The organism is Streptomyces capparidis, from assembly GCF_054782095.1.
Genome location: NZ_BAAGTD010000019.1, coordinates 1 through 56,140, shown reverse-complemented (window position 1 = coordinate 56,140; position 56,140 = coordinate 1). Strand labels below are relative to the sequence as shown.

Below are 56,140 nucleotides of genomic sequence, written 5' to 3'. Positions count from 1 at the left end.
GCCGGGGCCGCGGACGCCGACTGGTCCCGGCCCGCGCACGGCCTGGAGTGGAGCTGCCGCACCACCCTGGACCACCTCGCGCTCGGGCTCGTCGGGTACACGGGGCTGCTGGTGGCCCGGCCGCGGGACCGGTACGTCACCCTGTTCGCCTCCCTCGACCCGGCGGCCCCCGTCGCCCACTGCCTGGAGGGCCTGCGCATCGCCTCGTCGCTGCTGGCCCGCACGGTCCGGGACACCCCGGCCGGGGTGCGGGCCTGGCACCCCTGGGGGCACGCCGACGCGCCGGGGTTCGCGGCGATGGGCGTCACCGAGCTGACCGTGCACACCCACGACATCGCCCGCGCGCTCGGCCTGCCGTGGACGGTGCCCGCCGACCTGGCGGCGGCGGCCGTGGCCCGCCTCTTCCCGGACGCCCCCACCGGGCACCCCCCGGCGGACACCCTGCTGTGGTGCACCGGCCGCACCGTTCTGCCCGGCCTGCCCGCCCGCACCGCGTGGCAGTGGGAAGGCGCCCCGCGCTGACCCCGCGCTGACCCCGGGCCCTGTGGGCCGCGCCTGCCCGGCGGGCCGTCCCGCCCCGCCCCCCGGAAAACCGATGCCGGGCCGCCGGCGCCCCCGGCTACCGTCCACGGCATGAGGATCACCGTTCTGGGCGGGTGCGGGGCCTGGCCCACCCCGCGGGAGGCGTGCAGCGGCTACCTGGTCGAGCACGACGGCTTCCGGCTGCTGATCGACCCGGGCTACGCCTCCTTCCCCCGGCTGCTGGAGCACATCCCCGCGCGGGCCGTGGACGCGGTGCTGGTCAGCCACGGCCACCCCGACCACTGCGCCGACCTCAACCCGCTGCTGCGGGCCAGGGCGCTGGGCGAGGACCCGCCGCCCGCCCTGCCGGTGCACGCCCTGCCCGGCGCCCTGGACGCGGTGCTGGCGCTGGACAAGCCCGCCATGCTGGCGCCCGCCCTCGCCCTGCGGGAGTTCGAGGCCGGGCGGTCCTTCGAGGTGGGGCCGTTCCGGGTGGACACCCGGCTCCTGCCCCACTTCGTGCCCAACGCGGGCATGCGCCTGACCGCGGGCGGCCGGGTGCTGACCCACACCGGCGACACCGGCCCCAGCCCGGACATCGCCGTCCTGGCCAGGGACGCGGACGTGCTGCTCGCCGAGGCCACCTTCCCCGAGCACGTCCTGCCGCCCGAGGACGCCCCCTACCTGACCACCGCCCGCCAGGCAGGGCGGTACGCGGCCGAGGCCGGCGCGGCCCGCCTGGTGCTCACCCACCTGTGGCCGGGCACCGACCCGGCGGCGGCTCGGCGCGCCGCCCGGGCGTCCTGGTCCGGGCCGCTGGACGTGGCCGCCCCCGGGTTGGTGGTCGCGCCCGGGGAGTGAGCCGGGCTCAGCGGAAGGCGTCGGCGTTGTCGGCCGCCCACCGGGCGAAGGTGCGGGCCGGGCGGCCGGTGATGCGCTCGGTCTCCGGTGAGACGTCGGCGGGGCGGCCCACCATGCCGCGGAACATGCGCAGCACCGACTCCGCCATCCCGGTGTCGAGGTGCCCGTCGGTCATGGCCTTCAGCGCCTCGTCGTGGCCGATCTCCTCGTACCGCAGCGGCCGCCCCAGCGCCTCGCCGATGATCCGCACCTGCTCGGCGTGGGTGAGCGACTCCGGTCCGCTCAGCACGGGGGCGGTGCCGGCCAGCCCCTCGTCCAGCAGGGCGCGCACCGCGACCGCCGCGATGTCGGCCTCGTGGACGGGCGCGAACTGCGCCTCGGCGTAGGGGCCGCGCACCACGTCGCCCTCGCGGATCTGCGCGGCCCAGTTCAGGGCGTTGCCGGCGAAGGCGCCGGGCCGCAGGTGCGTCCACTGAAGACCGGTGGCCTCCACGGCGGCCTCCAGCGCGAGGTGGTGGGCGCCGATCGGGTTGTCCTCGCCGCCCCCGCCGAGGGTGGCGGCCGAGGACAGGGTGACGATCCGCCGCACCCCGTGCCAGCGCGCCCGCTCCAGGAACTCCCCCGGGTCCCGCCCCCACAGCACGGCCGGGTTGAGGAACAGCGCCGCCACCCCGTCCAGCGGCAGGTCCCCGGTGCGGGCCACCCGCACCCCGGTGGGCAGCCGCGCCCGCTCCGGGTCCCGGGTCAGGGCGCACACCTGCACGCCCGCCTCGGCGAGCTGCCGCACCAGGTGGCGTCCGACGTTCCCGGTCGCTCCGGTCACCGCGATCATCCGTGTTCTCCCTCGTCGCTCGGCCGACTGTCGTGCCGCCCACCTTCAACCAAACGGATGAAGAAGTCAAACGGATGGGTGGCGACGGGTGGCGCGGGGCGGCTAGCCTGGTGCGGTGAGCGAGACCAGCGAGCAGACCAGCCCCCGCCGCGCGGCCCGTACGCCGCGCCGGTCCCCCCCGCCCGACGAGCGCAGGCTCGACGCCCAGCGGTCCCGGGAGAAGCTGCTGGAGGCCGCCAAGGACGAGTTCGCGGCCAAGGGGTACGCCGGCGCGCGGGTGCAGGACATCGCGGACCGCGCCGGGCTGAACAAGCAGCTCATCGCCTACTACTTCGGCGGCAAGGAGGGCCTGTACCGGGAGCTCGCCCGCCAGTGGCAGCGGCAGGAGGAGACGTTCAACGACCCCTCGGTGCCCTTGGACGAGCTGCTCTCCCGCTACGCCGAGGCCGCCCTCGCCGACCCGCGCGGCGCCCGGCTCGCCATGTGGCAGGCCCTGGCCGGCGACGCCGGGGACGCCGGCGACGACTGGGACGACGACGGCACCGACCTCGCCGACATGCGCCGCCGCCAGGCGCGGGGCGAACTGGCCCCCGACCTGGACCCGGCGGCGGTCCTGCTGCTGATGATGGCCGCGGTGACGGCGCCCGTGGCCCTGCCCGGCGCCGCGCAGCGCCTGTTCGGCGCCGCGCCCGGCACCCCCGAGTTCCGGGAGCGCTGGATCCGCGAACTGCGGCGGATCGCGCGGCACCTGGCGTGAGCGGGCGGCCCGGAACCAGGCCCGCTCACGGGTTCGGCAGCGGGTCCTTCGGCAGCAGCCGCCCCCTGCGGGAGAGGACGAACTTCTTGAACGCGGCCACCGGCGGGGTGTCCTCCTGCCCGGCCCGCCAGGCCACGCCGATCTCCCGGACCGCGCGCGGCGCCGTCACCTCCAGCTCCACCACGCCGGGCCGCGGCCAGATCGGCGGGGGCAGCAGGGCCACCCCCAGGCCCACCGCGACCAGGCCCCGCAGCGTCTCCGACTCCTCGCCCTCGAACGCCACCTTCGGGGTGAAGCCCGCCCGCGCGCACAGCTCGTCGGTGATGCGGCGCAGCCCGTAACCGGGCTCCAGCACCACGAACGGGTCGTCGGCGACCTCGGCGAGCCGCACCCTGCGCCGCCGGGACAGGCGGTGGGCGGCCGGGACCACCAGGCGCAGCCGCTGCTCGTCCAGGCGCCGCACGGCCACGTCCGGCTCGTCGGGCAGCGGCGCGATCAGGCACAGGTCGAGACCGCCGGCCCGCATCCGGGCCAGCATGGACGCGCCGTGGTCCTGCACCAACTGGAAGCGGATGCCCGGGTGCTCGTCCCGGAAGTCGTGCAGCAGCCCGGGCACGGTCTCCGGGCCGAGGGTGTGCAGGAAGCCGAAGGTGACCAGGCCGGTGGCCGGGTCGGCGTCCGCCTGGAGCGCCTGCGCGCCGCGCTCCACCTCGGCCAGCGCGCGCTCGAAGGAGGCCAGCAGGTCGCGGCCGGCCCGGGTGAGGGTGACGGAGCGGCCGTTCCTGGCCAGCAGGCTCACCCCGAGCTCGGCCTCCAGCCGGGCCACGGAGCGGCTGAGCGTGGGCTGGGGGACGCCGAGCAGCGCCGCGGCGCGGGAGACGTGCTCGTACCTGGCGACCGCGGCGAAGTGGGCCAGACGGGGCGCGAGCCGGGCGGCCCAGGAGCCGGGTTCGAGGTCCGCGAGTGAGGGGTGCATGACTTCTCCGTTGCGCCGCTGTTGCGCCTGGCACGCCCGGTCGCCGTGCGAGCTGCGCTTATGCACTGACGTATGAATCTTTGCATATTGGCGTATTGGACTGCATGAGCCGGTCCGGCCTACGGTCGATACATGCCCAGTGAAAGTACCGGGGCGTCCGAGAAGGTTTCGGGCGCCTTCACCCCGTCGTTCCCGCACACCCCCGGGCACCGTCCCGGCACCCGCGGATACCGTCGCGCCAACCTCGCGCTGTTCGCCGCGGGCGTCGCCACGTTCATCCTGCTGTACGCGCCCCAGGCGCTGCTGCCCGCCCTCTCCGCCGAGCTGGGCGCCTCCCCGGCCCGGGCCAGCCTGACCGTGTCGGTGACCACGGTCTGCCTGGCGGTCGCCGTGCTGCCGGTCAGCGCGCTGTCCGAGCGGTGGGGCCGCACCCGGGTGATGACGGTGTCGGTGTTCGCCGCGGCGCTGATCGGGCTGCTCGTCCCGCTCGCCCCCGACCTGACCACCCTGGTGCTGCTGCGCGCCGCCCAGGGCGTGGCCCTGGCCGGGCTGCCCGCCACCGCGATGGCCTACCTCGCGGAGGAGGTGGACCCGCGGGCGGTCACCTCCGCCATCGGCCTGTACGTGGCGGGCAACAGCATCGGCGGCATGAGCTCCCGGGTGATCCCCGGGGCGGTGTCGGAGTGGCTGGGCTGGCGGGCCGCGCTGGCCGCCGTGGGCGTCCTCTCGCTGCTGCTCGCCGTCGTCTTCCGGGCGCTGCTGCCCAGGGCCAGGCACTTCCGGCCGGGCCCGGTGCACCCCCGGGCGCTGCTCGGCACCGTCCGCGGGCACCTGAGCGACCCGCTGCTGTGCCGGCTGTACGCGATCGGGCTGCTGCTGATGACGGCGTTCGGCGCGGTGTACACCGTGCTGGGGTACCGGCTGACCGCAGAACCGTTCGGGCTGCCGCAGAGCGTCGTCGGCCTGGTGTTCCTGGTGTACCTGGTGGGGACGGCCAGCTCCGCCGCGGCGGGACGGCTCGCGGGGCGGCTCGGCCGCCGGGGCGCGCTGTACGTCGGCATCCTGACGGCGGCCGCGGGGCTGCTGCTGAGCGTGTCCGCGCACCTGGGCGCCGTGCTGCTCGGCCTGGTGCTGATCACCGCCGGGTTCTTCGCGGGCCACGCGGTGGCGTCGTCGTCGGTGAGCCGCACCGCCACCCGCGGCCGGGCGCAGGCCACCGCGCTGTACCTGGCGGCGTACTACGTCGGCAACGGCATCGGGGGCACGCTGGGCGCCGCCACGTACCACTCGGCGGGCTGGAACGGCACCGTCGCGGTCGGCCTGACCGCGCTCACCGCCGCGGGCGGGATCACCCTGTACGCCACGCGGAAGGCCCTCCTGGAACGCCGCACCCGCGCGATGGCGTGAGCCGTCAGGGGACGGGGAACGCGGCGGTGTCCAGCACCACGTCGAACGGGGCGGGCAGGTGCAGCTTCTCCCCGTAGGGCACGGCCGTCACGGTGCGGTAGACGCCGCCCTCGGGGTCGGCGTGCAGGGTGGCGGTCGGGTCCTTCCGGACCGGGTCGAGGAGGAGGTAGAGGGGGACACCGGCTTGGGCGTACCCGCGCAGCTTGGTGACCCGATCCTGGCGGGCGGTGCTGGGGGAGGTGATCTCGACCACGAGCAGCGCCTCCGTGGCATCCGACCGCGTGCCCACGGCGGCCGCCGTGGGAAGCACGACCAGATCAGGGATGTAGATCCCCTCACGGCCCGGTAGCTGAAGGCCCTGCATGCACAGAGGCTCCACGTCATCGGGGAGCGCGGGATGGATGGCGCGAATGACCTTCGACGCCGTGACGTTGTGCTTCCCCGTGGGTGGTGGCGCCACAGTGACGATCCCCTCGATGATCTCCGCCCGGCTGCCCTCGGGCCAGTCCGTCTCCTCCCAGAACCGGACGAGCTCGTCCCACCAGCCGGTGCGCTGCTGCTGCTCCGGCTCGACGGCGAGTACGCGCATGATGTGCTCCTCGGTTTGGTTCGTCACCGATTCCAGCATGCCCAACACCACCGACACCGGTCCACCGATCACGTTCACCCGTTCGGGGAACCCCCCTCTCACGCCGCCCTGGCGCCGTCGCCGTCCCGGCGGTAGGAGCCCGGTGGGGTGCCGTACTCGCGCTTGAACGCCTTTGCGAACGCGAACTCCGACGTGTAGCCGGTGCGCTCCGCCACCGCGCGCAGCGGCAGGTCGGTGTCGCGCAGCAGCCGCGCGGCGAGCGTCATGCGCCACCAGGTGAGGTACGCCAGCGGCGGCTGGCCCACCAGGGCCGTGAAGCGGCGGGCGAAGGCGGCGCGGGACAGGCCCGCGGCCCGGCCGAGCGAGGCCACGGTCCAGGGGTGGGCGGGGTCGCGGTGCAGGGCGCGCAGGGCCGCCGAGACCGGGCCGTCGTGCAGGGCGGCGGCCCAGCCGGTGCGGGTCCGGTCGGACCGCTCCTCGTACCAGGCCCGCAGCAGGTACAGCAGCAGGACGTCGAGCAGCGACGTCAGCAGCGCGCTGCCGCCGGGGCGGGGGCGGTCCAGCTCCACGGCGAGCAGGTCGATCGCGGAGCGCAACTGCGGGTGGGTGCCCGGGCGGGAGGGGATGTGCACGACCTCGGGCAGGCCGTCGAGCAGCGGGTGCCGCCGGGCGCCGTCGAGGCGGTAGGCGCCGCACAGCAGCTCCGTGTCGGCCACGCCGCCGTCACCGTGGCCGCCGTCATCGCCGTCGCCTCCGTCGCCTCCGTCGAACGGGGCGAGCGGGGTGCCCGGGTCCCCGGCGAGGCCGTGGCCGCGGCCGTGCGGCAGGAAGGCCACGTCGCCCGGGCCCATCCGCAGCGGCTCCCCCTCCCGGGGCAGCAGCCAGCAGGAGCCGCGCAGCACCACGTGGAAGCCCGCGCCGCCGTCGTCGCCGTCGAACCGCACGCCCCACGGGGCGCGGTTGCGCGACAGGCCGGCGTGCGGCACCCCGGTGCGCATCGCGGTGAGCGCGTCGCTGAGCACGTCCATGGCCACACCCTAGCCCCGGGGCGGGGAGACGAACGGGCATGGAGGCGAGACGTCACGGCATCGTTCGTCTCACCGGGCGTCCCTACGGTGGGTTCACGGGCACTCGCCCGCCACTCAGGTGGATTTTGATGACCTTCCGTCAGGAGATGCGTTGTGACGATCGCCGTTTTCGGTGCGAGCGGATACACGGGCCGGCTGGCCGTCGCCGAGGCCGCCCGGCGCGGGCTGCCCGTGGTGCTGGTGGGGCGCGACCCGGCGCGGCTGCGGGCGGCGGCCCGGGAGGCGGGGCTGCCGGACGCCGAGGTGCGGGTCGCGGACGTGGCCGACCCCGCGGCGCTGGCCGCCGCGTTCGCGGGCTGCTCCGCCGTGGTGAACTGCGCCGGCCCGTTCACCGTGCTCGGGCCGCCGGTGGTGCGGGCGGCCGTCGCCGCGGGCTGCCACTACGTGGACACCACCGGGGAGCAGGGGTATGTGCGGGAGGTGTTCGACACCTTCGGGGAGGAGGCCGCGCGCACCGGGGTCACCGTGGTGCCCGGCGCCACCGACGACGGGCTGCCCAGCGACCTGATCGCCGCGCTGACCGCCGCGCGCCTGGGCGGGCCTGCGGAGGAGGTGGTGTTCGCCGTGGCGCTGGAGGGCGGCGGGGCGTCCCGGGGCACCATCCGGTCGATGGGCGCGCTGCGCGACACCATGGCCGACGGCGGGCTCGGCTACGTGGACGGCGCCCTCACGGCGGGGGCGGACGCCCGGCACAAGGAGTTCGTGCTGCCCGGCGAGCGCGAGCCGTCCCCGGTGGTGCGCTTCCCGCTGCCCGCGGTGGTCACCATCCCCCGGCACGTGCGGGCCCGGCACGTGGAGGGGCTGACCACCTCCGAGGTGTCCGGCCTGTTCTCGGAGCTGCGGCCGGAGCTGGCCGAATCCGTGCCCGAGGGGCCGTCCGCGATGGAGCGGGCCGCGGCGCGCTGGGCGTTCTCCGCGGAGGCCACCGCCGCGGACGGGCGGCGGGCCCGGGGCGAGGTGAGCGGGCGCGACATGTACGGCACCACCGCGGTGATCGCGGTGGAGGCGGCCCGCAGGCTCGCCGAGGGCGGCGCCCCGGCCGGGGTGCGCGCCTCCGCTGAGGCGTTCGACGCCGCCGACTTCCTGGACTTCCTCGGCGGCTACGGCGTGACCTGGTCGGTGGCGGACGCCGGCTGAGCGCGGACCTGCTCGCACACCGACGGCAGGGCGCGGGCCAGCGCCGCGGTGTGCAGGGCGTCCAACTGCCGGGCGCGGCCCACCCGGGCGACGTCGGCGGCCAGCACCCCGCGGCACCCGGGCGACCTGCGGGCCCGCTCCGCTTCTGCGACGGCCCGCACCAGCTCGCTGTCGAGCAGGTCGAGCCGCTGCCGCACCGCGTCCAGGCCGTCCGAGGCGGCCGGGGGCCCGGCCGGGGCGCGGGAGGGGTCGGCCGTCCACTGCCGGTGCAGGCCGCGCTGGACGACCTTGCTCGCCTCGATCTGGTCCCGGAAGATCCGCACCGTCGCCTCCGGGTCGGCGCCCAGCGCCCGCGCCTGCCGGGCGACGTCGTCGAGCAGGGCCCGCTCCCGGGCGGGGTCGTCTATGGGGCTGCCGGTCCGCCACTTGGCGGCGGCCACCTGGTCGGCGGCCAGCAGCCGGCGCGCGGAGGCGTCCACCAGCGGCAGCAGGTCGGCGGTGGGGCGGATCGCGCCGGGGCGGGCGGGCACCGCGGCGGCCGGGACCGCCGCGAGCGCGACGGCGGCGGCAGCGGTCAGCAGGGCGGTGAGCGGACGGCGTCGGCTGCTCATGGCCGCAGGCTACCCGCGCCCCGGCCGCGGCGGCGGTGCGCCGGGCCGGGGGCTCCGCGTGTCGGCCACCCCGCGGGCGGGGCGCGCCGCGGGCCGGCCGGTGCCGGTCAGGCGATGCGGTCCAGGACGAGCGGGTCCGGGGTGAACGCGGTGCCGGGCGCGGCGACCTCGACGGCGCCGTCCAGCGCCGCCAGGGCGTAGGCGAAGCGGTCGGGCGTGTCGGTGTGCAGGGTGAGCAGCGGGTCGCCGGCGCGGACGGCCGCCCCGGGCTTGGCGTGCAGCTCCACGCCGGCCCCGGCCTGCACCGGGTCCTCCTTGCGGGCGCGGCCCGCGCCCAGCCGCCAGGCGGCCACGCCCACGGCGTAGGCGTCCAGGCGGGTGAGGACGCCGTCGGCGTCCGCGGTGACGACGTGCCGCTCGCGGGCGACCGGCAGCGGGGCGTCCGGGTCGCCGCCCTGCGCGGTGACCAGGCGGCGCCAGCGGTCCATGGCGGAGCCGTCCCGCAGCGCGTCGGCCGGGTCCGGGCCGGTGACGCCCGCGGCCCGGAGCATCTCCCGGGCCAGGGTCACGGTGAGCTCCACCACGTCCTCGGGCCCGCCGCCGGCCAGCACCTCGACGGCCTCACGCACCTCCAGCGCGTTGCCCGCGGTCAGGCCGAGCGGGGTGGACATGCCGGTCAGCAGCGCCACGGTGCGCACCCCGTGGTCGGTGCCCAGGCCCACCATGGTGCGGGCCAGCTCCCTGGCGTCGTCGAGGTTCTTCATGAACGCGCCGGAGCCGACCTTGACGTCCAGCACCAGCGCGCCCGTGCCCTCGGCGATCTTCTTGGACATGATGGAGCTGGCGATCAGCGGGATCGACTCGACCGTGCCGGTCACGTCCCGCAGCGCGTACAGCTTGCGGTCCGCCGGAGCCAGTCCGTCGCCCGCCGCGCAGATCACCGCGCCGGTGCCGCGCAGCACGTCCATCATCTCGTCGTTCGTCAGGCGCGCCCGCCAGCCGGGGATGGCCTCCAGCTTGTCCAGGGTGCCGCCGGTGTGGCCCAGGCCCCGTCCGGACAACTGCGGCACGGCCGCGCCGCACGCCGCGACCAGGGGCGCCAGCGGCAGGGTGATCTTGTCGCCGACGCCGCCGGTGGAGTGCTTGTCCGCGGTGGGCAGCGGCAGGGAGGAGAAGTCCATGCGCTCGCCGGAGGCGATCATCGCGGCGGTCCAGCGGGCGATCTCGGGGCGGCTCATGCCGTTGAGCAGGATGGCCATGGCGAGCGCGGACATCTGCTCGTCGGCGACCTCCCCGCGGGTGTAGGCGTCGATCACCCAGTCGATCTGCGCGTCGCTGAGCGCGCCCCCGTCGCGCTTGGTGCGGATGACGGAGATGACGTCCATGTCCATGACTGTTCTTTTCCTGGTCGCTGGGGTCTCGGACGGGATCGGGGAGCGGGGGCGGGGGCGGGCGGGGTCAGGGGCGGGCGGCGAGGTTGTCCGGGCCGAACGCGTCCGGCAGCACCTCGCTCATCGGGCGCACCCCGCGCGGGGTGTCCACCAGCAGCCCGGGCCCGCCGTGCTCCCACAGCAACTGGCGGCACCTGCCGCACGGCATGAGCAGCTCGCCCCTGCCGTCGACGCAGGTGAACGCCGTCAGCCTGCCGCCGCCCGAGGCGTGCAGCGCGGAGACCAGGCCGCACTCGGCGCACAGCACCACGCCGTAGGCGGCGTTCTCCACATTGCAGCCGACGACCGTGCGGCCGTCGTCCACCAGGGCGGCGGCGCCCACGGGATAGCGCGAGTACGGGGCGTAGGCGCGGCCCATCACCTCGCGGGCCCGCGCCCGCAGCGCCTCCCAGTCGACGGCCGGGGTGTCCGCCATCGCTAACCGCCCTCCCCTCTGCGGTAGGGCAGTCCGTCCGCCTTGGGCATGCGCAGCCGCTGCGAGGACACGGCGAGGACCAGCAGCGTGGTCAGGTACGGCGCGGCCTGGATGAACTCGGCGGGCACCTCGTCGGCGAGGAAGTACCACACGGCGGTGCCCGCGGCGACGGTCAGCCCGATCGTGGCGCCGATCCACTGCCGCCTGCGGATCTGCCAGACGGCGAGCAGCACCAGCAGCACGGCGAGCAGCAGCAGCATGGCGTGCACGTTCTCGTTGTCGCGCAGCCGCAGGCTGTCGGTGAAGCCGAACAGGCCCGCGCCCGCGGCCAGGCCGCCGGGCCGCCAGTTGCCGAAGATCATCGCGGCGAGGCCGATGTAGCCGCGGCCGCCGGTCTGGCCCTCGCGGTAGAAGTTCGCGGTGACCTCGGCCAGGAACACGCCGCCGAACCCGGCGAGCGCGCCGGAGACCAGCACCGCGACGTACTTGTAGAAGTAGACGTTCACCCCGAGGCTCTCCGCCGCCACCGGGGCCTCGCCGCAGGAGCGCAGCCGCAGGCCGAACGCGGTGCGCCACAGCACCCAGTAGGTGAGCGGCACCAGCGCCAGGGCGATCACGGTCAGCACCGAGACGTCCCGCACCAGGCCGCCGATCAGGCCGGCCAGGTCGGAGACGAAGAACCAGTGCTTGTCGTTGAGGTCGGACATCCAGTCGGCCAGGCCGGGCACCGTCCACCGCTGGAGTGGATCGATGTTCGGGGACTGCACCGCGGTGCCGCCCTCCACCCCGTCGAACGCGAGGCGGGACAGGTACTGGGTGGCGCCCAGCGCCAGGATGTTGATGGCGACGCCGGAGATGATGTGGTTGACGCCGAAGGTGACGGTGACCAGCGCGTGCACCAGGCCGCCGATCGCGCCGCCGAGGATGCCGAGCACCACGCCCGTCCACGGCCCCCACTGGTAGCCGGCCCAGGCGCCGAACCAGGTGCCGAGGATCAGCATGCCCTCGAGCCCGATGTTGACCACGCCGGCGCGCTCGGCCCACAGGCCGCCCAGGCCCGCCAGGCCCACCGGCACGGCGAGCTGGAGCGCGGCGGCGACCTGGCCGTCGGAGGTGAGGTCGTCGGCGCCGGTGACGACGCGGATCACGGAGAACAGGGCCAGCCCCGCCGCCGCGATCAGCAGCAGCCACGGCCAGGTCAGCCTGCGGCGGACCGGCTTCTTCGACGGCGCGGCCACGGCCGTCGTGGTCGTGGGCGTGGTGCTCACGCCGCCACCTCCTCGCGGTTGCTCCTGGCGGCCTGGGCGAGCTGCTCGCCGACCTGCTGCTGCTGGCGGCGCAGGCCCCAGCGGCGGACCAGTTCGTACACGACGACCACGGAGATCACGATCAGGCCCTGCATGATCGTGGCGATCTCCTTCTCGAACCCGTTGAAGTCCAGGTTGGGCGCGCTGCGGTCGAGGAACGCCCACAGCAGCGCGCCGAAGGCGATGCCGACGGGGTTGTTGCGGCCGAGCAGGGCGATCGCGATGCCGGTGAAGCCGTAGCCCGCCGGGAAGTCGATCAGGCCGTAGGAGTGGCTCTCGCCGAGCAACTGCGGCAGGCCGATCAGGCCCGCCAGGCCGCCGGAGATCAGCATGCTGTAGAGCACCATGCGCTTGGTGTCCACGCCGCTGGCGACCGCGGCCGACTCCGAGGCGCCCGCGGCGCGCAGGTCGAAGCCGAAGCGGGTGCGGTTCAGCAGCAGGTGGAAGCCGATGCCGACGGCGGCGGCCACGAAGACCATGCCGTAGATCTCCATCTGGCGGCCGTCCACGTCGATCGGGATGCCGGGGAACCAGGCGGAGTCCGCCAGCGGCTCGGTGGTGAGGTTGTCGCTGCCCTCGCGCCGGAAGCCCAGCAGGGAGTCCCGCATCAGGTAGGCGATCAGGGCGGTGGCGATGGAGTTCAGCATGATCGTGGAGACGACCTCGCTGACGCCGCGCCGGGTCTTGAGCAGACCCGCGATCCCCGCCCAGGCCGCGCCGACCAGCACCGCCACCACCATCACCAGGGTGATGTGCAGTGGCCCCGGCAGCGTCACCGCGCCGCCGACCGCCGCCGCGAGCATGGCCGCCAGGCGGTACTGGCCGTCCACGCCGATGTTGAACAGGTTCATCCGGAAGCCGATGGCCACCGCGACCGCGGCCAGGTAGTACATGGTCGCGCGGTTGATGATCAGGACCTGGGTGTCCGCGTTCGCCGAGTACTCGAACATCAGGCGGAACGCCTCGAACGGGTTCTTGCCCGACGCGAGCACGATCGCCGAGCTCAGCGCCATCGCCACGACGACGGCCAGCACCGGCGCGGCGACCGCGAGGATCACCTTGTCCTTGTCGAACTTACGGGTCATCGCTCCTTCTCCAGCCCTTCGCCGCCCGCGCTCTCGTGGTGCTCCAGGTGGCCGGACGCCGCGCCCGTCATGGCGCTGCCCAGCTCCTCGGAGGTCACCGTGGCCGGGTCGGCGTCGGCGACCAGGCGGCCGCGGTACATCACCCGGATGGTGTCGGACAGCCCGATCAGCTCGTCCAGGTCGGCGGAGATCAGCAGCACCGCCAGGCCCTCCCGGCGGGCCTTGCGGATCTCCTCCCAGATCTGCGCCTGGGCGCCGACGTCCACGCCCCGGGTCGGGTGCGCGGCGATCAGCAGCCTGGGCTCGTGGCTCATCTCCCGGCCGACGATCAGCTTCTGCTGGTTGCCGCCGGACAGGGAGGCCGCGGTGACCTCGATGCCGGGAGTGCGCACGTCGTACTCGCGGACGATGCGCTCGGTGTCGGAGCGGGCCGCCCTGGGGTCGAGCCAGACCCCGCCGCGGCTGTTGGGGCGCTCGCCGACGTGGCCGAGGATGCGGTTCTCCCACAGCGGCGACTCCAGCAGCAGGCCGTGCCGGTGCCGGTCCTCGGGGATGTAGCCGATGCCGTTCTCGCGGCGGCGCCTGGTGTGCCAGCCGGTGATGTCCGCCTCGCCGAGGACGATCCGCCCGGAGTCGGCGGTGCGGGCGCCGATCAGGATGTCGATCAGCTCCGTCTGGCCGTTGCCCTCCACGCCGGCGATGCCCAGCACCTCGCCCTTGTGGATGGTGAAGGAGATCTCGTCCAGGATCCGCCGGCCGGTCTCCTCGCCGTCGCCGGCCGCCAGGCTCACCCCGGTCACCGTCAGCATGGGCACGTCGGTGACGGTGGACTCGCGGGTCTCCGGCGACGGCAGCTCGCTGCCCACCATCAGCTCGGCCAACTGGCGGGCGTTGACCTCGCCCGGGCTGACCGAGGCCACCGTGGTGCCGCGGCGGATCACCGTGATCTCGTCGGCGACCGACAGCACCTCGTCCAGCTTGTGCGAGATGAAGATGACGGTCAGGCCCTCGGACTTCAGCTCCCGCAGGTTCGCGAAGAGCGCGTCCACCTCCTGCGGCACCAGGACGGCGGTGGGCTCGTCCAGGATCAGGGTGCGGGCGCCGCGGTAGAGGACCTTGAGGATCTCCACGCGCTGCCGGTCGGCGACGCCGAGGTCCTCCACCAGCGCGTCGGGCCGCACGCCCAGGCCGTACGCGTCGGAGATCTCCCTGATCCGAGCGCGGGCCGCGTCGCCGATGCCGTGCAGCTTCTCGGCGCCCAGGACGGTGTTCTCCAGCACGGTGAGGTTGTCGGCGAGCATGAAGTGCTGGTGCACCATGCCGATCCCGCGCGCGATGGCGTCGCCCGGCGCGTGGAAGGAGACCTGCTCGCCGTCGACCGCGATGGTGCCCTCGTCCGGCTTCTGCATGCCGTAGAGGATCTTCATCAGCGTGGACTTGCCGGCGCCGTTCTCGCCGACGATCGCGTGGACGGTGCCGCGGCGGACGGTGATGTCGATGTCGTGGTTGGCGACGACGCCGGGGAAGCGCTTGGTGATGCCGTGCAGTTCGACGGCCACCTGGGAGCTCGCGGCGCGGTCACCGGCCTGGGCGCTGGGGGCTTTGATGACGCACTCTCCGGAAGGTGAATGGGTGAACCGACGGGACGGCTCTGGCTTACCACTTTCCCGGGTTCCCTTGCGGGAGTGGGCAACCGATGGGGTGGTGGGCGGGGCGACGGGCGGGCGAGCCGACGGGACGGGTCCGGCTTATCACGGCTACGGGCTCCCTCGCGGGTGGGGGCAACCGATGGGGTGGTGGGCGGGGCGACGGGCGGGCGAGCCGACGGGACGGCTCTGGCTTACCACGATCCCGGGTTCCCTCGCGGGAGTGGCCAACCGATGGGGTGGTGGGCCGGGGGACAGGGCAAGGGCCCGCCCCGCGGCCACGGGTTCCCCTTCGGCAGGGGATCACCCGCGGCGCGGCGGCGGGCCCTCCCGTCTCCTCGTCGCTGACCGCTACGGAGTGGTCTTCACCGTGATCTCACCGGCGATGATCTTCTTCTTCGCGTCCTCGATCTTCGCCACGACGTCCTTGTTCGCCGTGAACTTCGGGTTCGAGGTCGCGTAGCCGACGCCGCCGTCCTCCAGGGAGTACTCCGTCACCCCGCTCATCGGCTTCTTGTCCTCGACCACGCTCTTGATGAAGTCGTAGACCGCGCCGCGGCAGTTCTTGGTCGCGGAGGTGAGGATGATGTCCTTGTACGGGGCCAGGCTCTTCTGGTTGTACTGGTCCTGGTCGACGCCGATGGACCACTTCTTGGCCGCCGCCACCGTCTTGATCGCGCCGTCGCCGGAGGCGCCCGCCGCCGCGTAGATCACGTCGGCGCCGCCGTCGAGCTGGCCCTTGGCCGCGTTGGCGCCCTCGGCCGGGTCGCCGAAGCCCTTGCTGAAGTTGGGCGGGCTCGCCAGGTACTTGACCAGCACCTTCGTGCCCGGCTTGGCGTACTCCACGCCCTGCCGGTAGCCGGCCTCGAACTTCTCGATCAGCGGCATCTTCACGCCGCCGATGAAGCCGACCGTGCCGCTCTTGCTCTCCAGCGCCGCGGCCATGCCCACCAGGAAGGAGCTCTGCTCCTCGGTGAAGACCAGGTTGGCGATGTTGTCGCCCTTGTTGTCGGCGGCGTCGACGACCGCGAAGCTGGTCTTCGGGAACTGGTCGGCAACCTTCTTCACGGCGTTGGAGTACACCGAGCCGACGCCGATGACCGGGTTGTAGCCCTCCTTGGCGAGCTGGGTGAGCCGCTGGACCTTGTCGTCCTCGGACTCGCCCTCGCGGGGGGTCAGGGCGTTGCCCTTGATGCCGAACTCGTCCATGGCCTGCTTCATGCCGGCGTAGGAGGCGTCGTTGAACGAGTTGTCGCCGCGGCCGCCGACGTCGAAGGCGAGTCCGACGCCCTTGTCGCCGTCCGACGAGGAGCTGCTGCTGCCGCCGCAGGCGGTGGCGGTGAGGGCGAGCGCCCCAGCGATGGTCACCGCGGCGAGCTTGGTTACCTGGCGCAAGAGGTATACCCCTTCTGAGCAAAGCGCGCCGTGCGGCGCTGGTCGTGCCGCAGCTTAACGCGCGTAGATGTCGGGTAAAGACCTCGCTGTCACAAACTTGAGTCCTGTTATCGGATCGTCGTCAACCCGACGTTCAGGCTCCACCGGTATTCGGAGGATCCTCCCAACCCCGGTGCTCCGCGCCCGCCCGCCCGAGGGGTCCGGAGGCGATGGCCGGACGGTGGTCAAGAGCGGTTTCGGCCGCTCCCGCACCGCCGCCCGGCGCGGTGGGGCGGCTCAGCGCACCCCTTCGTCGTCCAGCAGGGCCGCCGCGGTGAACAGGCCGACGCCCACGGCGATCGCCCCCTCGTCCACGTCGAACGACCCCTGGTGCAGGTCGCGGCGGGTGGTGTCGCCGACCGGGCGCACCCCCAGCCGGGCCAGCGCGCCGGGCACCTGCTCCAGGTACCAGGAGAAGTCCTCGCCGCCGAGGCTCTGCTCGGTGTCCTCCACGGTGTGCGCGCCGTACCGGGCGGTCATCGCGTCGCGCAGCAGCTCGGCGCAGGCGCCGTCGTTCACCACCGGGGGCACCCCGCGGTGGTAGGTCAGTTCGGACTTGGCGCCGTACATGGCGGCGATCTGGTCGATCAGCTCGTGCACCAGGTCGGGGGCCTGCTGCCACGCCGTGTGGTCCAGGCAGCGGACGGTGCCCTCGAGCTCGGCGTGCTGCGGGATGACGTTGCAGGCGTGGCCCGCCTGGATGCGGCCCCAGACCACGCTCAGGCCGCTGCGCGGGTCCACGCGGCGGGCCAGCACCGCGGGCAGCTCGGTGGCCATCTTGGCGGTGGCCATGACCAGGTCCGTGGTCATGTGCGGGCGGGCGCTGTGGCCGCCCGGACCGTTCAGGGAGAGCACCAGGCGGTCGCAGGCCGAGGTGATCGGGCCCTGGCGGACCCCGATGCGGCCCACCTCCACCTTCGGGTCGCAGTGCAGGGCCAGGATGCGGCCGACGCCGTCCAGGCCGCCCGCCTTGATCACGTCCAGGGCGCCGCCGGGCATCTGCTCCTCGGCGGGCTGGAACACCAGGCGCACCGGGCGGGGCAGCCGGCCCGCGCGGGCCAGGCGGGCCAGCACGATGCCGGCGCCGAGCACCACCGAGGTGTGCACGTCGTGGCCGCAGGCGTGGGCGCGGCCCGGGACGGTGGAGCGGTACGGCACCGTCTTGGTGTCCGGGATCGGCAGCGCGTCGATGTCCGCCCGCAGCGCGAGGCGGAGCCGGGAGGCCGCCTGCTCGTCCGCCGGGTCCACGTCGATGTCGCAGATCAGGCCGCTGCCGCCGGGGAGGACGACGGGCGTGAGGCCCTCGCGCTCCAGGCGGGCCCGCAGCGCCGCGGTCGTGCGGAACTCCTCGCGGCCCAGCTCCGGGTGCATGTGCAGGTCCCTGCGGAACGCGATGAGCTCGGCGTTCAGCTCGGCGGGAAGCGCTCCGGGCAGGACCGGGAGGGGGGGCAGGGACGCGTCGAGGCGCGCCAGGACGTGCTCGACCGGATCATCCTCTGGATGATCCGAGGCACCGGGAAGTGACTGGCTCACCCCCGACAGGTTAGGCCGCATGACCGCTCCGGTTGGGTGATCGACAAATATTTCCGCCAACGGGACGAAGAAAAACAGCCTCCCCGGGCATGGCCGACCCCTTGTGGGGGTATGGGGTGCCTTCTAGGCCGCCGCTGTCCCTTGTTGAACTTCGAGCCTACTGCCGCTGCGGTGGTGGATGCGAACCATGCGCACTAGTGGGGCGTACGCGCGCGCACCGAGACCGCCCGCACACCCCCCACCTTGCGCCCCCCGTCTCGAAGCGACCTAGAGCGGACAACGAGGTGACGGCCCGGCCACCGCCCGGTGCACCCACGGCGAACCCCGCCCCTGGTGAAGGACGGGGTTCGGGGTCCGCGAAGCGTTGCGGTGCTGGCGCGGCCGGTGCGGCCCTCCCGGCCAAGATGGGCCTGTTACCCGGCGCGGGGCGGTGGTGTGCGCTCACCGCCCCGCGGGGCGGTGCTCAGCCCCGGCCGTAGCGGTCCTCGGCCTGCCAGCAGTACAGGTAGCCGACGACCAGGGCGAGGACGGCCCAGCCCACGGCCAGGGGCCAGGTGTGGGCGGGGAGGTCGCGGTAGCCGTCGAGGAGGGCGGCGCGGGCCAGCTCGATGTAGATGGCGCCGGGGTTCCACTCCAGGATGTAGCGGACCGCCTCGGGCGCGTCCTTCGTCACGTGCTGGATGCTGTAGAAGACGCCGCAACTGTACATCCACGTCCGCAGCAGGAACGGGATCAGCTCGCCCATGTCCCGCACCTGCGCCCCGACGCGGGCCATGAACATCGCCAGGCCCAGGTTGAAGACGGTCTGGAGGGCCAGCGCCGGGATGAGCATCAGCCACGCCATGGTGACCGGCTCCCCCGTCGCCAGCACCACACCGGCCACGATGACCAGGGAGAACAGCAGTTGTTCGAGCTGGACCAGGGTGGAGGAGATCGGCAGGGCGGCGCGCGGGAAGTGGACGGCGCGGATCAGCGGGAGCCGGTCGGCGATGGACTTGTTGCCCATGGACACCGACTCGCGGGTGTAGGTGAAGACGAACATGCCCACGCTGAGGAAGGCGATGTAGTTGCCTCCCGTGCCGCCGTCGGCGTTCAGCATGATGCCGAAGACCAAGTAGTAGACGGCGACGCTGAGCAGCGGCGTCAGCAGGTGCCACACCTGGCCCAGGCGCGCGCCGACGTACATGGCGGTCATCCGCGCCTGGGCGTAGGCGACGATGAAGTGGCGGCGGCGCCACAGCTCCCGCAGGTACGCGCCCGGGCCGGGGCGGACGCTGCTGGGCGTGAGGCCGTACTTGGCCGCGAGCTGGGAGGCGCTCAGGCCGGAGGCGTCGGGAAGGGGTCGTGGGGGCGCTGTGGTCACGTCGGAATCGCGGGGACGGCGGCGGGAGCCGGAACGGAGTTGAGCCGGTGCAGGTCGCGTGCGGTGCTGGTGACGGAGCTGAGGAAGCGCTGGGCGCGGTCGGAGGCGGAGCCGGTGAGCCAGGTGGGGTCCACGTCGCACACGGCCACCCGCACCCCGGTGCCGGCGAGCGCCACGGGCAGGGTGTGCACGACGGTGGACGGGAAGCTGACGATCGTCGAGCCGATGGGCCCGCGCCTGGCCTCCAGTTCGAGCGGCAGCTCGGGGCGGACGATGGCGACGCCGGTCAGCGCGACCAGCTTCTCCAGCTTGGCGTCCTGCTCGCGGCGGTGGGCGAGGTAGCGGGTGGCGCCGAGGGAGCGCACCAGCGCGGCGACGCCGCCCAGGTACCGGGACTCGTCCACCACGCCGGTCTCCACCAGGGAGGTGCCGACGAGGTCGGTGCCCCCGGTGATCTCCGGTGGGCCGTAGGAGGCGCGGGTCCACCCGTAGGTGTTGGCGGTGTGCCGCACTCCGGGCGGGGCGGTGACGGGCATGGAGCTGAACAGCTCGATGCGGCGGCCGTCGCGGGGCGTGAGCAGCCGCGTGGTGCGGGCGGCGCCGGGCGCCGGGCGGCCGGTGCGGTGCCAGCGCACCAGCGGGCGGCCCTCGGCCAGCGCGGAGATGAACTCCATGGTGGCGGTGCCGTCGTCCACCACGGTGACGTCACGGGCGCGCCGGGCCAGCGGCAGCACGGCCTGGACGAACCCGGAGAACGGGTCGCCGAGCACCAATTGGCGGGCGCCCGCCACCTGGGGGGCGACGGCGAGCACGGAGCGGCCCAGCGCGGCCTTGGAGGTGCGTGCCTCGTACCAGCGCACGGTGTGGCCCTGGGCCCGCGCTATGCCGGCCATCAGGCGGAGCTGCCCGTGCCCGACCGGGTCCCTGGGCGGCAGCACCGCGATGTCGACCCTCCGCGGGGAAGGCGCCGCCCCGGGCACCGGAACCGAAGGTTCCGGGTCCGGGGCGGCGGAGAGGGTCACCTGGGTCGTGCCATGAGCCGCGGCGGCGTCCCCGCGGCGGCCGTACGCCCACTCCAGCACGTTCAGCAACTGGACCGGGCTCTCCACGAGCGCCAGGGCCTTGGTCATGCCGGGACGCTCTCCCCTTCACGGGCCTCCTGCTCGGCGATGACGCCGCTGACGCGGCGCAGCTTCTTCATCGGGCCGAGCTCGCTGTCGTAGACGCGCTTCACACCGTCGCCGAGCGCCTGCTCCACGATCCGGATGTCCCGCACCAGGCGCACCAGGCCCTGCGGCTCCACCGACGCGGCCTGGTCCGAGCCCCACATGGCGCGGTCCAGGGTGATGTGCCGCTCCACGAAGACGGCGCCGAGCGCGACGGCGGCCAGCGTCGTCTGGAGGCCCACCTCGTGGCCGGAGTAGCCGATCGGCACGTTCGGGTACTCGTGCTGGAGGGTGTGCAGCATCCGGAGGTTGAGCTCCTCGTGCTTGGCCGGGTAGGTGCTGGTGGCGTGGCACAGCACGATGTTCTCGCTGCCCAGCACCTCCACCGCGTGCCGGATCTGCTTCGGGGTGGACATGCCCGTGGACAGGATCACGGTCTTGCCCGTGGCGCGCATGGCGCGCAGCAGCTCGTCGTCGGTCAGGGAGGCGGAGGCCACCTTGTAGGCCGGGGCGTCGAACTTCTGGAGGAACTCGACGCTCGGCACGTCCCACGGGGAGGCGAACCAGTCGATGCCGCCCTTGCGGCAGTAGGCGTCGATGGCGCGGTACTCGTCCTCGCCGAACTCCACCTTGTGCCGGTAGTCGATGTACGTCATCCGGCCCCAGGGCGTGTCCCGCTCGATCTCCCACTGGTCGCGGGGGGTGCAGATCTCCGGGGTGCGCTTCTGGAACTTGACCGCGTCGCAGCCGGCCTCGACGGCGGCGTCGATCAGCTTGAACGCGTTCTCCAGGTCCCCGTTGTGGTTGATGCCGATCTCTGCGGTGATGTACACGGGCTGGCCGGTGCCGACCAGGCGCTGCCCGAGGGTGCGCAGGCGCTGGAGGGTGGTGGTCATGAGTTGAGGTCCTTTCCGAGAATCCACGACGCGATCTCGCGGATCGCGCCGTTCCCGCCGGAGGCGGAGGTGACCGAGCGGGCGGCCGCGCGCACGTTGTCGTGGGCGTTCGCGACCGCGACCGGCCAGCCCACGAGGCCGAAGCAGGGGAGGTCGTTGACGTCGTTGCCGACGTACAGGACGCGCTCCGGTGCGACGGCCTCCTCCTCGCACCACTGCTTGAGCGCGAGGTCCTTGCGGTCCACGCCGTGGATCACCGGGATGTTGAGCTTCCGGGCCCTGGCGGCGACGACCGGGTTGGTCTCCGTGGACAGGATCAGCACCGGCAGTCCGGCGCGGCGCAGGGCGGCGATGCCGAGCCCGTCGCCGCGGTGGACCGCGACCGTCTCCCGTCCGTCGGAGTCGATCAGCACCCGGTCGTCGGTCTGGGTGCCGTCGAAGTCGAGCACCACCGCGTCGACGTCCGCCCGGCCCGGCAGCGAGCCGGGGCGGGGCGCGTCGAGCAGCGGGGCGAGGGCGCGCGCCCGGTCGAGGTCGCCGGGCTCGTCCACCTCGAGGACCCTGGTGGGGTCGGTGTGCACCAGGGCGGTGCGCCCGAAGAACCGGTGCCCGTGCTCGCGCAGGCCGGGCCCGCGCATGGCGTAGGCGGCGCCGGTCTCCAGCAGGTCCAGCGGGCGGTCCTGGCGGCGCGGGCGGTGCGCCTTGTCGTGGTTGACGCCGTGCCCGCCCTCCGCGCCCTCGCGCCAGACGAAGCCGTGGAACGGGGCGACGGTCAGGGCCGTGTCGGCGCCGTCGTCGAGCAGCGCGGAGCTGACGCCGTCCACGTCGTCGGCGGTGAGGAAGGGGCTGGTGCACTGCACCAGCAGCACCACGTCGGGGTCGGCGCCGTGGTCGGCCGCGAACACGTCCATGGCGTGCAGCAGGGCCGACTCGCTGGTGGCGCCGTCGCCGGATATCTCGGCGGGCCGCACGACCACCTCGGCGCCCGCGCGCAGGGCCGCGTCGGCGATGGCCTCGTCGTCGGTGGAGACCACCACATGGGTGGGGCGGCGGGCGGCCAGGCACTCGCGCACGGCGCGCACGACGAGCGGGACGCCGCCGACCGGCAGGAGGTTCTTGCCCGGCACCCCCTTGGACCCGCCCCTCGCGGGTATGACGGCAAGGACTGTGCTCATGGACGGGCTCCCTGGGCGGAGGCTGAGGCGGACACGGGGCGGGCTGCGGGCGGCGGAGCGCTGGTCACAGCTCTCCCATACGACGGATGAGGGGGGCCACACGTTGTACGCCGGACCGGTACGCCCAGCGGGCGCTGCCGCGCACGGCCTTGCGGACGGGGCTGGGGGGCGTGTCGGGGTCGGCGGTCGCGGCGGCGTTCGGCAGGGGCTCGCCCGCGGCGTCGAGGCCGTACCTGGCGAGGATGCCGGGCAGGTAGCCGGCGGCGGTGCCGAGCGTGTAGTACGTGCTGACCGGCGGGGTCGGGTCGGCCTCCAGCACCCGGCGCACCCGCGCGCGGGCGGCGGCGAACGGGTCGCCGTCGAAGACCACGCCGTGCTGCCGCAGCCACGCCGGGTCGGCCTTGGGCACGTGCCCGTCGTCGAGCTGGTCCCAGGAGGCCAGGCAGCCGGAGCCGGTGAAGTGGTGGTTGCCCAGCGCCTCGCGGATCCCGAGGTCGGTGAGGATCGCCGTGGGGATGCCGCGGTGCATCGACTCCAGGGCGGCGGTGGAGCTGATCGTCACCGACAGGTCGGTGCGGTCCAGGACCTCGCCCATGTTCCCGTACACCAGGTGCAGGTTCTGCGGCCGCTCCGGCAGGCGGCGCACCAGCTTCTGGTAGGGGCTCTCCTCGATGTGCGTGGTGTGCTCGCCGGGCCTGCTGCGCAGCTTGACCAGCACCTCGCGGTCGGGGTGGCGGCGGGCGTGGCCCGCGGCGCGGCGCAGCAGGTACATCCGGTCCTTGCGGTCGGCGGGCACCGACGGCTGGACGGCGAAGGTCACCGTGAACGGCCGGTCCGCGCTGGGCTCGTAGCGGGCCCCGCCGAGGAACGGCAGTGACGTTTCGACCACGGTGTCGGGGTCGGCGCCCACCCCGGCGTACACGGCGCGGAACCGCTGGGCGTCGTGGGCGCTGTTGGCCAGCACCATGTCCGCCCCGGCGCGCAGCAGCAGCCCGTCGGTGAGCTTCTCGTAGACCACGCCCACGTAGCCGGTGACCACGCACGGGCGGTGTGCCAGGTTCTGCCAGACGCGCCCGAGGCCGTGCAGCAGGGCCTGCACCCCGCCGCCGACGAGGGACAGCACGAGGATGTCGCCGCGGCGCACCCGGTCGGGGCCGAGCTCGCGCAGGAACTGGGCGCACGTCACCTCGGTGAGGGAGGCGGGCTGGACGCCGACCTCCTTGAGCTGGCGCACCGTGGGCGTGGCGCGGCCGCGCAGCAGACGTCCGTGCAGGGCGGCGCCCGGGGCGATCTGCTGGGCCGTCAGGGCCCCCCACTTCCAACGGGTGTCGGAGTCCGCGAGGACGAAGATCCTGCCGCGCTGTTCGTCGGAGTCGTTCGGTGGACTGGCTGGCACGTTGGGGAGCATAGGCATGGAGGTGGTGGCTCTGTCCAACGTCGTCTGTACAAACGGTGAACAGAACGCCGCCGGAAACGTAACAGGTGAGACCCTCCCCACACCCTGGAAAGCGCTCTGGCCTGGGCAGATTGTTGCAGGAACGGTGAAGGGCGGGCGGCGGGAGCCCGGCGAGGATCACATTCGGCGGGGCCTCCGGGCCCCGCGGGGGCCGGCGGGAGGCGGGCCGGAGGGGTCTGCCGCCCCGCCGGTCGGGCGGGGCGGCGGGCAGGTGGCGGGAGGGTCAGTCCGGCACCTGCTGGGTCACGCATCCCACCGCGATGACGGCGAGGATGAAGTAGGCGAGCAGCAGGCCGGGCAGGCAACTGAACTTGGGCTGTTCCGGGGGGCGGGCCGGCCGGGCGGGGGGTGCGGGTGCGGGCCGGGCGGGGGCCTCGCCCGCCCGCTGGGCGGGGACGGAGGGTCTCGCGGGCTGTGCGGAGCGCCGGGAGCCGGCGTGTGGAGCGTCGTTCACGATCACTACAACGCGGCGGCGCGGGCGGGTGATGTGGGATGGCGCCGGTGTCTCAAGGAGTGGGACCGCGGGTTCACGGACCGGCCAGGACCCGTGGGGCCGCGCGGTGCGCGGCGGCCCGCCGGGGACGGTCACACCAGCGCGTCCTCGTAGGCGATGCTCGCCGTGCGCTGCCCCGGCCCGGCCGGGGGCAGCGCGGGCGCGCGCCGCGCGGGCCCGCCGCCGCGCCCCGCGGCCCCTCGCCGCCGCGTCCTCACAACAACAGGTCGAGCAGGAGCACGAACCCCAGCGCCACCACCGAGATGATCGTCTCCATCGCCGACCACGTCTTCAGCGTCTGCCCGACGTTCATCCCGAAGTACTCCTTGACCAGCCAGAACCCGGCGTCGTTGACGTGCGAGAAGAACAGCGACCCGGCGCCGATGGCCAGCACCAGCAGCGCGGTCTGGGTGGTGCCCATGTCGGCGGCGAGCGGGGCGACCAGGCCGGCCGCGGAGATCGTCGCCACCGTCGCGGAGCCGGTCGCGACCCGGATGGCCACCGCGATGAACCAGCCGAGCAGCAGCGGCGAGATGTCCCAGTCCTTGGACCAGTCCAGGATCATCTCGCCCACGCCGACGTCCACCAGCGTGGTCTTGAACCCGCCGCCCGCGCCGACGATCAGCAGGATCCCGGCGATCGGCGCCAGCGAGGAGTCCACGGTCGAGGAGATGCGCTCCTTGTCGAACCCGGCCGCCCGGCCCAGGGTGAACATGCCGACGATGACCGCGGACAGCAGCGCCACCAGCGGGGAGCCGATGATGTCGAACACCCGCCGGGTCATGTCCTCCTCGTCGTCCACCAGCACGTCCACCAGCGCCTTGCCCAGCATCAGGACGACCGGCAGCATCACGGTGGCCACGGTGGCGCCGAAGCCGGGGCGGCGGTCGAGGTCCTCCGAGGCGCGCTGCGGGATCAGGCCCTCGGGCGGGGTCACGTCCACCCAGCGGGCGGCGTAGCGGGCGAACAGCGGCCCGGCGATGGCGACGGTGGGCAGGCCGACGAGCACGCCGAGCGCGAGGGTCACGCCGAGGTTGGCGTCCACCGCGTCCACGGCGGCCAGCGGGCCGGGGTGCGGGGGCACCAGGCCGTGCATCACGGACAGGCCGGCCAGGGCGGGGATGCCGATGCGCATCAGGGAGTGGCCGCCGCGCTTGGCGACCAGCAGCACCACCGGGATCAGCAGGACGATGCCGACCTCGAAGAACAGCGGCAGCCCGACCAGCGCGGCGATCAGCGCCATGGCCCAGGGCATGGAGCGGCCGCTCGCCTTGGCCAGGATGGTGTCCACGATCTGGTCGGCGCCGCCGGAGTCGGCGAGCAGCTTGCCGAGGATGGCGCCGAGCGCGATCAGCACGCCGACGCCGGCGACGGTGGTGCCCAGGCCCTTGGTGAAGCTCTCGATGGTCTTGTCGACGGGGAAGCCCGCCGTGACGCCGAGCACGCCGGACCCGAGGGTGAGCGCGAGGAAGGCGTGGACCTTCCACCGGGTGATGAGCAGGACGATGGCGGCGACACCGGCCAGGACGGCCACGCCCAGGCGGGCGTTGCTCGCCCCGGCCGCGGCGTCCGCGCCCGCGGCCAGGATCTCGGCGCTGGGGACTGACACGGGTGGGACCTTCCGTACATGGGGGGATGTTCAGGGCGCGCGAAGGGCGCGCGCCGGCCCGGGGCGGGCCGGCGGTGGGCGAGGTGGTGGTGGGCGAGGTGGTGGTGGCGGTGGAGCGGGGCGGCGTCAGGCCGGCAGGCGGCGCACGGCCTCGGCGGCCTGGCGGGTGACCTCCTCGGGGGTGCCCGAGATGTCCACCGCCCGGCCGGTCTCGTCCAACTGGAGCGGCTCCAGGGTGGCGAGCTGGGAGTCGAGCATCGCCCGCTTCATGAAGTGGCCCTTGCGGGACTCCATGCGGCGGGCGATCAGCTCGGCGTCGCCGTCGAGGTGCAGGAAGAACAGGCCGGGCTCGGCCGCGCGCAGCCGGTCGCGGTAGGTCCGCTTCAGCGCCGAGCAGCTCACCACGCCGCCCAGGCCGCGCCGCGAGCGCGCCCACTCCCCGATGGCGTCCAGCCACGGCGCCCGGTCGGCGTCGTCCAGCGGGGTGCCCGCGGACATCTTGGCGACGTTCTGCGGGGGGTGGAAGTCGTCGGCCTCGGCGTACGGGACGCCCAGCTCGTCGGCGAGCATCGCGCCGATCGTGGACTTGCCCGTCCCGGACACGCCCATGACGACGACGACGGGGGGAACCGACATAGGCACCTCACTGTGCGGCGTGCGGTCTGGTGGGAACGCTCTGAGGGTCACGTTCCCGCACCACTGAACGCGATAGGTACTACTTATTCAAGGGTCCGTAACTAAAAAGTCATACGATTGGGCTTCCGGTCGTCTGGCCTACGCTGAAACCGGCCGGAACGCGGCACGACGAGCGGGGAGGGCCGGTCGATGGACACCGAGGCGCGGGGGCTGCACGCACAGGTCCTGGCGGCTCTGGGCCCCCAGATCGCCTCGGGCGAGTGCCCGCCGGGCACGGTGCTGCGCACCGACGACCTGGAGGCGCGGTTCGGCGTCTCCAGGACCGTGGTCCGCGAGGCCGTGCGGGTGCTGGAGTCGATGCGCCTGGTGGAGTCCAGGCGCCGGGTCGGGGTGACCGTGCGGCGGCCCGAGGAGTGGAACGTCTTCGACCCGTGGGTGATCCGGTGGCGGCTCGCCGGGCGGGACCGGCCCCGCCAACTGCGCTCGCTGACGATGCTGCGCTCCGCCGTCGAGCCCGTCGCCGCGGGGCTGGCCGCGCGGGCCGCGGACCCCGGGCAGTGCGCCAGGATCACCTCGCTGGCCATGGACATGGTCGCGGCGGCCAGGGGCGGCTCGCTGCGCGACTACCTGGCGCCGGACATCGCCTTCCACCGCGCGGTGCTCGAGGCGTCGGGCAACGAGATGTTCGCCCGGCTCGGCGACGTCGTGGCCGAGGTGCTCACCGGCCGCACCGAGCACCAGCTCATGTTCTCCACCCCCGACCCGGAGGCGGTGAGCCTGCACATACGGGTGGCCGAGGCGATCCGGGACCGGGACGCGGAGCGCGCCGAGTCGGAGATGCGCCGCATCGTGGTCGGCGCCATGAAGGAGCTGGACATCCTGGCCCCGGGCGGCGGGTGACCGCCCGGGGCGGGGGTCCGGGGCGGGGCGCCCCGGGGAGCGGTCAGAAGGCGTCGGAGGGCACGTAGGTGCCCCACACCCCGCGCAGGGCGTCGCAGACCTCGCCGACGGTGGCCCGGGCGGCCAGCGCCCGCTTCATCGGGTACAGCACGTTGTCCGTGCCCTCAGCGGCGGCCCGCAGCTCGGCCAGCGCCGCCTCCACCGCGGCGTTGTCCCGGTCGGCGCGGAGCTTCGCCAGCCGCTCCGCCTGCTGCTCCTCGATGGCGGGGTCCACGCGCAGGGGCTCGTACGGCTCCTCCTCGTCGATGGCGAAGCGGTTGACGCCCACCACGACCCGCTCGCCGGACTCCTGCTCCTTGGCGATGCGGTACGCGTTGCGCTCGATCTCGTCCTTCTGGTAGCCGCGCTCGATCGCCTCGACGGCGCCGCCGAGCTCCTCCACCTTGTCCATCAGCTCGACCGCGGCGGCCTCCACCTCGTCCGTCATCCGCTCGATGACGTAGGAGCCGGCGAACGGGTCGACGGTGGCGGTCACGTCGGTCTCGTAGGCGAGGACCTGCTGGGTGCGCAGGGCCAGTCGGGCGGCCTTGTCGGTGGGCAGCGCGATGGCCTCGTCGAAGGAGTTGGTGTGCAGCGACTGGGTGCCCCCGAGCACGGCGGCCAGGCCCTGGACGGCCACGCGGACGAGGTTGACCTCGGGCTGCTGCGCGGTGAGGGCGACCCCGGCCGTCTGGGTGTGGAAGCGCAGCATCATCGACTTCGGGTTCTTCGCGCCGAAGGTCTCCCGCATCACCCGGGCCCAGATGCGCCGGGCGGCCCGGAACTTGGCCACCTCCTCCAGGACGGTGGTGCGGGCGACGAAGAAGAACGACAGGCGGGGCGCGAAGTCGTCCACGTCCATCCCGGCGGCGATCGCGGTCCGGACGTACTCGATGCCGTTGGCCAGGGTGAAGGCGATCTCCTGGGCGGGGCTGGCCCCGGCCTCGGCCATGTGGTAGCCGGAGATCGAGATGGTGTTCCACTTCGGGATCTCGGCCCGGCAGTACTGGAATATGTCCGCGATCAGCCGCAGGGAGGGCTTGGGCGGGAAGATGTAGGTGCCCCGGGCGATGTACTCCTTGAGCACGTCGTTCTGGATGGTGCCGGTGAGCTGCCCGGCGGGCACGCCCTGCTCCTCGGCGACGAGCTGGTACAGCAGCAGCAGCACGGCGGCCGGGGCGTTGATCGTCATCGAGGTGGAGACCTCGCCCAGCGGGATGCCGCCGAACAGCACCCGCATGTCCTCCACCGAGTCGATGGCGACGCCGACCTTGCCGACCTCGCCGTGCGCGAGGGGGGCGTCGGAGTCGTGGCCCATCTGCGTGGGCAGGTCGAAGGCGACCGACAGGCCCATCGTGCCGTTGGCGATCAACTGCTGGTAGCGCGCGTTCGACTCCACCGCGGTGCCGAACCCGGCGTACTGGCGCATCGTCCAGGGGCGGCCGGTGTACATCGTGGGGTAGACGCCGCGGGTGAACGGGTAGCGGCCCGGCTCCCCGAGTCTGTCCGCCGGGTCCCAGCCGTCCAGTGCGTCAGGGCCGTAGACCGGCTCGATCGGCAGTCCCGACTCCGACTGGCGTGCCATAAGCCTTCTCCGCTCATCCGTGCCTGTCTGTGACCGCAGTGCGCCGTGCTCCCGCCGCGGCCGGCCCGCTGCCCGCCTCGCCGGTGCCCGGCCCGGTCCGGTCCGACGCGAGCCCCGGCGGCCGTGGACGCCGCGCCGTCCACCGTTCGCCACGGACTGTAGTGGTGGGCGCTCGAGCCGTGGAGGGGCGGCCCCTGGGAGCTTCCTCACACTGCCCGTGGCCGCGCCCGGACCCCGGCCGGGCGCCCGCGCCCGTGCGTACCAGTGTGCGCCCCCGGGGCCGGGCCGCGGGGTCACTCCACGCGGTCGGCGAGCCGGGTGAAGGACTCCCACGACAGGGTGGGCGCCTCCGGGTCCCACACCCGCTGGGCCAGGGCCCGCAGCGGCATCCGGATGCCCTGGGCGACCTGCGCCTGCGTCTGCGCGCCCGGCCGGTCGCACCACACCGCGAGCCGCGCGCCGAGCACCCGGTCGGGGCCGGACAGGCTCCGCGCGACGGGCGTGGTGCCGCGCAGCACGGCGGGCGACCACTCCCGGTAGATGCGCTCGCCGGTGGGATAGGTGAACCGGTTGGGCTCGCCGAGCACGTAGTAGAGGTACTCGTCGTTGAGGTTCACCAGCCGCCAGCCCTCGCGCAGGAACTCCTCCGGGGAGCGCTGCCCGTCCTCCCGGCCGGTCCAGTACTCCACCTCCCGGCCGGGGTGGGGGGAGACCAGGGGGCTGGAGTGGAAGCCGTCGTTCCACGCCTTGACGGTCCGGCCGAGGCCGCGCAGCACGTCGGCGCGGTCGTTGAGCCAGGCGGTGGCCGCGTCGGCGACGGTGGCGTCGGGGCCGAAGCGCTCCCTGGCCCAGGCGGCGAGCTGCGGGTACCGCTCCTCGGGGTTCTTCGACCACAGCGCGATGTACTCGTCGCCGCCCAGGTGCCAGTAGGGGCCGGGGAACAGTTCGGCGTACTCCCGGAAAAGGTCGTCGATGATCCTCGCGGCGGCGGGATCGGATATGTCGACGGTGCCCTCCGGGCGGTTCCCGGTGTTGCCCCGCAACTGGAGCTCGGGGTGGGCGCGCAGGACCGCCCCGAGGTGGCCCGGGCTGTCGATCTCCGGGATCACGGTGATGTGGCGGGCCCTCGCGTACGCCACGATCTCGCTCACGTCCCGCTTGCTCAGGTGCCGGGGCGAGACCACCTCCGGATGGCTGGTGCTCTCCACCCGGAAGCCCTGGTCGTCGGAGATGTGCAGATGGAGCTGGTTGAGCTTCAGGTCCCCCATCTCGCGCACCCGGTCCAGCAGCCACTCCTTGGAGAAGTGCTTGCGCGCGATGTCCACCATCAGGCCGCGCTGCGGGCGGTCCGGGCGGTCCTCGGCGACGCCGGAGGGCAGGTGGCCGCGGGCGCGCAGGGCCTGCGCGGCGGTCCTGGTGCCGTAGAACACGCCGGTGTCGGTGCCGCCGGTGACGACGAGCCGGGAGCCGCTGCTGTCCAGCCGGTACGCCTCCCGGGCGGCGCCCTCCGCGGGCCCGGACAGCACCAGCCGGACGTCGCCCTCCCGCGCGTCGCGCGCCGTGCCCCGGACGGCGGTGGCGCCGATCTCCGCGGCGAACAGGCGGGCCTCGTCCTCCACCGCCGGGTCCTCGGCGACGACCCGGGTGCCCGGGCGCGGCCACCAGCCCTGCCCCGCCGCGGCGTGGAACGAGCGCACGGCCGGGACGGCGGGCAGCGCGGGCGTCCCCGGGGGCAGGGGCGCCGCCGTGGGCCGGGCCGGGGCCGTGCGGCCGGGGGCGGAGGAGCCGTCGGGGGCGGAGGGGCCGGCGGAGGTGGACGCCCGGGGGGACGGGGAACCGGAGGACGACGGGGACGCGTCACAGGCACCGAGCCCGAGGGCGAGCAGTGCGCTCAGCAACCCCCCGCGGAGAGCATTTCGTCGCATAGATACGACTTTATGATTATTCAGGCGAGTTCTCCCCGGGGAGAGGTGGAAACGGCGGAGCGGCCGCGACGGCGGACGGGCGGCCCGGGGGCGCGGCGGCGGGGCACGCGCACCCTCCCGCACCACCCGCCCCCCGCGTCAACCCATGTGACGCCTACCCCACCGAAGGGTGAACTTGTCGCCAGGCCCGAGCACGGGCGCGCCCGGCGCACTACATTGGCTCCGCCCCCCGAACAACCACCCAACTCCCGCCTCGCAGTGCCGCATTCACCCCCCGGCGGCGAGGCGTGGGCTCCCACCCGCACAGCCCGGGAGGTACCGCTGACCAGCGAGCACACCGGGGCCGCCCCGAGAGGGCTGCACCGCTTCAACGCCGCGCCGGAGGGTGACGCCGAAGCCGCCCTCCTCGCCTGCTGCGGCAGCCGCCGCTGGGCCCGGCGCATCGCCCGCCACCGCCCCTACCCCGACCTGGACGCGCTGCTCGCCGCCGCGGCGGAGGCGTCCTACGACCTGACGGCCGGCGACCTCGCGGAGGCGCTCGCCGAGGAGAGCGGGGTGCCGCAGCCGCTGCTCCACCCGGGCGCGTCCGTCTACCGGGCCGCCGAGACCGCCCTGCGGGCCGCGCACGCCGCGTACGAGAGCCGGTTCGGGCACGTGTTCGTCGTCCACCTGGACGACCTGCCGTCCGACCAGATCCTCGACCGGGTCCTCACCGCCCTGCGCACCCGGCTGAACCACTCCCCCGAGGAGGAGCGCCCGGTCGCCGCCGAGGAACTCCGCCGCGTCGCCGGAGCCCGGCTGGCCCACCTGGTCACCACGACGGAGAGGCCGGCGGTCCCGCAGTAGCAGGAACGGTCCCTCACAGGAGTGGCCCTCCCGCCCGCCCGTCGCCCCTTTCGGGGCGGTGGGCGGGGCGACTCGGTGCGGGTGCTCGGGGTGGGCCGTCAAGAGGTGCCCTGCGGCGCCAGAGCCCTCCCCGCCACGCCGAGGTGCCCCGTGACGGGACACGGCCCCCGCCGCTGCCCCCGCACCCGGTGTAAGCGGCCCACCCGTCCGGCCCCCTCCCTCCCCCGGACGGGCCCGGGCGCCCGGAGAGGCGCGGGTCGGGGTGGGGCGGCGCACAGGGAGTAATTGCTCACACCTGTACCACCCCCCGCTCTCGCGGGCGTGATGGCGTCGCTACGATGGCCAGGGCCGGTGGACCGTGATCCGGCCGGGCCCGACCGACAGTGAAGCCGGCAGGCCCTTGTCCCCGCACTCGGAGGGTAGTTTCCGTGCCGGCTGGAACGTTGTACCGCGGCCGGGAAGGAATGTGGTCCTGGGTGGCTCACCGAGTCACCGGTGTGACCATCTTCTTCTTCCTGTTCGTGCACGTCCTCGACACGGCGCTCGTCCGGGTCTCTCCCGAGGCCTACGACGACGCCATCGCGACCTACAAGCACCCGATCGTCTCCCTGATGGAGTACGGGCTGGTCGCCGCCGTCCTGTTCCACGCCCTCAACGGCCTCCGCCTCATCGCCGTCGACTTCTGGGGCAACGGCCCCCGGTACCAGCGGCAGATGCTGTGGACGGTGATGGGCATCTGGGTCGTGCTGATGGCCGGGGCCGCGTACCCCGTGCTGCACCACGCCGCCGCCACCGTGTTCGGGGAGTGACGAGAACGTGTCCGTGGAATCGCCCATCGAGATGACCTCCTCGAGCGCCGCCTACAGCCCCGACAACCCCGCCCCGGTCATCGAGCCGCCGCGGGCCAGGACGCGCCGTACGCCGCGCACGACGCGCACGAACTTCGAGATGCACGGCTGGCTGTTCATGCGGCTGTCCGGCATCGTCCTGGTGGTCCTCGTCCTCGGCCACCTGCTCATCCAGTTGGTCCTGGACGGCGGTGTCTCCCGCATCGGCTTCGCCTTCGTCGCCGGCCGCTGGGCGTCCCCGTTCTGGCAGACCTGGGACCTGCTGATGCTGTGGCTCGCCATGCTCCACGGCACCAACGGCATGCGGACGATCATCAACGACTACGCCGAGCGGGACACCACGCGGTTCTGGCTGAAGATGCTGCTCTACACCGCCTCGGCGTTCACCATCCTGCTGGGGACGCTGGTGATCTTCACCTTCGACCCGAACATCCGCTAGACCAGGGCTGGGACGCGACCTCATGCAGACGCACAAGTACGACACCGTCATCATCGGCGCCGGCGGCGCCGGGATGCGCGCCGCCATCGAGGCGACCAAGCGCAGCCGCACCGCCGTGCTGACCAAGCTCTACCCGACCCGCTCCCACACCGGCGCCGCCCAGGGCGGCATGGCCGCGGCCCTCGCCAACGTCGAGGAGGACAACTGGGAGTGGCACACCTTCGACACGGTCAAGGGCGGTGACTACCTGGTCGACCAGGACGCCGCCGAGATCCTGGCGAAGGAGGCCATCGACTCGGTCCTGGACCTGGAGAAGATGGGCCTGCCGTTCAACCGGACGCCCGACGGCAAGATCGACCAGCGCCGGTTCGGCGGCCACAGCCGCGACCACGGCAAGGCCCCGGTGCGCCGCTCCTGCTACGCCTCCGACCGCACCGGTCACATGATCCTCCAGACGCTGTACCAGAACTGCGTCAAGCAGGGCGTGGAGTTCTTCAACGAGTTCTACGTCCTCGACCTGCTGCTGAACGACGGCAAGACGGCGGGCGTCGTCGCGTACGAGCTGGCCACCGGCGAGATCCACGTCTTCCAGGCGAAGGCCGTGGTGTTCGCCTCCGGCGGCTGCGGCAAGTTCTTCAAGGTCACCTCCAACGCGCACACCCTGACCGGCGACGGCCAGGCCGTGGCGTTCCGGCGCGGGCTGCCGCTGGAGGACATGGAGTTCTTCCAGTTCCACCCGACCGGCATCTGGCGGATGGGCATCCTGCTCACCGAGGGCGCCCGCGGCGAGGGCGGCATCCTGCGGAACAAGGACGGCGAGCGCTTCATGGAGCGCTACGCGCCCGTCATGAAGGACCTCGCCTCCCGCGACGTGGTCTCCCGCGCGATCTACACCGAGATCCGCGAGGGCCGCGGCTGCGGCCCCGACGGGGACCACGTCTACCTGGACCTGACCCACCTGCCGCCGGAGCAGCTCGACGCGAAGCTGCCGGACATCACCGAGTTCGCCCGCACCTACCTCGGCATCGAGCCGTACACGGACCCGATCCCGATCCAGCCCACCGCGCACTACACGATGGGCGGCATCCCGACGAACGTCCGCGGCGAGGTGCTGGCGAACAACACCGACGTCGTGCCCGGCCTCTACGCGGCCGGCGAGGTGGCGTGCGTGTCCGTGCACGGCGCGAACCGCCTGGGCACCAACTCGCTGCTCGACATCAACGTCTTCGGCCGCCGCGCGGGTCTGGCCGCGGCCGAGTACGCGTCGGGCGCCGACTGGGTGGAGCTGCCCGAGCAGCCGGAGCGCGCCGTCCACGAGCTGATCGAGGGCCTGCGCACCGGCACCGGCAACGAGCGGGTCCCGGAGATCCGCACCGCGCTCCAGGAGACCATGGACGTCAACGCGATGGTCTTCCGCACCGAGGCGACGCTGAAGCAGGCGGTGGCCGACATCGCCGAGCTCAAGGAGCGCTACCGCAACGTCACCGTGCAGGACAAGGGCCGCCGGTACAACACGGACCTGCTGGAGGCCGTGGAGCTCGGCAACCTGCTGGACCTGGCCGAGGTGCTGGCCGTGTCCGCGCTCGCCCGCAAGGAGTCCCGCGGCGGCCACTACCGCGAGGACTACCCGAACCGGGACGACGTCAACTTCATGCGGCACACCATGGCGTACCGCGAGGAGGGCGCCGACGGCACCGTGTCGATCCGGCTCGACTACAAGCCGGTCGTGCAGACCCGCTACCAGCCGATGGAGCGTAAGTACTGATGAGCACAACGACGCTCGACAAGACCGAGGACGCGGCCCCGGCGCCTTCCGTCGCCGTGGAGCGCATCCAGGTGACCATGCGGGTGCGCCGGTTCAACCCCGAGGTGTCGGCTGATGTCGCGTGGGTGGACTACCGGATCGAGATGGACCCCAAGGAGCGGGTCCTCGACGCCCTCCACAAGATCAAGTGGGAGATCGACGGCACGCTGACCTTCCGCCGGTCCTGCGCCCACGGGATCTGCGGGTCCGACGCGATGCGGATCAACGGCCGGAACCGGCTGGCGTGCAAGACGCTGATCAAGGACGTCAACCCCGACAAGCCGATCACCGTCGAGCCCATCAAGGGCCTGACGGTGCTGAAGGACCTCGTGGTCGACATGGAGCCGTTCTTCCAGGCGTACCGGGACGTGATGCCGTTCCTGATCACCACGGGGAACGAGCCGACGCGGGAGCGCCGGCAGTCCCCGGAGCAGCGGGAGCGGTTCGACGACACCACCAAGTGCATCCTGTGCGCGGCGTGCACCACGTCGTGCCCGGTGTTCTGGAACGACGGGCAGTACTTCGGCCCGGCGGCGATCGTCAACGCCCACCGCTTCATCTTCGACTCGCGTGACGAGGGCGGGGAGCAGCGGCTGGAGATCCTCAACGAGAAGGACGGCGTGTGGCGCTGCCGCACCACGTTCAACTGCACCGAGGCGTGCCCCCGCGGCATCGAGGTGACCAAGGCGATCCAGGAGGTGAAGCGGGCGCTGCTCACGCGCCGCTTCTGACGCGCGGGAGCGCGGACACTTCCACGGCGGGGGCCCGGACCACTGGTCCGGGCCCCCGCCGTTTCGGCTTTCCGGGGGCGGCCGGGTCTCGGGGACTTCGGGTTCCGGGGGCGGGCGCGGGCCCGTCGTGCCTTCCGGTCCCGGGGAAGGGGCGAGCCCCCGCCCCCCGGTGAGGGGGCGGAGGCTCGTGGGGATTGCTCCGGTGCGGGTCAGGTGCCGACCGGGACCTTCTCCTGCTCGGTGGCGGCGGTGCCGGGCGGCGGGGTCTCCTCGTCCGGCGGCTCGACCGCGAAGTGGGGCAGGCGCTTGTCCAGCCACTCCGGCAGCCACCAGTTGGCGTTGCCGAACATGTGCATGAGCGAGGGCACCAGCACGGTCCGCAGGATGAACGCGTCCAGCGCGACCGCGCCCGCGAGGCCCAGGCCGAACATCGCCATGATCCGGTCGCCGCTGAGCAGGAACGCGCCGAACACGCAGATCATGATGATGGCCGCGGAGTTGATCACCCGGCTGGTCTCGGCGAGGCCGACCCGCACCGAGCGGCGGTTGTCGCGGGTGTGCACCCACTCCTCGTGCATCCGGCTGACCAGGAAGACCTGGTAGTCCATGGAGAGGCCGAACAGCAGCGAGAGCATGATGACGGGCAGGAACGCCTCGATCGGGCCCTCCCGGCCGCCGGCCAGCGCCTCGCCGCCCCAGCCCCACTGGAAGATCGCGACCAGCACGCCGAAGGAGGCGGCCGCGGCGATGAGGTTCATCGCGGCGGCGGTCAGCGGCACCACCAGGCTGCGGAACGCGATCAGCAGCAGCAGGAAGCCGAGGGCCACGATGATGCCGATGAACATGGGCAGCTTGTCCATCAGCACGGCGGCGAAGTCCTTGAAGATCGCCGTCTGGCCGCCGACGTACGCCTGCATGGTGCTGCCGCGCTCGGCCTCGGGGACGACGTCGGCGCGCAGCCGGTCGATCAGCTCGTCGGTGGCCTTGTCCTGCGGCGAGGTGGTGGGGACGATCTGCGCGATCGCGTACTTCGCGTCGGGCTTGGCCGGCATCACCGCGGCCTGCGCCACGCCCTCGGTCTCGCGGGCGGCGGCGACCAGCTTCTCCAGCGCGGCGTGGTCCCCGGGGGCCGGGGTCTCGGCGACGATGGTCAGCGGGCCGTTGAAGCCGGGGCCGAAGCCGTCGGCCAGCATGTCGTAGGCCTGGCGGGTGGTGGTGCTCTCCCGGTTGTTGCCCTGGTCGGAGGAGCCGAGGCGCAGGGACAGCGTGGGGATGGCGAGCGCCGCCATGACGACCACGGCGACGGCGGCCAGCGCCCTGGGGTTGCGCTCCAGGAAGGAGGACCAGCGGGCGGCGGCGCCGGTGGCCTCGCCGGACTCGGGGCCGTTCTCGGCGAGCCTGCGGCGCTGGCGGCGGCTGAGCACCCGCATCCCGAGCACGCCGAGCATGGCGGGCAGCAGGGTGACGGACGCGGCCACGGTCAGGACCACGGTCAGCGCGGCGGCGACGGCGACGCCGTTGAGGAAGGACAGGCCGAGCGCGAACATGCCGAGCAGGGCTATGCACACCGTGGCGCCCGCGAACAGCACGGCGCGGCCGGAGGTGTTGATGGCCTGGACGGCCGAGTCCTCCGGGGTGCGGCCGCGCAGGATGCCCTTGCGGTGGCGGGTGACGATGAACAGGGCGTAGTCGATGCCGACGCCGAGGCCGACCAGCGTGGCCAGCATCGGGGACACGTCGGCCATGTTCATGCCGTGGCTGAGCAGGATGATGCCGGATATGCCCATGCCGACGCCGAAGATGGCGGTGACGATCGGCAGCAGCATGCCGAACAGCGAGCCGAACGCCAGGAACAGCACCACGGCGGCGGCGGCGATGCCGACCATCTCCGCGAGGTGGGCGGGCGGCTCCTCGGTGAGCTGGACGGCGGTGCCGCCGACCTCGACCTTCAGGCCGTCCTTCGCCGGCTCCTGCGCGACGTCGACGAACTCCTTCATCTGGTCGGCGGTGAGCTCGTTGCCGCGCAGGGTCCAGGTGACGGTGGCGTACGCGGTACGGCCGTCCTTGCTGATCTGGGTGGCGTTCTCCTTCGCGTAGGGGCTGGCGATCTCCCCGACGTCCGGCAGCGCCTTGATCTTGTCCAGCGCGGCGGTCATCTCCCGCCGCACCTCGGCGTCGCGGACGGTGCCGTCCTCGACCTGCCAGACCACGCGGTCCGACTCACCGGACTGCGCGGGGAACGCCTTCTCCATCAGGTCCAGGGCCGTGGAGGATTCCGTTCCCGGAAGCTCGAAGGCATTGGAGTACCGGTCTCCCAGCGCCCCGCTGGCGCCCCCCAGTCCCACCATGGCGAGCAGCCACAGCAGGATCACCACCCATTTGCGCCGAAAGCACCAGCGTGCCAATGCGGCCACCGTGAACGCTCCTGTCCGTTTCGTACTTTTGTTGCTGTTTTACGTTGTGTGCGGTGCGCCGGATGCCCGGCTTCGCACCACGCGCCGGGCCGGCCCCCCGCCGGTCCGATGCGGTGGTGCTGATGCGACGATTCCTCGCTTTGATGTTCAGCGTCCGTGGTGCCCACAACGTCGAACAAGCGAGAGCAAGTTCTCCAAGGAAACTCACAAGTTCCTGTGAGCCGATCCCAAGCCACGACCGCCGCCCGCACCGGGACCCGGCCCGATACTGGAGCGATGGACAGTCCCACCCGTCCGGCCACGGTACTTGTCGTCGAGGACGAGCCGAGCATCGCCGACATCCTGGAGATCACCCTCAAGTTCCACGGCTTCTCCGTCGTCCACGCCGCCACCGGGCGCCAGGCCGTGGAACGGGCCCGGGAACACCGCCCCGACCTGCTGCTTCTCGACGTGATGCTGCCCGACGGCAACGGCTGGCAGGTGTGCCGCAGGCTGCGCGCCGAACAGGACGGGCTGGCCGTGATTTTCCTCACGGCGCGCGACGCCCCGTCCGACATCCTCGGCGGGCTCGCCCTCGGCGGCGACGACTACATCACCAAGCCGTTCAACGTGGACGAGGTGGTGGCCCGGATCCGCGCGGTGCTGCGCCGCACCCGGCGGGATGTCCCCGCGAGCAGCGTGCTGCGCCACGGCGACCTGGAGATGGACGAGGCCACCTGCACGGTGCGCCGCGCCGGGCGGCCGGTGGACCTCACGCCCACCGAGTACAACCTGCTGCGCTATCTGCTGCGCAACGCCGACCGCGTGGTCACCAAGGAGCAGATCCTCCAGCACGTGTGGCAGTACGACTTCTCCGTGGAGTCCACCGTCGTGGAGACCTACATCAGCTATCTGCGGCGCAAGCTCGATCCGCTCGGCCCGCCGCTGATCATCACCCGGCGGGGCGTGGGCTACCGGCTGCGCGGCGAGGACGACGCATGAGGTTCCCGCCGCCGTTCCCCCGCCCGCTGGACCCGCGGGACGCGCGGGCGCTGCGGGCCCTGCGCGGCCTGCTGCCGCACCCGCACTCCCTGCGCGGCAAGCTCGCCCTGACCAACGTGGTGCTGCTCGCCGTGGGACTGGTGATCGCCGCCGCGGCGACCCTGGCCGGCATGTACCAGGTGCTGGTCGGCGACATCGACGCCAAGCTGGACAGCCAGCGCAGCACCCTCGCCTCCGGGGCCGTGGACGGGGTGACCGTACGGCAGTGGTGCGCGGCCGCCGCCCGGATCTGGGAGCGGGCCGGACGGCAGGAGGCGCCCGAGGGGTTCACCCAGAGCCCGTTCGTGGTGCTCGACTCCGCCGGCCGGGTCACCGACACGTGCGCGGGGCTGGACGGGCACGGGGCCGAGGAGCGCGCCCAGCTCGCCGCCGCCGTCACCGACCCCGCGGCCCTGGCCGCCTCGGGCGCCGCCACCACCGTGCACGCGGGGCCCGACGTCTACCGGGTCGTCGCGGTGCAACTGGAAGACGGCGGCGTGATCCTCACCGGCATCGAGCTGAACGGGGTGCACTCGGCGGTGAAGAAGCTGTGCGTCGTGGAGGCCGTGGTGGGCGTGTGCCTGCTCGGCCTGCTCACCGCGCTGTCCCTGATGGGCTCCGGCCGCAAGCTGCGCCCGCTGAAGGACATGGTGGAGACGGCGTCGGCGATCTCCGAGGGCGACCTGTCCCGCCGGGTGGAGGCGCACGGCGACTCCACGGAGGTGGCGCAGTTGCGGAACGCGCTGAACGCGATGCTGCACCAGATCGAGACGGCGTTCCAGACCAGGGAGCGGGCCACCGCGCAGCTCCACCAGTTCGTCGCCGACGCCTCCCACGAGCTGCGCACGCCCATCGCGTCCATCCGCGGCTACCTCCAGTTGTACGAGAAGGGCATCCTCGGCCCGGACGAGCAGAAGCGGGCCTTCGGGCGGGTGGCGGCCGAGGCCGGGCGGATGGGTCACCTGGTGGACGAGCTGCTGGTGCTGGCCAGGCTCGACCAGCAGCCCGCGGGCCGGCCCACCGCCCCGGTGGACCTGGCCGCGCTCGCCAGGGACGGCGTCCACGACCTGGCCGCGCTCCAGCCGGAACGGCCGATGCACCTCCGGGCCCCGGTGCGCCTGGAGGTGCCGGGCGAGGAGGCCCAGTTGCGCAAGGTCGTCGCGAACCTGCTGAGCAACGTCCGCACGCACACGCCCGCGCACACCCCGGTGACCGTGGAGGTGCGCGGCGGGGGTGAGACGGCGGTGCTGCGGGTCGCCGACCGCGGGCCCGGGATGCGGCCCGAGGACGCCGCCCGGGTCTTCGACCGCTTCTTCCGCGCCGACCCGGACCGGGCCAGGGTCACCGGCGGCAGCGGGCTCGGCATGTCGATCGTGCAGGCCGTGGTCCAGGCGCACGGCGGCACGGTGCGCCTGGACACCGCGCCGGGCGCGGGCCTGGCGGTGGAGGTGGAGCTGCCGGTGCGGTCCTACGCCCGCGGCGAGGCGAGCGTGACGACGGTGATGTCCGGCGGCGCCCCCACCCGCACCGGCGGCCCCCAGAACCCGGCGCCCCGGGTGACGTAGAGCTGGGTGTCGCCGTACCGCTCGAGACCGGCGACCGTGGGGTTCTCCAGGCCCGCCAGCAGGTGCACCGGCCACATCTGGCCGCCGTGGGTGTGCCCGGACAACTGGAGGTCCACCTTGTGCCGCACCGCGTCGTGGATCTGCACGGGCTGGTGCGCGAGCAGCACACAGGCCCTGGCCGGGTCCCGGTCGCCGACCGCGCGCTCGAAGTCGGGGCCCTGGCCCTCGCTCTCCCCCTCCACGTCGTTGACGCCCGCCAGGTCGAACCCGCCGACCTCCAGGCGCTCGTTCTGGAGCGGGTGCACGCCCAGGGAGCGCACGTGGTCCACCCACTCCTGGGCGTCGCCGAAGTACTCGTGGTTGCCGGTGACGAAGAAGCTGCCGTGCCTGGCCCGCAGCCGGGCCAGCGGCTCGGCTGCGGGGCCGAGCTCGGCGACGCTGCCGTCCACCAGGTCGCCGACTATGGCCACCAGGTCGGGCTCGGCGCGGTTGATGGTGTCCACGATCCGCCGGGTGTGGGCGCGGCCGGAGATCGGGCCCAGGTGGATGTCGCTGACCACGGCGATCCGGAAGCCGTGGGAGCGCGGGTCGAGCTTGGCGAGCGGCACGGTGACCCGCTTCAGGCGGGGCGGGCCGAGCGCCTGCCGCATGCCGTACCCGACGGTCGCGGTGGCGGCGGCGCCGGCGAGCAGCGCCACGGACCGGCCGACGAACAGGCGGCGGGCGAGGTCCCGGCCGTCCTCGGCGGGGGCGGGCGGGGCGGGCGGGGCGGCGGGGGGGCCGTCCGCGGGCGGGGCGGCGGGCTCGGGCTCCTGCGCCCGGGGCTCCGGAGCGGCGGGCTCCTGGGCGGCGGGCTCCTGGGGGGCGGGGGCGGACGGTGCCTGGGCCCGGTTCCGGTTCTCCTCCGCGGACGGGGCCGGCGCCGGGGCCGGGGACACGGCCGGGGCCGCCGTCCGGGCCGTTCCGCCCGGCGTCCCGCGCCGCCGCAGCACGGCGAGCAGCAGCGGGCGCAGCAGCTCCCCGGCGAGCAGCGCCAGCACCAGGTACAGCACCATCGCCAGCCACAGGTAGCCGGGCCACGCCAGGACCCGCGCCACCTCGATCGGCAGGGTCCTGCCGCCGATCAGCGCCGCGACGGCGAGGACGGCGAGCGCCGGGGCCGCGATCGTGCCGGCGCGGCGGGCGCGGCTGCCGGGGAGGGTGGTGTCGCGGACCAGCCGTCGCCACAGGTAGTAGTGCACGCCGCCGAGCAGGGCCACGGCGATCACCAGGATGAGCAGGATCAGAGCCACTCGCGGACTGTATCCCGGGGTCCGGGGCGGGCCGCCGGGAGGCCGCCCCGGGCCCGGGCGCATACTGGGAACATGAAGCTCAGCCGCACCGCCTCCTGGTTCCTGCTCGGCTTCGGCGTGTGGAGCTGGGTGGTCTGGACGACGTTCGCGCGCAACCTGTGGAAGGACTCCAGCGGGCTCGCGTTCGACGACGGCGACCCCACCGGGTACTTCTGGGTCCACCTCACCCTGGCGGTCGTCTCCCTCGTGCTCGGCACCGCCATCGGCCTGCTCGGCCTGCGCGGCGCCCGCGCCGCGCGGCACACCGGGCCCGGCGAGGACCGGGCGGAGCGGGACACCCCGCGGCACCCCGCCTCCACCGGCGCGGCGTCCTGACCTGTTTCCAGAGGGATTGAGCTGCCGCTTTCCGGGGGATCCGTACGCGCATGCCCACTTCTGCGCTGCGCGTACTGGACTCCCTGGAGGAGCTCGCGGCTCTGGTGGACGGCGGTCCGCCGCTGTTCGTCCGCTGGTCGCGCGGGCCGGACGTGGACATCCCCCGCGGCGGCAGCCGGGACGACCTGACCGGCAGCCCGCTGCCCGGGCTCTCCGCGAACTCCCTCGCGGTCGAGCCGTGGTGGGGTGACCGCCCGGTCCTGGTGTGGGTGGCCAGACGCCTCTACGACTACAGCCATCTGCCCCGGGAGAAGGGGCCCGACGTCTTCCCGTGGGTCTTCACGGGCGAGGAGGTCGGGCGGGGGCCCGACAACGAGCCGCTGGTGCACTGCGTGAAGGTCGTCGGACGGATCTCCGAGGGCACCATCGAGGAGGCCGCGGCCACCGTGGAGAACCACGGCACGTCGTGGGGCCCGCTGCGCCGCCCGGCCGGCGGCTGAGCGCCCCCGTCCCGCCGCTCGCCGGCCGAATCCCGCCGCCTACCCCGCGACCCGCCACAGAAACCGGACATTCCACACGGTTCACCGCGCGGATCCCGGCAACCCGGTGGTTGAGGGACGCGACGAAAACGGCACCGGAAGGCGCGAGGAGGGCTGCATGACCCTCAGACTGATCAAGCACCGCCACGGCTCCCACCACGGCCGCGACGACAACCGCGACGACACCCGCGAGGCCGGGGAGCGGCACGCCGCCGACGAGGGCCCCGGCCCCACCCGCCGGCAGGAGGAGGCCGCCCCCGACCAGCTCTCCGGCCTGCCGGCCCGGTCCTGGCCCGCGGTGCTGCGCCGCACGGTCAAGGAGTTCATGGAGGACGAGCTGCCCGACCGGGCGGCGGCGCTGACCTACTACGCGGTGCTGTCGATCTTCCCGGCGATCCTGGTGCTGGTCTCGGTGCTCGGGATCATCGGCGAGTCGGCGACGAACGCGGTGCTCGACAACATCCAGAAGCTGGCCCCCGGCTCGGCGCGGGACATCCTCCAGGACGCCGTCCGCCAGTTGAGCGGCTCCTCCGCCACCGGCAGCGTGCTGGCGGTGGTCGGCCTGGTCGCCGCGCTGTGGTCGGCCTCGGGCTACGTGGCCGCGTTCATCCGCAGCGCCAACGCGGTGTACGACGTCCGCGAGGGCCGCCCGGCGTGGAAGGTGCTGCCGCTGCGGCTCGGGGTGACGCTGCTGCTGATGGTGCTGATGGCGGTGAGCGCCGTGATCGTGGTGTTCACCGGCGGGCTCGCCGACCAGGTGGGCACGGCGCTCGGCGTCGGCGACACCGGCCTGAGGGTCTGGCAGTACGCCAAGTGGCCGGTGCTGGTGCTGCTGGTGATGCTGATGGTCGCGGTCCTGTACTGGGCGTCGCCCAATGTCCGGGTGCGGGGCTTCCGGTGGCTGACGCCGGGCAGCGCGATCGCCGTGGTGCTGTGGATGCTGCTGTCGGCGGGGTTCGCGCTCTACGTGGCCAACTTCGGCTCGTACAACAAGACCTACGGCACCCTCGCCGGTATGATCATCTTCTTGGTCTGGCTGTGGCTGTCCAACCTGGCCATCCTGCTCGGCCTGGAGTTCGACGCCGAACTGGCTCGCGAGCGGGCCATCAAGGGCGGCTTCCCGCCGAAGGAGGAGCCCTACGTGGAGCCCCGCGACACCAGGAAGTGGCCCGAGGACGAACGGTAGCCCCCCGCCGGGGACCTGACGGTGCGGCGGACATGAGGGACATCACTCAATTGCGTCCGATAATCGGGCCGGGGTGGTGGCGTTCACCAGGTACGGTCTCGGAGTGTGCCTACGTCGTCACGCCCTCGCCGCACTGAGCGTTGCCGCGCTGCTGGCCTCCGCCTCCCCCGCCGCGGCGGCGCCGCCCGCGCACCAGTCCGGTAGGACCGGCAAGCCGGGGAAGTCCGCGGAGCCTGCGCCGCCGGACGGGATGTCCACCGTCGGCGGGCCGCTGCTGGGCCGGCCCGGCACCCAGGTGCGCCTGGCGGACGGGGCGCCGCCGGTGCCCGAGGATCTGACGGCGCGTTCGTGGATCGTCGCGGACGCCGGGAGCGGCGAGGTGCTCGCCGCGCACAACGCCCACTGGCGGCTCGCCCCGGCCAGCACCCTCAAGATGCTCTTCGCCGACACGCTGCTGCCCAAGCTGGACAAGGACGACCGGCACCTGGCCACCCTGGAGGAGCTGGACCGCGTCCAGCCCGGCAGCAGCCTGGTCGGCATCAAGGAGGACCTGAGCTACTCCGTCCACGACCTGTGGCTCGGGGTCTTCCTCTCCTCCGGCAACGACGCCGTGCACGTGCTGTCCGCCATGAACGGCGGGGTGGACCGGACCGTGCGGGAGATGCAGGAGCACGCGGAGGAGCTCGGCGCCCGGGACACCCACGTGGTCAGCCCGGACGGGTACGACGCGCCGGGGCAGGTGTCCTCCGCCTACGACCTGACGCTCTTCGCCCGCTCGGGGCTGCGCAAGGCCGACTTCCGCGAGTACTGCGCCACGAAGACCGCGAAGTTCCCCGGCGGCTACAAGGACGACGGCAAGAACCCGAAGGACAAGAAGAAGAAGAAGAAGGAGGAGGACCGGAAGACCGAGCAGGCCGGCGGGGCGCGGGACCGGGCGGCGGACCGGAAGGACGGCAAGGCGGGAGGCCGCCGCGCCGAGACCCGCCCGCGGGAGACGTTCGAGATCCAGAACACCAACCGCCTGCTCACCGGCTTCTCCTCGCTGCCCGCCTACCCGGGCCTGATCGGGGTGAAGAACGGCTACACCTCGGGCGCGGGCAGCACCTTCACCGGCGCGGCCGTCCGGGACGGGCGGACCCTGCTGGTCACCGTGCTGCGCCCGGACGGCGGCGGCCTCGCCGTCTACCGGGAGGCGGCCGAGCTGCTGGACTGGGGGTTCGCGGCGGCGGGCAGGGCGGAGCCGGTCGGCACGCTGGCGGTGGGCGAGGACGACAAGCCGGCCGGCGGCGGGGAGCGGCCCGCGGCCCGGCCCGACGACGGGCGGCCGGGCACCCGGGCGGGCGGCCCGCAGCCGGACACGGCCGCCGCCGGGGACTCCGGCGGGCCCGGGGCGCTGGCCACCCTGGCGGGGGTGGTGATGGTGCTCGGCGCGGTGGTGCTGCTGCTGCACCGGCGCAGGGCGCCGGTGCCGGTGGTGCGCCTGGTCAGGTCCTGGCGCGGGGACGGCTCCCGTCCGCCGGGGCCTTCTCGGCCGCCGGGCCCGCGGCGGCGGCGCCGTCCGCGGCGGTGACGGTCCGCCCGTCCGGGACCTCCACGGCGCCGTCCTCGTCGATCGGGAAGCACCGCACCTCCCGCTCCCTGGGGCGGCGGCGCCCGGTGCCGGTCGCGGTCCACGCGGCGCAGAACAGCAGCAGCCGCGCCATGAAGTTCATCCACAGCAGCACCGCGACCGGGGTGCCGAACGCGCCGTACATGCTCTTGCCCGCGACGCCGCTGAGGTAGCCGGACAGCAGCAGCTTCAGCAGCTCGAACCCGACGGCGCCGATCAGGGCGGCCTGGGCCAGCGAGCGCCGCCTCGGGTGCAGGCCGGGCAGCCAGCGCAGCAGGTACACCACCAGCAGGAAGTCGGCGGCGGCGGCCATGGCCAGACCGGTCAGGCGCAGCAGGACCGCGCCGGGGCGCTGCGCGGCGAGGCCCACCGAGTCCGCGGCCTGCCCCACCAGGACGGTGGCCAGCGCCGAGCCGCCGAGAGAGACGGCCAGCACCCCGCCGAGGCCGAGCAGGACCAGCAGGTCCTTGCCCTTCCTGGCGAGGATGTTCTCCTGGTCGGCCGCCAGCCGCCACACCCCGCGGATGGAGCTGCGCAGCGCGTCCACCCAGCCCAGCCCGGACAGCAGCAGCCACACCGCGCCGACGAGGCCGACCGTGCCCGCGTTGCTGACCAGGCCGTCCAGGTCGAGCCGGTCGGACAGGAAGCCGAACTGGTCGGAGAACCGGTTCTCGGCCCGTTCCACCTGCGCCGGGGTGAGGAAGGCGGCGGCCATCGCGGCGGTCACCGCGACCAGCGGGAACAGCGCGACGAACCCCGTGTAGGCCACCGCCGCCGCGAAGCGGTCCCCACCCACGTCGCTGTAGTGCTGCCAGGCCCGCCACACACGCGTCCGCATCAGCCGGGCGAACCCCGGCCCGACCACCGGCACCCTGGCCAACCAGTCCATACCCGGCGACTGCCCCGAATCCGCCACCACCACTCCCGCCCACCCCGCCCCGCAGAACGGCACCCGGGAGGGGGCCAGGGGGGCGGGCACCCGGGGATCGGGTGAGGGCGGAGGCCCAGGGCCGGGTGCGGCAAGGCACTCGGGGAGTTGCGTGGGGGGGCCTTGAGCGTTGCGGAACGGCGCGGTCCCGACCTGCGCAACCCCACCCAACACCCAAGCGCGCGCGGGGCGGAGCCCCGGCAGCGGGCCACAGGCCAAAGCCCCGGCCCTCCCCGAAGACCACCCGCCCGGAACCCCGGGGGGGTGCGGGGGGCGGAGCAGCCTGACCTCCGGAGGAACCCCCGCCACGCACTCGGCCCCGCGGCCGAGCGGGGGCTCAGCCGCCCGGCTGGCGGGCCGGCAGTCTCGCCGGCTGGTGCGGCACCGCGGGCGCCGGGAAGCGGTACTCGCGGGTCAGCCGCCACCGCGCGTCGCCGCCCTGCTCGTACAGCGCGAAGCCCGTCACCGCCCAGGCCGCCCGGAAGTCGGCGAGCTCCAGGTGCGCCCGGTCCAGCGCCTCGTCGGGGATGCCGTGCGCCACCGTCACGTGCGGGTGGTAGGGGAAGGCCAGCTCCCGCTCCAGCGGCCCGGAGCGCACCCGTTCCTGGAGTTCGCGGCACTCCTCGGCGCCGCGCACCAGCCGGACGTAGACCACGGGGGACAGCGGCCGGAAGGTGTCGGTGCCGTCCAGCCACACCTCGAACGGGCTGCCCAGGTCGGCCACGTCCGCCAGGTGCGCCTCGATCCCGGGCAGCGCCTCGACGTCCACCTCGGTGGGCGGCAGCAGGGTCACGTGGGTGGGGATGAGCGCGGCCTGCGGATCACCGAAGCCCGCGCGGCGCTGCTGGAGCAGGCTGCCGAAGGGCTCCGGGACCGCGATGGACACGCCGATCACGCAGCTCCCCACAGGTCTCTCCATCCCACTCGGTACGGACCGTTGCAGCTTTCCCGGCGGCTTCCCCCGTGGCCCTGCGGCGGCACCCGGGCGCCCGCCGGGGCGACCGGGTGCCCGGCTCAGTGCTTCGCGGGCAGGAAGCCGATGCTCCCGTACACCGCGGCCAGCGTCTCCGCCGCCACGGCCCTGGCCTTCTCCGCGCCCTTGGCGAGGATGCCGTCCAGGGTCTCCGGGTCGTCCAGGTAGCCCTGTGTCCGCTCGCGGAACGGGGCGACCCACTCGGTGAAGATCTCGGCCAGGTCCGTCTTGAGGGCACCGTAGCCCTTGCCCTCGTAGGACCGCTCGAGCTCGGGGACAGGGGTGCCGGTGAGCGCCGAGTGGATGGTGAGCAGGTTGCTCACGCCCGGCTTGGCCTCCTCGTCGAAGCGGATCACCGTGTCGGTGTCGGTGACCGCGCTCTTGATCTTCTTGGCGGAGGTCTTCGGGTCGTCCATCAGGTTGACGATGCCCTTCGGCGAGGACGCCGACTTGCTCATCTTGATCGTCGGGTCCTGGAGGTCCACGATCTTCGCGGTCTCCTTGACGATGTACGCCGCGGGGAGCGTGAACAGCTCGCCGTAACGCGCGTTGAACCGGGTCGCCAGGTCACGGGTGAGCTCCAGGTGCTGGCGCTGGTCCTCGCCCACCGGAACCGCGTCGGCCTGGTACAGCAGGATGTCGGCGGCCTGGAGCACCGGGTAGGTGAACAGGCCGACCGTGGTGCCCTCGGTGCCCTGCTTGGCGGACTTGTCCTTGAACTGCGTCATCCGCGACGCCTCGCCGAAGCCGGTGATGCAGTTCATCACCCAGGCGAGCTGGGTGTGCTCGGGCACGTGGCTCTGCACGAACAGGATGCAGCGGTCCGGGTCGAGACCGGCGGCGAGCAGTTGCGCGGCGGCGAGCCGGGTGTTGCTCCGCAGCTCCTCGGGGTCCTTGGCGATGGTGATCGCGTGCAGGTCGACCACGCAGTAGAACGCGTCGTGCGTGTCCTGGAGGGCGACCCACTGCCGCACGGCGCCCAGGTAGTTGCCGAGGTGGAACGAGCCCGAGGTGGGCTGGATCCCGGAGAGCACGCGGGGGCGGTCGAGGTTGGCCATGGCCACATTCTCTCAGGATCGCCAAGCGGTTTGCCGCGCCGTCCGCCACGTCCCGCGGCACGCGGGGTCACGCCCCGGGGCACTCGTGGAACGGGTGCCCCGGGGCGTGATCCGCATGACGACGCGGGCCCCGCCCGCCGCGGGCCCGCCCGTCCCGCGGCGGGCGGGCCCCGGGCGGGCGGGCACGGGTCAGTCCACCCGCAGCCCCGGCGCCGGGTGGGCGGCCATCAGTTCGCGGACCTCGCCGCGGATGGCGAGGAGGGCGTCCTCGTCCCCGGTGCGGGCCGCGGTCACGCCGCGGTCCAGCCAGTCGGCGACGGCCGGCATGTGCTCCTCGCGCAGCCCCCGGGAGGTGAGCGCGGGGGTGCCGATCCGGATGCCGGAGGGGTCGAACGGCTTGCGCGGGTCGAACGGGACGGTGTTGTAGTTCACCACCACCCCGGCCCGGTCCAGCGCCTGGGCGGCGGCCTTGCCCGGCACCTCCTTGCCCGTCAGGTCGATGAGGACCAGGTGGTTGTCGGTGCCGCCGGAGACCAGGTCGTAGCCGCGCTGGAGCAGTTCGCGCGCCAGCGCCCTGGCGTTGGCCACCACCTGGTGGGCGTAGGCCCGGAAGGTGTCCTGGGCGGCCTCGTGCAGCGCCACCGCGATGCCCGCGGTGGTGTGGTTGTGCGGGCCTCCCTGGAGGCCGGGGAAGACTGCCTTGTCGACGGCCTTGGCGTGCTCCTCGCGGGCCAGGATCATCGCGCCGCGCGGGCCGCGCAGGGTCTTGTGGGTGGTGGTGGTCACCACGTCGGCGTGCGGCACGGGCGAGGGGTGCGCGCCGCCCGCGACCAGGCCGGCGATGTGCGCGATGTCGGCGACGAGCACCGCGCCGGTCTCCCGGGCGATCTCCGCGAACGCGGCGAAGTCGATGACCCGCGGCACCGCGGTGCCGCCGCAGAAGATCAGCTTGGGCCGCTCGGCGCGGGCCAGGTCCCGCACCTGGTCGTAGTCGATCAGGCCGGTCCCGGCGTGCACCCCGTACTGCACGCCGCGGAACCACTTGCCGGTGGCGGACACGCCCCAGCCGTGGGTGAGGTGGCCGCCCATGGGCAGCGACATGCCGAGCACGGTGTCCCCGGGCTCGGCGAACGCCAGGTACACGGCGAGGTTGGCGGGCGAGCCCGAGTACGGCTGCACATTGGCGTGGTCGGCGCCGAACAGGGCGGTGGCCCGGGCGATCGCCAGGTTCTCGATCGGGTCGACGTTCTGCTGGCCCTCGTAGTACCGGCGGCCGGGGTAGCCCTCGCTGTACTTGTTCTGGAGGACCGTGGCCCCGGCCTCCAGCACGGCCTCGGAGGCGTAGTTCTCGCTGGGGATGAGCCGCAGCGTCTCCGCCTGGAGCCGCTCCTCGGCCCGGATCAGCGCGGCCAGCTCGGGGTCGGTCCTGGCGAGCGCGGACTGGGTGTTCACTCGCGTGGTCAACGGGTCCTCCCGGGTTACTCGGCGCGCGGCGGGCGCGCGCGTGGGGTAACCGGGGGCCCAGGCGGACGGCACCGCGGGGTGGTCACGGGGCGCCCCACCCGCTCCGGGCGCGGGACCCCGCCTCGCCGCTTCCTCGTGGTCGCTTCCACGCAGTCGCCAGTCGCGGCCCTCCCACCCTACTGGCTCCGCGCCGCGCGGTCCCGGTGACGGGGCCCGGCTCGACGCGACCGTGAGCGGCCCTCGACCGCCCGCTCACCGAAACCTTTGCCGAGGGCGCCCCGATGCGAAAAGATCGATGGGCAAAGCCCACTCCCACCCACAGAATGACTCGGCAGACCGCGTGCAGGCGCCGAAATATCCGCAAGGGAGCGTTCCATGAGCACCGCACCCGTCAACTCCGCCTCCAGCCGGCTGATCGCGGCCGCCGACGCCCGCAGCGCGCACAACTACCATCCGCTCCCCGTGGTCGTGGCCTCGGCCGAGGGCGCGTGGATGACCGACGTGGAGGGCCGGCGCTACCTGGACATGCTGGCCGGGTACTCCGCGCTGAACTTCGGGCACCGCCACCCCCGGCTGATCGAGGCGGCCAAGGCCCAGCTCGACCGGGTGACGCTCACCTCCCGGGCGTTCCACCACGACCGCTTCGCCGCCTTCTGCGAGGAGCTCGCCGACCTGTGCGGCATGGAGATGGTGCTGCCGATGAACACCGGCGCCGAGGCGGTGGAGACGGCGGTGAAGACCGCGCGCAAGTGGGGCTACCGGGTCAAGGGCGTGCCGGACGGGCGGGCGCGGATCGTGGTGGCGGCCAACAACTTCCACGGCCGCACCACCACCGTCATCAGCTTCTCCACCGACCCCGAGGCCCGCGCCGACTACGGGCCCTACACCCCCGGGTTCACGATCGTGCCGTACGGCGACGCCGACGCGCTGCGCGAGGCCGTGGACGACGACACGGTGGCCGTGCTCATCGAGCCCATCCAGGGCGAGGCCGGGGTGCTGGTGCCGCCCGCCGGGTACCTGGAGGCGGTGCGGGAGATCACCCGGGAGCGCGGCGCGCTGTTCGTCGCGGACGAGATCCAGTCCGGCCTCGGCCGCACCGGGCGCACCTTCGCCTGCGAGCACGAGGGCGTGGTGCCCGACATGTACCTGCTCGGCAAGGCGCTCGGCGGCGGCGTGGTGCCGGTCTCCGCGGTGGTCTCCTCCCGCGAGGTGCTCGGGGTGTTCCGGCCGGGCGAGCACGGCTCCACCTTCGGCGGCAACCCGCTGGCCTGCGCGGTCGCCCTGGAGGTGATCGCGATGCTGCGCACCGGGGAGTTCCAGCGCCGGGCCGCCGAGCTCGGCGACCACCTGCACCGCGAGCTGCGCACCCTGGCCGGGACGGGCGCGGTCACCGCGGTGCGGGGCCGCGGCCTGTGGGCGGGGGTGGACATCGCCCCGGAGCACGGGACGGCGCGGGAGGTGTCCACGGCGCTGATGGACCGGGGCGTGCTGGTGAAGGACACCCACGGCCAGACCGTCCGCATCGCCCCGCCGCTGGTGGTGACCAAGGAGGACCTGGACTGGGGCCTGGAGCAACTGCGCGAGGTGCTGGGGGCCTGACGGCTCCCACCGGGCCGCCCGGCGCCCGCCGGGCGGCCCCGCCCCGCCCCCGTCCGCTACCCGAGCACCTCGCACAGCCGCTCGAGCGCGCCGGCGAACGCGTGCTCCGGCGGGGTGCCGTAGCCGACCACCAGGGCGGGCGGCGCGCCGGGCGCCGGGCGGAAGCCGAAGTCGGCCAGGCCGTACAGGGCCAGCCCGCGGGCGGCGGCGCGGCGGACCACCTCGGCCTCGTCCGCGCCGTCCGGCAGGCGCACCAGGACGTGCAGCCCGGCGGCCACGCCCGTCACCCGGGCCCGGGGCGCCCGCCGCGCCAGCTCGGCGACCAGGCGGTCGCGGCGGCGGCGGTACCGCAGGCGGGCGCGGCGCAGGTGCCGGTCGTAGCCGCCGTGCCGCAGGAACTCGGCCAGGGTGAGCTGGTCGGTGACGGACGAGTGCGCGTCGCGCAGCTTCCTGGTCTCGACGACCGGCTCCACCAGGTGCTCCGGCAGCGCCATCCACGCCAGGCGCAGGCCCGGCGCCAGGCTCTTGGACGCCGTGCCCAGGTACGCCACCCGGCCGGGGTCCAGGCCCTGGAGCGCGCCGGGGCCCTGCCGGTCGTAGCGGAACTCGCCGTCGTAGTCGTCCTCGATCACCACGGCCCCGGCCGCGCGCGCCCACGCGACCGCGGCGGCGCGGCGGCGCGGGGTCAGGCAGGCGCCGAGCGGCATCTGGTGCGCGGGGGTGAGCAGCGCCGCGTCGCCGGTGAGCAGGTCGGTGCGGGCGCCCTCCCCGTCCACGGGCACCGGCACCGGGCGGGTGCCGCTCGCGGCGGCGGCGTTGCGGTGGTACCCCACGCCGTACTCCTCCACGGCGAGCGTGGCGGCGCCGGCCGCGTGCAGCGCGGCGCACAGCAGGGACAGGCCGTGCAGGAACCCGGAGCAGACCACCAGGTGCTCCGGGTCGGCGCGCACGCCGCGGGCGCGGGCGAGGTACCCGGCCAGCGCCTCGCGCAGCTCGGGGCGGCCGCGCGGGTCGCCGTAGCCGAAGGCGTCGCTCGGCGCGGCGCCCAGCGCGCGGCGCGCCGCGGCCAGCCACGCGGTGCGCGGGAAGTCCGACAGGTCGGGCGCGCCGGGCCGCAGGTCGTACGGCGGGGCCTCCTCGGCGGGGCGGGTGACCGGCGGGGCGGCGGACGGGGCGGGGAGCGGCCGGGCGGCGACGGAGGTGCCCGAGCCCTGCCGGGCCGTCAGCCAGCCCTCGGCGACGAGCTGGGCGTACGCCTCGGCGACGGTGTTGCGGGCCACGCCGAGGTCGTGGGCGAGCGCCCGGGACGACGGCAGCCTGGTGCCGGGGGCGAGCCGCCCGCCGCTGACGGCCTCCCGCAGCGCGCGGGTGAGCCCTTCGCGCACCCTCGGCCCGGTGAGGTCCAGGTGGAGGTCGACGCCCAGGGTGGCCCACGATTCCCGCACGGAAGTGGACCATACCCGGGCTCCGGCGGCGCTCTAGCGTGAGGAGCGCAAGCGAAGGAACGACCCGAGGAGCGGGAACGTGGAGCACGGCCACCGGATGAACTGGTACAAGACGGTGCCGGACGTGTACCGGGCGCTGCACGACCTGAACAAGGTGGCGCACCAGGGAGTGGACCCGGTGCTCGCGGAGCTGGTCAAGCTGCGGGCGTCGCAGCTCAACGGCTGCGCGTTCTGCCTGGACATGCACTCCAAGGACGCCCGCGCCGCCGGCGAGACCGAGCAGCGCATCCACCTGCTGAGCGCCTGGCGGGAGGCCCCGCACCTGTACTCGGAGCGGGAGCGGGCCGCGCTCGCCCTGACCGAGCAGGTCACCGAGCTGGGGCGGGGCGGCGTCTCGGACGAGGTGTGGCGGGAGGCGGCCGAGGCGTTCCCGGCGGAGGAGCTGGCCCGGCTCATCGGCCTCATCGTGGTGATCAACGGCTGGAACCGGATCAACGTGGCCACCCGCCACCCGGCGGGCGACTACGTGCCGGGCAGCCTCGCGTGACGGCCGCGGCGCTGCGGGAGTTGCACCACGGGCCGGATCCGCTGGTCCTGCCCAACGTCTGGGACGCGGCCGGTGCCAGGGCGTTCGCCGAGGCCGGCTTCCCCGCGCTGGCCACGACCAGCGCCGGGGTGGCCGCCTCCCTCGGCTACGCCGACCGGGAGGGCACCCCGCCGGAGGAGATGTTCGCCGCGGTCGCCCGGATCGCCCGCGCGGTGCCGGTGCCGGTGACGGCGGACATGGAGGCCGGGTACGGGCTGTCCGCGGCGGAGCTGGTGGACCGGCTGCTGGCGGCCGGGGCCGTCGGCTGCAACCTGGAGGACACCGACCCGCGCAGCGGGGAGCAGCGCCCGCCGGAGCGGCAGGCGCGGTGGCTGGCCGAGGTGCGCGCGGCGGCGGGGGACGCGCTGGTGGTCAACGCCCGCGTGGACACGTTCCTGCCGGGGCGCGGCGGCGGGCCGGCGGACGCGGTGGCACGGGGCCGGTGCTACCTGGAGGCGGGCGCCGACTGCGTCTACCCGATCTTCGCACCGGCGGAGCTGCTGCCGGAGCTGGCCGCCGGCACGGGCGGGCCGGTCAACGCGCTGCACCTGCCCGGCGGTCCCTCGCCCGAGCGGCTCGGGGAGCTGGGGGCGGCGCGGGTCACCTTCGGGGCGGGTCTGTTCCGGCGGGCCCTCGGTCTGGTGGACGAGATGGCGCGGGAGCTGACGGCGCGGTAGGCGGCGCGGGGGCGCTCGGCGGGAGACCCGCCGCCCGGGGCGGAGCCGGGCGGCGGCGGCTCCGCCCCGGGCGGGTGCGTCAGATCAGGCCCAGGCGGGCGACGGCGTCCCGCTCGTCCACCAGCTCCTGGACGGAGGCGTCGATCCGGGTGCGGGAGAACTCGTTCACCGACAGGCCCTGGACGATCTCGAACCGGCCGTCCTTCGCGGTCACCGGGAAGGACGAGATCAGGCCCTCCGGCACCCCGTAGGAGCCGTCGGACACCACGGCGGCGGAGGTCCAGTCGCCCTCCGGCGTGCCGTTGACCCAGGTGAAGACGTGGTCGACGGCGGCGTTGGCGGCGGAGGCCGCGGAGGACGCGCCGCGGGCCTCGATGATGGCGGCGCCGCGCTTGGCCACGGTCGGGATGAACTCCTCGGCCAGCCACTTCTCGTCGTTCACGGCCTCGGCGGCGCTCTTGCCCGCGATCGTGGCGTGGAAGATGTCCGGGTACTGGGTCGCCGAGTGGTTGCCCCAGATGGTGAGCTTCCCGATCTCCGACACCGGCACGCCGGTCTTCTTCGCGAGCTGGGACAGCGCCCGGTTGTGGTCGAGGCGGGTCATCGCGGTGAAGCGCTCGGCGGGGACGTCCGGGGCGTGCTTCTGGGCGATCAGGGCGTTGGTGTTCGCCGGGTTGCCGACCACCAGGACCCTCACGTCGTCGGCGGCGTGGTCGTTGATCGCCTTGCCCTGCGGGCCGAAGATGCCGCCGTTGGCCTCCAGCAGGTCGCCGCGCTCCATGCCCTTGGTGCGGGGGCGGGCGCCCACCAGCAGGGCCACGTTGACGCCGTCGAACGCCACGTTGGCGTCGTCGGTGATGTCGATGCCCGCGAGCAGCGGGAACGCGCAGTCGTCCAGCTCCATCGCGGTGCCCTCGGCGGCCTTGAGCGCCGGGGTGATCTCCAGCAGCCGGAGCCTGACCGGGGTGTCCGGCCCGAGGAGCTGACCCGAGGCGATGCGGAACAGCAGTGCGTAGCCGATCTGGCCTGCCGCACCGGTGACGGTGACGTTCACGGGAGTGCGAGTCATTGCCTTCTCCTGTTGGTTCCCTTGCCGCCCCGGGGGCGTCCCTCGCCCCGGCAGCGAAGATCTCTTGGTGTCGAGAGATATCCGTCAGGCTATCCGAAGGGCTGCGCCGATCACCTGGAGGGAGGGGGCCGGTCACCACGCGTCAGGGCTCCCTGATGGGGAGGGGCGACCGATGGGGTGGTGGGCGGGGCGACGGGCGGGCGGGAGGGGGCCGGTCACCACGCGTCAGGCGGGGCGGCGGGGGGCCGTGTCACTCCCCCGCCCCGGCGGCCCGGCGCCGAGGGGGTCAGCCGCTCGGTTCGGGCTGGGGGGCCGTCACGGGGGTGGGGCCGCCCCAGGGGGTGCAGCCGGTCTTCCCGGTCCTCAGCAGGGCGCAGGCGCGGGCCTGGGACGGCTTCGGGGCGGCGATCATCGGGGTGTAGGTGTCGGCCTCGTACCGGATGCGGTTGCCCTGCGCGGTGCCGTCCCTGCCGGCCACCCGCACCCCGTCGCCGACGCTCGCGGAGGCGATCCTGCCCCACGCGGCCCGGCACGCCGGGCTGTACCGCAGTTCGACGTGGGTGCCGTACAGCCAGGTGGCGGCGGCGGAGTACACGTCCTGGTCACAGCCCATCGCCTTGGGGTCCTCGCCGGCGCAGGAGTCGCCCGCGCACCGGGGCGGCGTCGCGCTCGCGGACGGGGCCGAGGCGGACGGGGCGCCGGACGGCGGGCCGGACGCGGCGGCCGGCCCGCCCCCGCCCCCGCCGCCGTCGTCCAGCAGCAGCGCCGTGGCCGCCCGC

The 56,140-nt window shown here is 73.9% G+C and carries 51 protein-coding genes (1 of these 51 cut by a window edge); 20 read left to right on the top strand and 31 right to left on the bottom strand.

The window, feature by feature from the left end; all coding sequences use genetic code 11:
- Together ACYVO2_RS17230 and ACYVO2_RS17225 are read left to right on the top strand one after the other, a co-directional pair.
- Window positions 1-522 carry the 3' portion of a maleylpyruvate isomerase N-terminal domain-containing protein gene (locus tag ACYVO2_RS17230; protein WP_461008715.1) on the top strand. It extends 72 nt beyond the left edge of the window, so only the last 522 of its 594 coding nucleotides appear in the window; the start codon falls outside the window, past its left edge; it ends in the stop codon at window positions 520-522.
- A gap of 111 nt (window positions 523-633) precedes the next feature.
- Complete coding sequence (locus tag ACYVO2_RS17225) at window positions 634-1,383, top strand: MBL fold metallo-hydrolase (protein ID WP_461008714.1); 750 nt, start codon at window positions 634-636, stop codon at window positions 1,381-1,383.
- Window positions 1,384-1,390: 7 nt separating this feature from the next.
- Here ACYVO2_RS17225 and ACYVO2_RS17220 read toward each other — a convergent pair whose 3' ends face one another.
- Entirely contained in the window at window positions 1,391-2,215 is an 825-nt protein-coding gene (locus tag ACYVO2_RS17220; RefSeq protein WP_461008713.1) for an NAD(P)H-binding protein, read from the bottom strand.
- A gap of 115 nt (window positions 2,216-2,330) precedes the next feature.
- Here ACYVO2_RS17220 and ACYVO2_RS17215 point away from each other — a divergent pair, with 115 nt between their 5' ends.
- Complete coding sequence (locus ACYVO2_RS17215) at window positions 2,331-2,972, top strand: TetR/AcrR family transcriptional regulator (protein WP_461008712.1); 642 nt, start codon at window positions 2,331-2,333, stop codon at window positions 2,970-2,972.
- 25 nt (window positions 2,973-2,997) lie between these two features.
- On the opposite strand, the gene ACYVO2_RS17210 is transcribed toward ACYVO2_RS17215, so the two are convergent.
- Window positions 2,998-3,948 carry a LysR family transcriptional regulator gene (locus ACYVO2_RS17210; RefSeq protein ID WP_461008711.1) on the bottom strand — a complete coding sequence of 317 codons (951 nt, stop codon included), beginning with the start codon at window positions 3,946-3,948 and terminating at the stop codon, window positions 2,998-3,000.
- A gap of 132 nt (window positions 3,949-4,080) precedes the next feature.
- On the opposite strand from ACYVO2_RS17210, the gene ACYVO2_RS17205 reads away from it, so the two are divergent.
- Entirely contained in the window at window positions 4,081-5,355 is a 1,275-nt protein-coding gene (locus ACYVO2_RS17205) for an MFS transporter (RefSeq protein WP_461008710.1), read from the top strand.
- A gap of 4 nt (window positions 5,356-5,359) precedes the next feature.
- Here the strand turns inward: ACYVO2_RS17205 and ACYVO2_RS17200 are convergent, their stop codons facing one another.
- Window positions 5,360-5,971, bottom strand: a complete 612-nt coding sequence (locus tag ACYVO2_RS17200) for a Uma2 family endonuclease (RefSeq protein WP_461008709.1) — start codon at window positions 5,969-5,971, stop codon at window positions 5,360-5,362.
- Window positions 5,972-6,042: 71 nt separating this feature from the next.
- The gene (locus ACYVO2_RS17195; RefSeq protein WP_461008708.1) at window positions 6,043-6,972 is read right to left on the bottom strand and encodes an AraC family transcriptional regulator; all 930 of its coding nucleotides are present in this window, start codon (window positions 6,970-6,972) and stop codon (window positions 6,043-6,045) included.
- A 153-nt stretch (window positions 6,973-7,125) separates the two neighbouring features.
- On the opposite strand from ACYVO2_RS17195, the gene ACYVO2_RS17190 reads away from it, so the two are divergent.
- Entirely contained in the window at window positions 7,126-8,169 is a 1,044-nt protein-coding gene (locus tag ACYVO2_RS17190; RefSeq protein WP_461008707.1) for a saccharopine dehydrogenase family protein, read from the top strand.
- Here the strand turns inward: ACYVO2_RS17190 and aroQ are convergent.
- The 16 genes from aroQ to ACYVO2_RS17110 all read right to left on the bottom strand — a co-directional run bounded on the left by aroQ (window position 8,133) and on the right by ACYVO2_RS17110 (window position 26,445).
- Window positions 8,133-8,780 (bottom strand): gamma subclass chorismate mutase AroQ, encoded by a 648-nt coding sequence (gene aroQ / locus ACYVO2_RS17185; RefSeq protein ID WP_461008706.1) that lies wholly within the window; start codon window positions 8,778-8,780, stop codon window positions 8,133-8,135. The two genes, ACYVO2_RS17190 and aroQ, sit on opposite strands and share 37 nt — an antisense overlap.
- Window positions 8,781-8,887: 107 nt before the next feature.
- Window positions 8,888-10,171: a thymidine phosphorylase gene (locus tag ACYVO2_RS17180; protein ID WP_461008705.1), complete on the bottom strand. Its 1,284-nt coding sequence runs from the start codon at window positions 10,169-10,171 to the stop codon at window positions 8,888-8,890.
- Between the two features lie 67 nt (window positions 10,172-10,238).
- Window positions 10,239-10,646: a cytidine deaminase gene (locus ACYVO2_RS17175; protein WP_461008704.1), complete on the bottom strand. Its 408-nt coding sequence runs from the start codon at window positions 10,644-10,646 to the stop codon at window positions 10,239-10,241.
- Window positions 10,647-10,648: 2 nt separating this feature from the next.
- Window positions 10,649-11,914 (bottom strand): ABC transporter permease, encoded by a 1,266-nt coding sequence (locus tag ACYVO2_RS17170; protein ID WP_461008703.1) that lies wholly within the window; start codon window positions 11,912-11,914, stop codon window positions 10,649-10,651.
- The gene (locus ACYVO2_RS17165; RefSeq protein WP_461008702.1) at window positions 11,911-13,038 is read right to left on the bottom strand and encodes an ABC transporter permease; all 1,128 of its coding nucleotides are present in this window, start codon (window positions 13,036-13,038) and stop codon (window positions 11,911-11,913) included. Before ACYVO2_RS17165 ends, ACYVO2_RS17170 begins: the two co-directional genes overlap by 4 nt.
- Window positions 13,035-14,645, bottom strand: a complete 1,611-nt coding sequence (locus ACYVO2_RS17160; RefSeq protein WP_461008799.1) for an ABC transporter ATP-binding protein — start codon at window positions 14,643-14,645, stop codon at window positions 13,035-13,037. Before ACYVO2_RS17160 ends, ACYVO2_RS17165 begins: the two co-directional genes overlap by 4 nt.
- Window positions 14,646-15,035: 390 nt before the next feature.
- A complete protein-coding gene (locus ACYVO2_RS17155; protein ID WP_461008701.1) occupies window positions 15,036-16,079 on the bottom strand; it encodes a BMP family lipoprotein in 1,044 nt (347 codons plus the stop codon).
- Window positions 16,080-16,355: 276 nt separating this feature from the next.
- A complete protein-coding gene (locus ACYVO2_RS17150; RefSeq protein WP_461008700.1) occupies window positions 16,356-17,672 on the bottom strand; it encodes a M20 family metallopeptidase in 1,317 nt (438 codons plus the stop codon).
- A gap of 442 nt (window positions 17,673-18,114) precedes the next feature.
- Window positions 18,115-19,014 (bottom strand): ABC transporter permease, encoded by a 900-nt coding sequence (locus tag ACYVO2_RS17145; protein WP_461008699.1) that lies wholly within the window; start codon window positions 19,012-19,014, stop codon window positions 18,115-18,117.
- Window positions 19,011-20,144 carry a hypothetical protein gene (locus ACYVO2_RS17140; protein ID WP_461008698.1) on the bottom strand — a complete coding sequence of 378 codons (1,134 nt, stop codon included), beginning with the start codon at window positions 20,142-20,144 and terminating at the stop codon, window positions 19,011-19,013. The genes ACYVO2_RS17145 and ACYVO2_RS17140 overlap by 4 nt, the downstream gene beginning before the upstream one ends.
- Window positions 20,141-21,076: an N-acetylneuraminate synthase family protein gene (locus ACYVO2_RS17135; RefSeq protein WP_461008697.1), complete on the bottom strand. Its 936-nt coding sequence runs from the start codon at window positions 21,074-21,076 to the stop codon at window positions 20,141-20,143. Before ACYVO2_RS17135 ends, ACYVO2_RS17140 begins: the two co-directional genes overlap by 4 nt.
- Window positions 21,073-22,251 carry a cytidylyltransferase domain-containing protein gene (locus ACYVO2_RS17130; protein ID WP_461008696.1) on the bottom strand — a complete coding sequence of 393 codons (1,179 nt, stop codon included), beginning with the start codon at window positions 22,249-22,251 and terminating at the stop codon, window positions 21,073-21,075. The genes ACYVO2_RS17135 and ACYVO2_RS17130 overlap by 4 nt, the downstream gene beginning before the upstream one ends.
- A 64-nt stretch (window positions 22,252-22,315) precedes the next feature.
- Window positions 22,316-23,659, bottom strand: coding sequence for a DUF6716 putative glycosyltransferase (locus ACYVO2_RS17125; protein WP_461008798.1), 1,344 nt, complete (start codon window positions 23,657-23,659; stop codon window positions 22,316-22,318).
- A 271-nt stretch (window positions 23,660-23,930) separates the two neighbouring features.
- Window positions 23,931-24,161, bottom strand: a complete 231-nt coding sequence (locus ACYVO2_RS17120; protein WP_461008695.1) for a hypothetical protein — start codon at window positions 24,159-24,161, stop codon at window positions 23,931-23,933.
- Window positions 24,162-24,414: 253 nt separating this feature from the next.
- Window positions 24,415-25,809, bottom strand: a complete 1,395-nt coding sequence (locus tag ACYVO2_RS17115) for a GntP family permease (RefSeq protein WP_461008694.1) — start codon at window positions 25,807-25,809, stop codon at window positions 24,415-24,417.
- 126 nt (window positions 25,810-25,935) lie between these two features.
- Window positions 25,936-26,445, bottom strand: coding sequence for a gluconokinase (locus tag ACYVO2_RS17110; protein ID WP_461008693.1), 510 nt, complete (start codon window positions 26,443-26,445; stop codon window positions 25,936-25,938).
- A gap of 189 nt (window positions 26,446-26,634) precedes the next feature.
- On the opposite strand from ACYVO2_RS17110, the gene ACYVO2_RS17105 reads away from it, so the two are divergent.
- Window positions 26,635-27,345 carry a FadR/GntR family transcriptional regulator gene (locus tag ACYVO2_RS17105; RefSeq protein ID WP_461008692.1) on the top strand — a complete coding sequence of 237 codons (711 nt, stop codon included), beginning with the start codon at window positions 26,635-26,637 and terminating at the stop codon, window positions 27,343-27,345.
- 43 nt (window positions 27,346-27,388) lie between these two features.
- On the opposite strand, the gene ACYVO2_RS17100 is transcribed toward ACYVO2_RS17105, so the two are convergent.
- Window positions 27,389-28,969: an acyl-CoA mutase large subunit family protein gene (locus ACYVO2_RS17100; protein ID WP_461008691.1), complete on the bottom strand. Its 1,581-nt coding sequence runs from the start codon at window positions 28,967-28,969 to the stop codon at window positions 27,389-27,391.
- Between the two features lie 293 nt (window positions 28,970-29,262).
- The gene (locus ACYVO2_RS17095; protein WP_461008690.1) at window positions 29,263-30,894 is read right to left on the bottom strand and encodes a beta-N-acetylhexosaminidase; all 1,632 of its coding nucleotides are present in this window, start codon (window positions 30,892-30,894) and stop codon (window positions 29,263-29,265) included.
- A 258-nt stretch (window positions 30,895-31,152) separates the two neighbouring features.
- Here ACYVO2_RS17095 and ACYVO2_RS17090 point away from each other — a divergent pair, with 258 nt between their 5' ends.
- From ACYVO2_RS17090 to ACYVO2_RS17070, 5 genes are all read left to right on the top strand, one after another.
- Entirely contained in the window at window positions 31,153-31,740 is a 588-nt protein-coding gene (locus ACYVO2_RS17090; RefSeq protein WP_461008689.1) for a 2-oxo-4-hydroxy-4-carboxy-5-ureidoimidazoline decarboxylase, read from the top strand.
- 428 nt (window positions 31,741-32,168) lie between these two features.
- Window positions 32,169-32,549 carry a succinate dehydrogenase, cytochrome b556 subunit gene (gene sdhC / locus ACYVO2_RS17085; RefSeq protein ID WP_461008688.1) on the top strand — a complete coding sequence of 127 codons (381 nt, stop codon included), beginning with the start codon at window positions 32,169-32,171 and terminating at the stop codon, window positions 32,547-32,549.
- Window positions 32,550-32,580: 31 nt separating this feature from the next.
- Window positions 32,581-33,027, top strand: coding sequence for a succinate dehydrogenase hydrophobic membrane anchor subunit (locus ACYVO2_RS17080; RefSeq protein WP_461008797.1), 447 nt, complete (start codon window positions 32,581-32,583; stop codon window positions 33,025-33,027).
- A 22-nt stretch (window positions 33,028-33,049) separates the two neighbouring features.
- The gene (sdhA, locus tag ACYVO2_RS17075) at window positions 33,050-34,792 is read left to right on the top strand and encodes a succinate dehydrogenase flavoprotein subunit (protein WP_461008687.1); all 1,743 of its coding nucleotides are present in this window, start codon (window positions 33,050-33,052) and stop codon (window positions 34,790-34,792) included.
- On the top strand, window positions 34,792-35,562 hold the full coding sequence (locus tag ACYVO2_RS17070; RefSeq protein ID WP_461008686.1) for a succinate dehydrogenase iron-sulfur subunit: 771 nt from the start codon (window positions 34,792-34,794) through the stop codon (window positions 35,560-35,562). Before sdhA ends, ACYVO2_RS17070 begins: the two co-directional genes overlap by 1 nt.
- Before the next feature lie 209 nt (window positions 35,563-35,771).
- Here the strand turns inward: ACYVO2_RS17070 and ACYVO2_RS17065 are convergent, their stop codons facing one another.
- Window positions 35,772-37,976: an MMPL family transporter gene (locus ACYVO2_RS17065; protein ID WP_461008685.1), complete on the bottom strand. Its 2,205-nt coding sequence runs from the start codon at window positions 37,974-37,976 to the stop codon at window positions 35,772-35,774.
- Window positions 37,977-38,252: 276 nt separating this feature from the next.
- On the opposite strand from ACYVO2_RS17065, the gene ACYVO2_RS17060 reads away from it, so the two are divergent.
- Complete coding sequence (locus ACYVO2_RS17060) at window positions 38,253-38,957, top strand: response regulator transcription factor (protein WP_461008684.1); 705 nt, start codon at window positions 38,253-38,255, stop codon at window positions 38,955-38,957.
- A complete protein-coding gene (locus ACYVO2_RS17055) occupies window positions 38,954-40,561 on the top strand; it encodes a sensor histidine kinase (RefSeq protein WP_461008683.1) in 1,608 nt (535 codons plus the stop codon). The genes ACYVO2_RS17060 and ACYVO2_RS17055 overlap by 4 nt, the downstream gene beginning before the upstream one ends.
- Here ACYVO2_RS17055 and ACYVO2_RS17050 read toward each other — a convergent pair.
- Window positions 40,465-41,853 (bottom strand): metallophosphoesterase, encoded by a 1,389-nt coding sequence (locus ACYVO2_RS17050; protein WP_461008682.1) that lies wholly within the window; start codon window positions 41,851-41,853, stop codon window positions 40,465-40,467. The two genes, ACYVO2_RS17055 and ACYVO2_RS17050, sit on opposite strands and share 97 nt — an antisense overlap.
- A gap of 72 nt (window positions 41,854-41,925) precedes the next feature.
- On the opposite strand from ACYVO2_RS17050, the gene ACYVO2_RS17045 reads away from it, so the two are divergent.
- The 4 genes from ACYVO2_RS17045 to ACYVO2_RS17030 all read left to right on the top strand — a co-directional run bounded on the left by ACYVO2_RS17045 (window position 41,926) and on the right by ACYVO2_RS17030 (window position 45,523).
- Window positions 41,926-42,228 carry an SCO4848 family membrane protein gene (locus tag ACYVO2_RS17045; RefSeq protein WP_461008681.1) on the top strand — a complete coding sequence of 101 codons (303 nt, stop codon included), beginning with the start codon at window positions 41,926-41,928 and terminating at the stop codon, window positions 42,226-42,228.
- 50 nt (window positions 42,229-42,278) lie between these two features.
- Window positions 42,279-42,728, top strand: a complete 450-nt coding sequence (locus ACYVO2_RS17040) for a DUF6098 family protein (RefSeq protein WP_461008680.1) — start codon at window positions 42,279-42,281, stop codon at window positions 42,726-42,728.
- A gap of 157 nt (window positions 42,729-42,885) precedes the next feature.
- Window positions 42,886-43,953 (top strand): YihY/virulence factor BrkB family protein, encoded by a 1,068-nt coding sequence (locus ACYVO2_RS17035; protein ID WP_461008679.1) that lies wholly within the window; start codon window positions 42,886-42,888, stop codon window positions 43,951-43,953.
- Between the two features lie 103 nt (window positions 43,954-44,056).
- Window positions 44,057-45,523, top strand: a complete 1,467-nt coding sequence (locus ACYVO2_RS17030) for a D-alanyl-D-alanine carboxypeptidase family protein (RefSeq protein ID WP_461008678.1) — start codon at window positions 44,057-44,059, stop codon at window positions 45,521-45,523.
- Here the strand turns inward: ACYVO2_RS17030 and ACYVO2_RS17025 are convergent.
- From ACYVO2_RS17025 to ACYVO2_RS17010, 4 genes are all read right to left on the bottom strand, one after another.
- Window positions 45,438-46,541: a YihY/virulence factor BrkB family protein gene (locus ACYVO2_RS17025; RefSeq protein WP_461008677.1), complete on the bottom strand. Its 1,104-nt coding sequence runs from the start codon at window positions 46,539-46,541 to the stop codon at window positions 45,438-45,440. The genes ACYVO2_RS17030 and ACYVO2_RS17025 overlap by 86 nt on opposite strands.
- A 286-nt stretch (window positions 46,542-46,827) precedes the next feature.
- Window positions 46,828-47,397: a 2'-5' RNA ligase family protein gene (locus tag ACYVO2_RS17020; protein ID WP_461008676.1), complete on the bottom strand. Its 570-nt coding sequence runs from the start codon at window positions 47,395-47,397 to the stop codon at window positions 46,828-46,830.
- A 107-nt stretch (window positions 47,398-47,504) separates the two neighbouring features.
- Complete coding sequence (gene trpS / locus ACYVO2_RS17015) at window positions 47,505-48,527, bottom strand: tryptophan--tRNA ligase (RefSeq protein ID WP_461008675.1); 1,023 nt, start codon at window positions 48,525-48,527, stop codon at window positions 47,505-47,507.
- Between the two features lie 183 nt (window positions 48,528-48,710).
- Window positions 48,711-49,985 (bottom strand): serine hydroxymethyltransferase, encoded by a 1,275-nt coding sequence (locus ACYVO2_RS17010; RefSeq protein ID WP_461008674.1) that lies wholly within the window; start codon window positions 49,983-49,985, stop codon window positions 48,711-48,713.
- A 375-nt stretch (window positions 49,986-50,360) separates the two neighbouring features.
- Here ACYVO2_RS17010 and rocD point away from each other — a divergent pair, with 375 nt between their 5' ends.
- Window positions 50,361-51,584: an ornithine--oxo-acid transaminase gene (gene rocD / locus ACYVO2_RS17005; RefSeq protein WP_461008673.1), complete on the top strand. Its 1,224-nt coding sequence runs from the start codon at window positions 50,361-50,363 to the stop codon at window positions 51,582-51,584.
- A gap of 56 nt (window positions 51,585-51,640) precedes the next feature.
- Here the strand turns inward: rocD and pdxR are convergent, their stop codons facing one another.
- Entirely contained in the window at window positions 51,641-53,029 is a 1,389-nt protein-coding gene (gene pdxR / locus ACYVO2_RS17000; protein WP_461008672.1) for a MocR-like pyridoxine biosynthesis transcription factor PdxR, read from the bottom strand.
- Window positions 53,030-53,126: 97 nt separating this feature from the next.
- On the opposite strand from pdxR, the gene ACYVO2_RS16995 reads away from it, so the two are divergent.
- Both ACYVO2_RS16995 and ACYVO2_RS16990 read left to right on the top strand, forming a co-directional pair.
- The gene (locus ACYVO2_RS16995; RefSeq protein WP_461008796.1) at window positions 53,127-53,576 is read left to right on the top strand and encodes a carboxymuconolactone decarboxylase family protein; all 450 of its coding nucleotides are present in this window, start codon (window positions 53,127-53,129) and stop codon (window positions 53,574-53,576) included.
- Window positions 53,573-54,292 (top strand): isocitrate lyase/PEP mutase family protein, encoded by a 720-nt coding sequence (locus tag ACYVO2_RS16990; protein ID WP_461008671.1) that lies wholly within the window; start codon window positions 53,573-53,575, stop codon window positions 54,290-54,292. The genes ACYVO2_RS16995 and ACYVO2_RS16990 overlap by 4 nt, the downstream gene beginning before the upstream one ends.
- Window positions 54,293-54,371: 79 nt before the next feature.
- On the opposite strand, the gene ACYVO2_RS16985 is transcribed toward ACYVO2_RS16990, so the two are convergent.
- The gene (locus tag ACYVO2_RS16985) at window positions 54,372-55,361 is read right to left on the bottom strand and encodes a malate dehydrogenase (protein ID WP_461008670.1); all 990 of its coding nucleotides are present in this window, start codon (window positions 55,359-55,361) and stop codon (window positions 54,372-54,374) included.
- A gap of 286 nt (window positions 55,362-55,647) precedes the next feature.
- Window positions 55,648-56,140 (bottom strand): DUF2690 domain-containing protein (locus ACYVO2_RS16980; RefSeq protein WP_461008669.1); only part of this gene is annotated, 493 nt, incomplete at its 5' end.

What these genes read in the sequence shown, in the direction of transcription:
- ACYVO2_RS17180 (WP_461008705.1), bottom strand. Translation starts at nt 10,171, where the DNA reads ATGGACATGGACGTCATCTCCGTCATCCGCACCAAGCGCGACGGGGGC.
- ACYVO2_RS17175 (WP_461008704.1), bottom strand. Translation starts at nt 10,646, where the DNA reads ATGGCGGACACCCCGGCCGTCGACTGGGAGGCGCTGCGGGCGCGGGCC.
- ACYVO2_RS17110 (WP_461008693.1), bottom strand. Translation starts at nt 26,445, where the DNA reads ATGTCGGTTCCCCCCGTCGTCGTCGTCATGGGCGTGTCCGGGACGGGC.
- ACYVO2_RS16985 (WP_461008670.1), bottom strand. Translation starts at nt 55,361, where the DNA reads ATGACTCGCACTCCCGTGAACGTCACCGTCACCGGTGCGGCAGGCCAG.
- ACYVO2_RS17095 (WP_461008690.1), bottom strand. Translation starts at nt 30,894, where the DNA reads ATGCGACGAAATGCTCTCCGCGGGGGGTTGCTGAGCGCACTGCTCGCC.
- ACYVO2_RS17055 (WP_461008683.1), top strand. Translation starts at nt 38,954, where the DNA reads ATGAGGTTCCCGCCGCCGTTCCCCCGCCCGCTGGACCCGCGGGACGCG.
- ACYVO2_RS17140 (WP_461008698.1), bottom strand. Translation starts at nt 20,144, where the DNA reads ATGACCAAGGCCCTGGCGCTCGTGGAGAGCCCGGTCCAGTTGCTGAAC.
- ACYVO2_RS17210 (WP_461008711.1), bottom strand. Translation starts at nt 3,948, where the DNA reads ATGCACCCCTCACTCGCGGACCTCGAACCCGGCTCCTGGGCCGCCCGG.
- ACYVO2_RS17220 (WP_461008713.1), bottom strand. Translation starts at nt 2,215, where the DNA reads ATGATCGCGGTGACCGGAGCGACCGGGAACGTCGGACGCCACCTGGTG.
- ACYVO2_RS17105 (WP_461008692.1), top strand. Translation starts at nt 26,635, where the DNA reads ATGGACACCGAGGCGCGGGGGCTGCACGCACAGGTCCTGGCGGCTCTG.
- ACYVO2_RS17150 (WP_461008700.1), bottom strand. Translation starts at nt 17,672, where the DNA reads ATGCGGCCTAACCTGTCGGGGGTGAGCCAGTCACTTCCCGGTGCCTCG.
- ACYVO2_RS17130 (WP_461008696.1), bottom strand. Translation starts at nt 22,251, where the DNA reads ATGAGCACAGTCCTTGCCGTCATACCCGCGAGGGGCGGGTCCAAGGGG.
- ACYVO2_RS17195 (WP_461008708.1), bottom strand. Translation starts at nt 6,972, where the DNA reads ATGGACGTGCTCAGCGACGCGCTCACCGCGATGCGCACCGGGGTGCCG.
- ACYVO2_RS17165 (WP_461008702.1), bottom strand. Translation starts at nt 13,038, where the DNA reads ATGACCCGTAAGTTCGACAAGGACAAGGTGATCCTCGCGGTCGCCGCG.
- ACYVO2_RS17045 (WP_461008681.1), top strand. Translation starts at nt 41,926, where the DNA reads ATGAAGCTCAGCCGCACCGCCTCCTGGTTCCTGCTCGGCTTCGGCGTG.
- ACYVO2_RS17060 (WP_461008684.1), top strand. Translation starts at nt 38,253, where the DNA reads ATGGACAGTCCCACCCGTCCGGCCACGGTACTTGTCGTCGAGGACGAG.
- ACYVO2_RS17135 (WP_461008697.1), bottom strand. Translation starts at nt 21,076, where the DNA reads ATGACCACCACCCTCCAGCGCCTGCGCACCCTCGGGCAGCGCCTGGTC.
- ACYVO2_RS17040 (WP_461008680.1), top strand. Translation starts at nt 42,279, where the DNA reads ATGCCCACTTCTGCGCTGCGCGTACTGGACTCCCTGGAGGAGCTCGCG.
- ACYVO2_RS17225 (WP_461008714.1), top strand. Translation starts at nt 634, where the DNA reads ATGAGGATCACCGTTCTGGGCGGGTGCGGGGCCTGGCCCACCCCGCGG.
- ACYVO2_RS17205 (WP_461008710.1), top strand. Translation starts at nt 4,081, where the DNA reads ATGCCCAGTGAAAGTACCGGGGCGTCCGAGAAGGTTTCGGGCGCCTTC.
- ACYVO2_RS17125 (WP_461008798.1), bottom strand. Translation starts at nt 23,659, where the DNA reads ATGCTCCCCAACGTGCCAGCCAGTCCACCGAACGACTCCGACGAACAG.
- ACYVO2_RS16995 (WP_461008796.1), top strand. Translation starts at nt 53,127, where the DNA reads ATGAACTGGTACAAGACGGTGCCGGACGTGTACCGGGCGCTGCACGAC.
- ACYVO2_RS17100 (WP_461008691.1), bottom strand. Translation starts at nt 28,969, where the DNA reads ATGGCACGCCAGTCGGAGTCGGGACTGCCGATCGAGCCGGTCTACGGC.
- ACYVO2_RS17035 (WP_461008679.1), top strand. Translation starts at nt 42,886, where the DNA reads ATGACCCTCAGACTGATCAAGCACCGCCACGGCTCCCACCACGGCCGC.
- rocD (WP_461008673.1), top strand. Translation starts at nt 50,361, where the DNA reads ATGAGCACCGCACCCGTCAACTCCGCCTCCAGCCGGCTGATCGCGGCC.
- sdhA (WP_461008687.1), top strand. Translation starts at nt 33,050, where the DNA reads ATGCAGACGCACAAGTACGACACCGTCATCATCGGCGCCGGCGGCGCC.
- ACYVO2_RS17080 (WP_461008797.1), top strand. Translation starts at nt 32,581, where the DNA reads ATGACCTCCTCGAGCGCCGCCTACAGCCCCGACAACCCCGCCCCGGTC.
- aroQ (WP_461008706.1), bottom strand. Translation starts at nt 8,780, where the DNA reads ATGAGCAGCCGACGCCGTCCGCTCACCGCCCTGCTGACCGCTGCCGCC.
- ACYVO2_RS17070 (WP_461008686.1), top strand. Translation starts at nt 34,792, where the DNA reads ATGAGCACAACGACGCTCGACAAGACCGAGGACGCGGCCCCGGCGCCT.